This window comes from Chitinophaga sp. (genome assembly GCF_039596455.1).
Classification (GTDB): domain Bacteria; phylum Bacteroidota; class Bacteroidia; order Chitinophagales; family Chitinophagaceae; genus Chitinophaga.
Map to the genome: position 1 here is coordinate 115,343 of NZ_JBCNJR010000006.1, position 57,671 is coordinate 173,013.

The 57,671-nt window shown below is 54.0% G+C and carries 49 protein-coding genes (2 of these 49 running past the window's edge); 25 read left to right on the forward strand and 24 right to left on the reverse strand.

What is annotated here, in order from left to right:
- The 3 genes from ABDW36_RS18325 to ABDW36_RS18335 form a co-directional block, all read left to right on the forward strand.
- On the forward strand, nucleotides 1-45 hold the final stretch of the coding sequence (locus ABDW36_RS18325; protein ID WP_343703380.1) for a contractile injection system tape measure protein. Its footprint begins 1,101 nt before the window's first position; the window shows 45 of its 1,146 coding nt (coding positions 1,102-1,146); its start codon lies off the left edge, out of view; the stop codon is at nucleotides 43-45.
- Nucleotides 46-62: 17 nt separating this feature from the next.
- The gene (locus ABDW36_RS18330; RefSeq protein WP_343703381.1) at nucleotides 63-737 is read left to right on the forward strand and encodes a chitosanase; all 675 of its coding nucleotides are present in this window, start codon (nucleotides 63-65) and stop codon (nucleotides 735-737) included.
- Between the two features lie 164 nt (nucleotides 738-901).
- The gene (locus tag ABDW36_RS18335; protein WP_343703382.1) at nucleotides 902-2,779 is read left to right on the forward strand and encodes a M1 family metallopeptidase; all 1,878 of its coding nucleotides are present in this window, start codon (nucleotides 902-904) and stop codon (nucleotides 2,777-2,779) included.
- A 57-nt stretch (nucleotides 2,780-2,836) separates the two neighbouring features.
- Here the strand turns inward: ABDW36_RS18335 and ABDW36_RS18340 are convergent, their stop codons facing one another.
- The 8 genes from ABDW36_RS18340 to ABDW36_RS18375 form a co-directional block, all read right to left on the reverse strand.
- On the reverse strand, nucleotides 2,837-3,850 hold the full coding sequence (locus ABDW36_RS18340; RefSeq protein WP_343703383.1) for a patatin-like phospholipase family protein: 1,014 nt from the start codon (nucleotides 3,848-3,850) through the stop codon (nucleotides 2,837-2,839).
- 18 nt (nucleotides 3,851-3,868) lie between these two features.
- Complete coding sequence (locus tag ABDW36_RS18345) at nucleotides 3,869-4,390, reverse strand: hypothetical protein (RefSeq protein WP_343703384.1); 522 nt, start codon at nucleotides 4,388-4,390, stop codon at nucleotides 3,869-3,871.
- 164 nt (nucleotides 4,391-4,554) lie between these two features.
- A complete protein-coding gene (locus ABDW36_RS18350) occupies nucleotides 4,555-5,115 on the reverse strand; it encodes a DinB family protein (RefSeq protein ID WP_343703385.1) in 561 nt (186 codons plus the stop codon).
- Nucleotides 5,116-5,152: 37 nt separating this feature from the next.
- A complete protein-coding gene (locus tag ABDW36_RS18355) occupies nucleotides 5,153-5,362 on the reverse strand; it encodes a hypothetical protein (RefSeq protein ID WP_343703386.1) in 210 nt (69 codons plus the stop codon).
- A 56-nt stretch (nucleotides 5,363-5,418) separates the two neighbouring features.
- The gene (locus ABDW36_RS18360; RefSeq protein WP_343703387.1) at nucleotides 5,419-5,805 is read right to left on the reverse strand and encodes a hypothetical protein; all 387 of its coding nucleotides are present in this window, start codon (nucleotides 5,803-5,805) and stop codon (nucleotides 5,419-5,421) included.
- A 13-nt stretch (nucleotides 5,806-5,818) separates the two neighbouring features.
- The gene (locus tag ABDW36_RS18365; RefSeq protein ID WP_343703388.1) at nucleotides 5,819-6,379 is read right to left on the reverse strand and encodes an RNA polymerase sigma factor; all 561 of its coding nucleotides are present in this window, start codon (nucleotides 6,377-6,379) and stop codon (nucleotides 5,819-5,821) included.
- Nucleotides 6,380-6,772: 393 nt separating this feature from the next.
- The gene (gene rsmG / locus ABDW36_RS18370; RefSeq protein ID WP_343703389.1) at nucleotides 6,773-7,393 is read right to left on the reverse strand and encodes a 16S rRNA (guanine(527)-N(7))-methyltransferase RsmG; all 621 of its coding nucleotides are present in this window, start codon (nucleotides 7,391-7,393) and stop codon (nucleotides 6,773-6,775) included.
- Nucleotides 7,394-7,395: 2 nt separating this feature from the next.
- Nucleotides 7,396-8,535 (reverse strand): glycosyltransferase, encoded by a 1,140-nt coding sequence (locus tag ABDW36_RS18375; protein WP_343703390.1) that lies wholly within the window; start codon nucleotides 8,533-8,535, stop codon nucleotides 7,396-7,398.
- Between the two features lie 115 nt (nucleotides 8,536-8,650).
- Between ABDW36_RS18375 and tgt the strand changes: the two genes are divergently transcribed.
- From tgt to ABDW36_RS18440, 13 genes are all read left to right on the forward strand, one after another.
- Nucleotides 8,651-9,778: a tRNA guanosine(34) transglycosylase Tgt gene (gene tgt / locus ABDW36_RS18380; protein WP_343703391.1), complete on the forward strand. Its 1,128-nt coding sequence runs from the start codon at nucleotides 8,651-8,653 to the stop codon at nucleotides 9,776-9,778.
- Between the two features lie 65 nt (nucleotides 9,779-9,843).
- Complete coding sequence (locus tag ABDW36_RS18385) at nucleotides 9,844-10,923, forward strand: LptF/LptG family permease (RefSeq protein ID WP_343703392.1); 1,080 nt, start codon at nucleotides 9,844-9,846, stop codon at nucleotides 10,921-10,923.
- 123 nt (nucleotides 10,924-11,046) lie between these two features.
- Nucleotides 11,047-12,372: a citrate (Si)-synthase, eukaryotic gene (locus ABDW36_RS18390; RefSeq protein WP_343703393.1), complete on the forward strand. Its 1,326-nt coding sequence runs from the start codon at nucleotides 11,047-11,049 to the stop codon at nucleotides 12,370-12,372.
- A gap of 100 nt (nucleotides 12,373-12,472) precedes the next feature.
- The gene (gene recG / locus ABDW36_RS18395; RefSeq protein ID WP_343703394.1) at nucleotides 12,473-14,584 is read left to right on the forward strand and encodes an ATP-dependent DNA helicase RecG; all 2,112 of its coding nucleotides are present in this window, start codon (nucleotides 12,473-12,475) and stop codon (nucleotides 14,582-14,584) included.
- Nucleotides 14,585-14,830: 246 nt separating this feature from the next.
- Nucleotides 14,831-18,415 (forward strand): PKD domain-containing protein, encoded by a 3,585-nt coding sequence (locus tag ABDW36_RS18400; protein WP_343703395.1) that lies wholly within the window; start codon nucleotides 14,831-14,833, stop codon nucleotides 18,413-18,415.
- A 12-nt stretch (nucleotides 18,416-18,427) separates the two neighbouring features.
- Complete coding sequence (locus tag ABDW36_RS18405) at nucleotides 18,428-19,447, forward strand: PorP/SprF family type IX secretion system membrane protein (protein WP_343703396.1); 1,020 nt, start codon at nucleotides 18,428-18,430, stop codon at nucleotides 19,445-19,447.
- A gap of 78 nt (nucleotides 19,448-19,525) precedes the next feature.
- Nucleotides 19,526-20,119, forward strand: coding sequence for a hypothetical protein (locus ABDW36_RS18410; RefSeq protein WP_343703397.1), 594 nt, complete (start codon nucleotides 19,526-19,528; stop codon nucleotides 20,117-20,119).
- A gap of 24 nt (nucleotides 20,120-20,143) precedes the next feature.
- Nucleotides 20,144-21,616, forward strand: coding sequence for a sodium:solute symporter (locus ABDW36_RS18415; RefSeq protein WP_343703398.1), 1,473 nt, complete (start codon nucleotides 20,144-20,146; stop codon nucleotides 21,614-21,616).
- A 21-nt stretch (nucleotides 21,617-21,637) separates the two neighbouring features.
- Nucleotides 21,638-22,336, forward strand: a complete 699-nt coding sequence (locus ABDW36_RS18420; protein ID WP_343703399.1) for a TIGR00730 family Rossman fold protein — start codon at nucleotides 21,638-21,640, stop codon at nucleotides 22,334-22,336.
- Between the two features lie 131 nt (nucleotides 22,337-22,467).
- On the forward strand, nucleotides 22,468-23,109 hold the full coding sequence (locus tag ABDW36_RS18425) for an O-methyltransferase (RefSeq protein WP_343703400.1): 642 nt from the start codon (nucleotides 22,468-22,470) through the stop codon (nucleotides 23,107-23,109).
- A gap of 23 nt (nucleotides 23,110-23,132) precedes the next feature.
- Nucleotides 23,133-24,593, forward strand: coding sequence for a glucosaminidase domain-containing protein (locus tag ABDW36_RS18430; RefSeq protein WP_343703401.1), 1,461 nt, complete (start codon nucleotides 23,133-23,135; stop codon nucleotides 24,591-24,593).
- A 10-nt stretch (nucleotides 24,594-24,603) separates the two neighbouring features.
- On the forward strand, nucleotides 24,604-25,137 hold the full coding sequence (gene hpt / locus ABDW36_RS18435) for a hypoxanthine phosphoribosyltransferase (RefSeq protein WP_343703402.1): 534 nt from the start codon (nucleotides 24,604-24,606) through the stop codon (nucleotides 25,135-25,137).
- Nucleotides 25,138-25,213: 76 nt separating this feature from the next.
- Nucleotides 25,214-26,983 (forward strand): von Willebrand factor type A domain-containing protein, encoded by a 1,770-nt coding sequence (locus ABDW36_RS18440; protein ID WP_343703403.1) that lies wholly within the window; start codon nucleotides 25,214-25,216, stop codon nucleotides 26,981-26,983.
- Here the strand turns inward: ABDW36_RS18440 and ABDW36_RS18445 are convergent.
- The 4 genes from ABDW36_RS18445 to ABDW36_RS18460 form a co-directional block, all read right to left on the reverse strand.
- A complete protein-coding gene (locus ABDW36_RS18445) occupies nucleotides 26,976-28,361 on the reverse strand; it encodes a sodium:solute symporter family protein (protein WP_343703404.1) in 1,386 nt (461 codons plus the stop codon). The genes ABDW36_RS18440 and ABDW36_RS18445 overlap by 8 nt on opposite strands.
- Before the next feature lie 29 nt (nucleotides 28,362-28,390).
- Nucleotides 28,391-29,335 carry a class I SAM-dependent methyltransferase gene (locus tag ABDW36_RS18450; RefSeq protein WP_343703405.1) on the reverse strand — a complete coding sequence of 315 codons (945 nt, stop codon included), beginning with the start codon at nucleotides 29,333-29,335 and terminating at the stop codon, nucleotides 28,391-28,393.
- Between the two features lie 83 nt (nucleotides 29,336-29,418).
- Nucleotides 29,419-30,579: a molecular chaperone DnaJ gene (gene dnaJ, locus ABDW36_RS18455; protein ID WP_343703406.1), complete on the reverse strand. Its 1,161-nt coding sequence runs from the start codon at nucleotides 30,577-30,579 to the stop codon at nucleotides 29,419-29,421.
- A 65-nt stretch (nucleotides 30,580-30,644) separates the two neighbouring features.
- Nucleotides 30,645-31,214: a nucleotide exchange factor GrpE gene (locus ABDW36_RS18460; protein ID WP_343703407.1), complete on the reverse strand. Its 570-nt coding sequence runs from the start codon at nucleotides 31,212-31,214 to the stop codon at nucleotides 30,645-30,647.
- A gap of 116 nt (nucleotides 31,215-31,330) precedes the next feature.
- Here ABDW36_RS18460 and ABDW36_RS18465 point away from each other — a divergent pair, with 116 nt between their 5' ends.
- Nucleotides 31,331-32,503: a class I SAM-dependent rRNA methyltransferase gene (locus tag ABDW36_RS18465; protein ID WP_343703408.1), complete on the forward strand. Its 1,173-nt coding sequence runs from the start codon at nucleotides 31,331-31,333 to the stop codon at nucleotides 32,501-32,503.
- Nucleotides 32,504-32,779: 276 nt separating this feature from the next.
- On the opposite strand, the gene ABDW36_RS18470 is transcribed toward ABDW36_RS18465, so the two are convergent.
- The 4 genes from ABDW36_RS18470 to ABDW36_RS18485 all read right to left on the reverse strand — a co-directional run bounded on the left by ABDW36_RS18470 (nucleotide 32,780) and on the right by ABDW36_RS18485 (nucleotide 42,059).
- On the reverse strand, nucleotides 32,780-33,130 hold the full coding sequence (locus ABDW36_RS18470) for a T9SS type A sorting domain-containing protein (protein WP_343703572.1): 351 nt from the start codon (nucleotides 33,128-33,130) through the stop codon (nucleotides 32,780-32,782).
- A gap of 142 nt (nucleotides 33,131-33,272) precedes the next feature.
- Complete coding sequence (locus tag ABDW36_RS18475) at nucleotides 33,273-34,295, reverse strand: PorP/SprF family type IX secretion system membrane protein (protein ID WP_343703409.1); 1,023 nt, start codon at nucleotides 34,293-34,295, stop codon at nucleotides 33,273-33,275.
- A gap of 18 nt (nucleotides 34,296-34,313) precedes the next feature.
- Entirely contained in the window at nucleotides 34,314-37,154 is a 2,841-nt protein-coding gene (locus tag ABDW36_RS18480) for a PKD domain-containing protein (protein ID WP_343703410.1), read from the reverse strand.
- A gap of 57 nt (nucleotides 37,155-37,211) precedes the next feature.
- Nucleotides 37,212-42,059, reverse strand: coding sequence for a PKD domain-containing protein (locus ABDW36_RS18485; RefSeq protein WP_343703411.1), 4,848 nt, complete (start codon nucleotides 42,057-42,059; stop codon nucleotides 37,212-37,214).
- A 197-nt stretch (nucleotides 42,060-42,256) separates the two neighbouring features.
- On the opposite strand from ABDW36_RS18485, the gene ABDW36_RS18490 reads away from it, so the two are divergent.
- Entirely contained in the window at nucleotides 42,257-42,859 is a 603-nt protein-coding gene (locus ABDW36_RS18490) for a methyltransferase domain-containing protein (RefSeq protein WP_343703412.1), read from the forward strand.
- Nucleotides 42,860-42,896: 37 nt separating this feature from the next.
- Nucleotides 42,897-43,577, forward strand: a complete 681-nt coding sequence (locus tag ABDW36_RS18495; RefSeq protein WP_343703413.1) for a rhodanese-like domain-containing protein — start codon at nucleotides 42,897-42,899, stop codon at nucleotides 43,575-43,577.
- A gap of 68 nt (nucleotides 43,578-43,645) precedes the next feature.
- On the opposite strand, the gene ABDW36_RS18500 is transcribed toward ABDW36_RS18495, so the two are convergent.
- On the reverse strand, nucleotides 43,646-45,157 hold the full coding sequence (locus ABDW36_RS18500) for a carboxypeptidase M32 (protein ID WP_343703414.1): 1,512 nt from the start codon (nucleotides 45,155-45,157) through the stop codon (nucleotides 43,646-43,648).
- Nucleotides 45,158-45,202: 45 nt separating this feature from the next.
- Here ABDW36_RS18500 and ABDW36_RS18505 point away from each other — a divergent pair, with 45 nt between their 5' ends.
- The 5 genes from ABDW36_RS18505 (at nucleotide 45,203) to ABDW36_RS18525 (ending at nucleotide 51,184) form a co-directional block, all read left to right on the forward strand.
- On the forward strand, nucleotides 45,203-46,297 hold the full coding sequence (locus tag ABDW36_RS18505; RefSeq protein WP_343703415.1) for a Nif3-like dinuclear metal center hexameric protein: 1,095 nt from the start codon (nucleotides 45,203-45,205) through the stop codon (nucleotides 46,295-46,297).
- Nucleotides 46,298-46,300: 3 nt separating this feature from the next.
- Nucleotides 46,301-47,053, forward strand: a complete 753-nt coding sequence (locus ABDW36_RS18510; RefSeq protein WP_343703416.1) for a C4-type zinc ribbon domain-containing protein — start codon at nucleotides 46,301-46,303, stop codon at nucleotides 47,051-47,053.
- Between the two features lie 81 nt (nucleotides 47,054-47,134).
- Complete coding sequence (locus tag ABDW36_RS18515) at nucleotides 47,135-48,622, forward strand: tetratricopeptide repeat protein (RefSeq protein WP_343703417.1); 1,488 nt, start codon at nucleotides 47,135-47,137, stop codon at nucleotides 48,620-48,622.
- Nucleotides 48,623-48,667: 45 nt separating this feature from the next.
- A complete protein-coding gene (gene recN, locus ABDW36_RS18520; RefSeq protein ID WP_343703418.1) occupies nucleotides 48,668-50,320 on the forward strand; it encodes a DNA repair protein RecN in 1,653 nt (550 codons plus the stop codon).
- A gap of 48 nt (nucleotides 50,321-50,368) precedes the next feature.
- The gene (locus ABDW36_RS18525; RefSeq protein WP_343703419.1) at nucleotides 50,369-51,184 is read left to right on the forward strand and encodes an SDR family oxidoreductase; all 816 of its coding nucleotides are present in this window, start codon (nucleotides 50,369-50,371) and stop codon (nucleotides 51,182-51,184) included.
- Nucleotides 51,185-51,300: 116 nt separating this feature from the next.
- Here ABDW36_RS18525 and ABDW36_RS18530 read toward each other — a convergent pair whose 3' ends face one another.
- On the reverse strand, nucleotides 51,301-51,522 hold the full coding sequence (locus ABDW36_RS18530; protein WP_012794455.1) for a DUF2795 domain-containing protein: 222 nt from the start codon (nucleotides 51,520-51,522) through the stop codon (nucleotides 51,301-51,303).
- A 99-nt stretch (nucleotides 51,523-51,621) separates the two neighbouring features.
- Between ABDW36_RS18530 and ABDW36_RS18535 the strand changes: the two genes are divergently transcribed.
- Nucleotides 51,622-52,275 (forward strand): ABC transporter ATP-binding protein, encoded by a 654-nt coding sequence (locus ABDW36_RS18535; RefSeq protein WP_343703420.1) that lies wholly within the window; start codon nucleotides 51,622-51,624, stop codon nucleotides 52,273-52,275.
- 2 nt (nucleotides 52,276-52,277) lie between these two features.
- Here ABDW36_RS18535 and rfbD read toward each other — a convergent pair whose 3' ends face one another.
- The 6 genes in view from rfbD to ABDW36_RS18565 are tightly spaced (at most 27 nt apart) and all read right to left on the reverse strand, a layout consistent with a single transcriptional unit that may run on beyond the window.
- Entirely contained in the window at nucleotides 52,278-53,129 is an 852-nt protein-coding gene (gene rfbD, locus ABDW36_RS18540) for a dTDP-4-dehydrorhamnose reductase (RefSeq protein ID WP_343703421.1), read from the reverse strand.
- 3 nt (nucleotides 53,130-53,132) lie between these two features.
- On the reverse strand, nucleotides 53,133-53,693 hold the full coding sequence (gene rfbC / locus ABDW36_RS18545) for a dTDP-4-dehydrorhamnose 3,5-epimerase (RefSeq protein ID WP_343703422.1): 561 nt from the start codon (nucleotides 53,691-53,693) through the stop codon (nucleotides 53,133-53,135).
- Nucleotides 53,693-54,748: a dTDP-glucose 4,6-dehydratase gene (rfbB, locus tag ABDW36_RS18550; protein ID WP_343703423.1), complete on the reverse strand. Its 1,056-nt coding sequence runs from the start codon at nucleotides 54,746-54,748 to the stop codon at nucleotides 53,693-53,695. The genes rfbC and rfbB overlap by 1 nt, the downstream gene beginning before the upstream one ends.
- 27 nt (nucleotides 54,749-54,775) lie before the next feature.
- Nucleotides 54,776-55,720 (reverse strand): UDP-glucuronic acid decarboxylase family protein, encoded by a 945-nt coding sequence (locus tag ABDW36_RS18555; protein ID WP_343703424.1) that lies wholly within the window; start codon nucleotides 55,718-55,720, stop codon nucleotides 54,776-54,778.
- A gap of 13 nt (nucleotides 55,721-55,733) precedes the next feature.
- Nucleotides 55,734-57,047, reverse strand: a complete 1,314-nt coding sequence (locus ABDW36_RS18560; protein WP_343703425.1) for a UDP-glucose/GDP-mannose dehydrogenase family protein — start codon at nucleotides 57,045-57,047, stop codon at nucleotides 55,734-55,736.
- 7 nt (nucleotides 57,048-57,054) lie between these two features.
- Nucleotides 57,055-57,671 carry the 3' portion of a DegT/DnrJ/EryC1/StrS family aminotransferase gene (locus ABDW36_RS18565; RefSeq protein WP_343703426.1) on the reverse strand. Its footprint extends 511 nt past the window's final position, so the window shows 617 of its 1,128 coding nt (coding positions 512-1,128); its start codon lies off the right edge, out of view; it ends in the stop codon at nucleotides 57,055-57,057.

Consider the following 57,671-nt stretch of genomic DNA (forward strand, 5'->3'; position numbering starts at 1 on the left):
TTACCCTGGATGCAACACCCGGTCTCCGTGCAATGGACAACATAAATCCCAAATAGTTACTTATGATTACCAATGAAATCAAAAAAAAGATCATCAGCATCGTGAACGTGTTTGAAACCGGCAGCGCAGAAGGCGAGTACGATGCCCTTGTGATTTACCCGGACGGCCGCGGCGGCAGCCGCCAGATCACCTACGGCCGCAGCCAGACCACAGAGCAGGGCAACCTGCGCAACCTGCTGGAGCGCTACATCGGCATGGGCGGCAGCTTTGCGGCTGCATTTGAGCCGTATATGAGCAAAGTGGGCCGGCAATCGCTGGTGAACGACAAACAGTTCATCAAACTGCTGAAAGACAGCGCCCGTCAAGACCCCATCATGCGTGAAGCGCAGGATGAAACCTTTGAACGCCTGTATTTCGACCCTGCTTTCTATTTCTTCAACGCTGAAAAATTCCAGCTGCCGCTAAGCCTGCTGGTGATTTACGACAGCTTCATCCACTCCGGCACCATCCCCGGCTTTTTACGCGTCCGTTTCCCGGAACGCACGCCGCTGCACGGCGGGGATGAAAAAAGCTGGATACTGGCCTACACAAAGGCCCGGCAGCAATGGCTGGCCACCCATCCCAAAAAGGTGCTGCATCCTACCGTATACCGTACCAAAACTTTTTTAGCCCAGGCCGACAAAGGCAACTGGGACCTTTCTGCCCCGGTTATCACCCAGGGCATCACCATTGCATAACAGGCAGCGCTCTGTATGCAGAGGAAAAACCCGCCTGCCGGCCCGGTGTAGCAAGCATCCGTGTTGAAATGCGCCGGCAGGCCTTCTCCTGACCGTACATCCCAAATACCCCCGCCGCCACGGTTAATTTCACTATTTTCGCGCCTTATACCAACAATCCGAGTATGAGGAAACTTTTTTTTCCGGTGATGATACTGGCACTGGGAACTACCGCAGCCTGGGCACAAACAGACCGCTGGCAACAACATGTGCAATACAAGATGGACGTTCAGCTGAACGTGCAGACCAACCGCCTCACCGGCAAACAACAGTTGCAATACACCAACAACTCGCCAGACACCCTCTTCCGCGTGTTCTACCACCTCTACTGGAACGCATTTCAGCCCGGCAGCATGATGGACGTGCGCAGCCGGGAACTGGGGAAGATCATAGTAGGGAAAGATGCCCAGGGGCATAACCGGCACGATTGGGATGCCCGCGTTACAGACCGCATCTCCAAACTGCAGCCCAACGAGATCGGCTACCAGAAAATACTTTCCCTGAAGCGGGACGGCCGTCAGCAGGCCTACCGCACGGAAGAGACCATACTGGTAGTGGAGCTTGACCAGCCCATTCTCCCCAAAAGCAAAGCCGTGTTCGACATGGAATTTGAAGCGCAGGTGCCCGTGCAGATACGCCGCAGCGGCAGGCACAACAAGGAAGGCATTGACTTTTCCATGGCGCAATGGTACCCCAAAATGTGCGAGTACGATTACGAAGGCTGGCACCCCACGCCCTACATTGCCCGTGAGTTTTACGGCGTTTGGGGAGATTTTGACGTGAAGATCACCCTGGATAAACAATACGTGGTGGCCGGCACCGGTTACCTGCAAAACCCCAACCAGATAGGGCACGGCTACGAAACAAAAGGTGCAAAAGTGACCCGCCCTGCCGGCAAAACCCTTACCTGGCATTTTCTAGCGCCCAATGTGCATGATTTTGTATGGGCCGCAGACCCGGAGTATAAACACATCACCAAACAGGTAGATGATTTCACCGCGCATTTCTTTTACCGGGAAAATGATACCACCAAAAATACATGGCCCCGGCTGGCGGAAATGATACCCGCCGCTTACGAGTATATCAAAAAACATTACGGCCCTTACCCGTATAAACAATACTCTTTCATACAGGGCGGAGACGGCGGTATGGAATACCCCATGGCCACGCTCATTATGGGCAACGGCAAAATGGACGGCCTGTACGGCGTGGCCATTCACGAATGGATGCATAGCTGGTACCAGGGCATGCTGGGCACCAACGAAAGCCTGTACCCCTGGATGGATGAAGGTTTCACCACCTTTGCGGAAGACAATACCATTGGCAATACGGTAGATTCCCTGAAAGGCAGATGGCACCAGGCCGGCAACTACCGTTCCTACTTTGCCCTTATCAGGAGCGGTTTTGAAGAGCCTATGAGCACGCATTCAGATCATTTCAACACCAATTACGGATACAGCATCAACGCCTATTCCAAAGGCGCCGTGTTCCTGGAGCAACTGGGGTACGTCATAGGCGCCGCCAACCGTGATGCAGGGCTGCTGCGTTATTACCGCGACTGGCGCTTTAAACATCCCAACGCAAAAGACTTCATACGCGTCATGGAAAAAGAAAGCGGCCTGCAGCTGGACTGGTACCTGCAGTACATGATGAATTCCACCAAACACATAGATTACGCGCTTGACAGCATTTATGAGGCCAGCGGGAAAACCGTGGTGCGCCTGCGCCGCGTGGGCCAGTTCCCCATGCCGGTAGACGTGGAGGTGGAGTTGGCTGACGGGCGCAAGGAAATGCACAACATTCCCCTCACGCTGATGTTTGGCAGCAAACCCAATGAGAACGCGGGCCAGAAGTACATTGTGCATGACGGCTGGCGGTGGACGCACCCCACCTACACCTTTACCCTGGATGTGCCCATCGGCCAGTTAAAAAGCATAGAAATAGATCCCAGCATGCGGCTGGCGGATGTTGACCGCAATAACAACAAAGCCGTTTCTAGGTAGGCAGGAAAAAACGAAAATAGAAGAGGGCTGTTCATCATTGTATGAGCAGCCCTTTTTTTAGCCGGCCGGATGCTCTTCAAAATATTTCCGCGCCGTTTCTTCCCCGTAGGCCACCATTTTTTTCATTTCAACAGGGTCAAACACCAGCCCGCCGGGGCCGCCGTTCAACGGCTTCTCCGGCCTGATGATGTGGAGCGTCAGATCTCTTTTGCCCATGAACGGGTTGTTGAAAGGGATGTCAAAAAAAGCTTCAATGTCTTTGACCTTCAACCCTGCTTCTTTCATTTTTGCTTTTACGGCTTTGAGGTAGTGCAGGCTGCGGTTAATGAACTTCGGCATTTTGAGATCGTTCACGGCCACGTCCATCGTAAACCAGTCCATGGTTTGCTGCAGAATTTCAAAGGGGCTTTTGAACACCCGGTTATCTGCTTCCGGCGTTTCAGGAGAAAGCAGGATGGCATATACTTCCGTGGCGCCGGTGTCTATGGCAAGGTCTACCGGCGCGTATTCCCGCACGCCGCCGTCTACATACTGCAGGGGTTCCGATTCCAGCACCTGGTAGGGCGGCATGAACACCGGCTGGCAGGAAGATGCGAACATGGCCCGGCGGAAGGTGCTGCTGTTCTGCACCCGTATCACGTCATAGTCTGGCGAGGTCATGGGCTGGTCGCTGTTGGTGAAATACACGATGCGGCCCGTTTGCAGGCAAACGGTGGTGAGGTAGATGGCTTTTTTGCTGTTCAGCAATGCATCGTACATGGCGTCTGTGTAGGTGTTTTTGATGAGTATGCTGAGGGGCTGCGCGTCAAAGAGCGAATAGGTATCTTTTCCGGCAAAGCGGTTCACCACGTTGCCGGTGGTGATGATATCGCTGGTTTTGTGCGTGGTGTATAATTTTTCCAGCAGGTTGATTTCTCCCAGCGCGGCCAGCGGCACAATGAGAGAACCTGTGCTGGTGCCGCAAAGCGTATCGAATTTTATTTTGGGCGTGGCGGCCATGTATTTCAGGACGCCTACGGCAAAGGCCCCTTTGGAGCCGCCGCCGCTGATGACCAGGGCTGTTGTGGGCATGATGAAGCGTTTTAGGATTTATAAGGAAGGCGGCGGCGCCACTTTTTTCCGGAACAGGTGAATACCCAGGCTGCCCTGGAACCACCAGTTGTTCAGCGCATAGTCACGATGCGTTTTTATTGCTACGGTGGCCATGGTACCTATCTCGGCCGCAACACCGCCACCGGCCAGCCGCTGGTCTTTGGTGCCCAGCAGGTACTCGCCCACCAGCTGCACGTTAAACACGGAGCTTTCCAGCACCTTGGGCCCGCCCCACACCAGCAGGGACACCCTGCCTCCGCCAATGCCGTAGATGCGCTTGCCGGTGAAGGCCCCGCCCGCCGTGAGGCCGGCACGCAGCCTCCCCGGCACCACCGTTACCTGCGGGGAAAAGGCCAGGGTGGCCAGGTAAAGGTCTGGAGAGGAATTGAAGGCCGTTACGGCTCCCTGCCCAAGTTCCAGCGGAAATAGCCAGCCCCTTGCAAATTCGCTCTGGGCAAAAGTGCAGACAGGTGCATACAGCAACAGCACAACGCAGATCAATTGTTGTGTACGTTTCATAAAACAAATGTTAGGGGGCAGCGGCCAGGCTGTTATTGTTTTTTGGGGTTGGCCATGGCTGCCCTTGGGGTTAAGTAGTACAGGAAGGTACGAATTTTATGGCAAAAAAATAGCGGGCACTTGCTTATGCCCGCTATACAACAGTATGCTGAGAGTATGTAAAACTAGAATATAGCCCACTCCAGGTGGCTGGCCCAGGGCTGGCTGAGCTGCTCCCGCTGCTGCAGGGCATCCAGGTGATGATAGTTGTGATAAGCCGTAAAGTACAACACTTCCCGTACCGTGAGCTTGCCCAGCAGGGGGTGAGGCACCTGGTACCTGTCCAGCTCTTCTTCCGTCCATTTATCCAGCAGGGAGATCATGTTGTTCTTTTGCTGTGCAAACTGCTGCACCAGCCGCGCCCGTTCCTCCGCTTCCGTTACCGGCGGAATGTAGGGCCGGGTGGCTACGCCGCCCTGTGCCAGCACGCTGCGGTAGGTATCACGTATCTGCTCATAGCTGCGTGACCGGGCAATAGGGCGGCCAAAGAAACGCAATACCAGCTTGGGCAGGCCCAGCGCGGTATTAACCGGTTTGGCGCTGCGTATCAGGTGGTCCATTTGTTGTCCGGCAGACCATTTCCCTTCGGGAGAAACCACAAACCGGTGATCAGATAAAGTGTCTATAAAAGCGGAAAACGCTGAAAAGCTGTTGTCCAATAAAGTAATGAGGGCTTGTTTGTTCATATGGTCATGGTTATCCTCGTTAACAATCAATTATTCATCATTCCAGCACTTCGCAATAGAAGCCCTGTTTTTGTACAAAACTGATAATGGAGCGCTCGTCTACTTTCAGGTCTACAATGCGGAGTACCTTGTCGCAATCTTCAATATCAACATGGCAGGATGCCACATCAAAGTTATTACAAATTGCGTCAATAATGAGATTCCGCTCGCGGTAGGTGCCTATATTGGTTTTGAAGATACCGATCATAGCACTGGTGTTTAAGGAGGGTTGCATAAAGTCAGGTTAAGTCAGGTTAAATGTGGTTATTCCTTGGTAGCTTCCGGCTGATCTTTTTCCGGCTGGTCTTTTTCCGGCGCCATCCAGCCTCCCCAGCGGGGGCCCATGCACCGGTTGAGCTGTGCCTTCATTTTTTCCCTTTCTTCGGGGCTCATATGTTCGAGTTTCGCTTTCATTTTTTCTTTCCATTTCCGGCGTTTGGCCCCCCAGTCGCCATCCTTGTCCTTATGCGGGAACCCGAACAGCAGCTTGCAGAGCAGCAGCAGGCCCAGCGCCTGCCAGAAGGTGATAACGGGGCCCGCAAAAAGCGTGGGCACCAGCCAGTTCCACAGGTACATGACGGCAAAGCCGAAGGCCGCCACACAGGCCACGCCCAGTACTATAAACCCTAATATTTTACCTACTTTTTTCATGATCGTACTTTCTTTAGTCGTTCAACAAATCTTTGTATATACCTGCCAGGCTTTCACGCAGGGCCAGCACGGCGTACCGCTTGCGGGAAAGCAGCGTGTTCACCGGCACGCCCGTGGCGGCAGCCAGTTCCTTGAAGGAGCGGCCTTCCACTTCGTGCTGTAAAAAAACGAACCGCTGTTCTTCCGGCAGCTCTTCTACCGCTTCCATAATGGCCTCCAGCAAGATCTTCCTTACCATGGGCTCATCCGTTTGAGCGGCGGTATCCGGCAGTATATCTGATAAATAAAGTGGCCCGTCACCTTCTGAAGAAGCCAGGGCGGTGTCTGAAAACCGGTCTTCCTTCTTTTTCCTGAACCAGTCTGTAATGCGGTTGCGCGCTACGGCAAACAGCCAGCCCGTCAGTGAGTCAATATCCGACCCAAGGCGGAGGTATTGCGTGAACTGAACGAACACGTCCTGCAGAATGTCTTCCGCATCGGCCACATTATCTACCCGTGTACGGATAAAGTTCAGTAGCCGTTTGCGTTCTTTTTCTACCGTGCGTTGTATGCGCTCGTTTTGTTCAGCTGCCATGGGTTTTTTTATGGAAAGCCACTCGTTCATCTTACATACGTAGACGAACAAGGCCGGGGCATATTTTGTAAAGGTGATCTTTTTTTTGCCGCCTGGCCCCGCCTGGGGCTTGTATATTGATAACCAGTAATTTAACGAAATAAGCAGGATTTTGTTACAAAAGGTCCCGGTGGGGCTGCCACGAGCCCGGGCGTGAAAATGCCGCCTTCCGGGGCCAAATTTGCCTCTGCAAACGGGCCATCATAGAAGGTTTCAGGGTTTTGGCCCGCCACCACAGCGGGTTCTGGCCGATCCGAACGAAGGAGTAACGAACCTACAACGAACCTACAACGAACAAGTAACTTTTGGTTGCTTGTTCGTTCATCTCCGGGGGAAGGTTCGTTGTTCCTTCGTTCATTTCACCGCCACCACGTATTTCTCACGGAAAAACTCTTCGGGGAACAGCTGGTGGATATTCACCAGCCGGGGCCTGCAGCCGCTTTCGGAAATTTCCTGTGCCAGGTCGCCGCCCTTCAGGCAGATCAGCCCGGAGGGCCGTTCCGCCGGCGGGTTCTTCTTCAGGAGGGGTTTGCTCCAGCCCCAGAGGTCTTTCAGGGGCGCTACCGCGCGGGATACCACCAGGTCAAACTTCCGGTTTTTGATGTCTTCCGCCCGGGAATGCGCGGTGGTGACGTTGGAGAGGTTCAGCCCTTCGGCCACGGCCTCCACCACCTTTATTTTTTTGCCGATGGAATCTACCAGGTGAAACTGTACTTCGGGGAAAAAGATAGCCAGCGGAATGCCTGGAAAGCCGCCGCCCGTGCCCAGGTCAAGCACCTGCAGGCCGGGGGTGAGGTCTGCAGCCGCGGCAATGGCCAGGGAGTGCAGCACGTGTTTTTCATACAATGCGTCAATATCTTTCCGGGATATCACGTTGATCTTCTCGTTCCATTCCCGGTATAGCGGCGCCAGGGTACGGAACTGGTCCAGCTGGCGGGGGGTGAAATCAGCAAAATATTTTAAAACGATCTCCATGGCTATTTCCACTTGCTTCTTCCTTTTTTGAAGAATAATGCGGGCGTGAAGATAACATAATAAAGGAACATGAGAATGTCCATCAGCCAGCTGTACCAGAAAAGGTCTTTCTCGTCCAGCTTCCTGAGGGCCAGCCAGGTGATGATGGACTGCACCAGTATTTTACCGCCCAGGATGTACAGGGTGATGTACAGCATGGGCGTATAGAACAGGGCCGCAACAAGGGCCGGGTAGAAAAGGAAGTGGGAGAGGGAAAACAGGCCCAGCAGCACCTTGTGGCCGAAGCGGTAGTGTTTGCCGGTAGACATGTGCCTGGTTTTCTGCTTGAACCAGTATTTCCATTTCGTTTTAGGCTCCGAATAGGCAAAGGCGTGTTTGTTGATGACCACGGCCGTGTTACGCCCGTTGGCCGCGCGGTTGATGAACAGGTCGTCATCTCCGGAGGCCAGGTGCTGATGCGCGGTAAAACCCTTGTGCCGGAAAAAAAGCTCTTTTTTATAGGCCAGGTTACGGCCTACGCCCATGTAAGGAATGCCGGCCAGGGCATAACCAAGGTATTGCAGGGCGCTGAAATACGTCTCGTACCGCACTACTTTATTGAGGAAGCCCGGTTTTTTGTAATAAGGCCCGTAGCCCAGCACAACCTCCTTGCCGCCTTCAAAGCCCTGCGCCATCATAGACAGCCAGTAGGTGCTGGCCGGCTTGCAGTCTGCATCCGTAAGCACCAGCGTATCATACTTGGCGCCCTTGATGCCGATGGAGAGCGGGTATTTTTTGCCGGGAATGAACTGGGCGGATTGTTTGATCTCAATATGGCGGTAATGCGGGTAGCCGTTTTCTATAGACGCCAGGTAGTACTTGGAATCATCTTCCGAATTATCGTTCACCACTATTACCTCATACGCAGGCTGCTGGTGTACATGGTACCGTTGCTGCAGCACGGTAGGCAGGTTTTTGGGCAGGCTCCTTTCTTCATTCTTGGCGCAGATCACTACAGAAAGGTCTTCCTGCGGGGGAAAGTCTTCATCAAACTGCCGTTTGTAAAAGGCCACCCTTGAAAAAAAGATCAGGTAATACAAAGCCTGCACGCCAGCCGCAGCGGCAAAACAGTAAAAGACGATAATCCCCAGATTGTCCGACATAGGGGGCAAAAATATATGTTTTTATTTACCTATGTAAGCATGTGGAAAAAATAATGATCCAACGGGCGGATGGTCAATATTCAATACCTTTGCGTCCTGAAAAAACACAGCGGTTTTGCAATTCGATCTAATTACCACAGACGGTTCGGGCGCCAGGGCCGGCCTGATTACAACAGACCATGGCAGCATAGAAACGCCCATTTTTATGCCGGTGGGCACCGTGGGCTCCGTGAAGGCCGTTACCCAGGAGCAGCTGCGGCAGGATGTGAACGCCCAGATCATACTGGGCAACACCTATCACCTGTACCTGCGGCCGGGCATGGAGGTGCTGCGCCAGGCCGGGGGGCTGCATCAATTCAACGGCTGGGAGCGCCCCATCCTGACAGACAGCGGGGGCTACCAGGTGTTTTCCCTGGCCGCCAACCGCAAGATCAAGGAGGAGGGCGTAGTGTTCCAGAGCCATATAGACGGCAGCCGCCACCTGTTTACCCCTGAGAACGTGATGGACATACAGCGCGGCATCGGGGCGGATATTATCATGGCCTTTGACGAGTGCCCGCCTTACCCCAGCGAGTACCGCTACGCCAAACGCAGCATGGAGCTGACGCACCGCTGGCTTGACCGCTGCATACAGCGGCTGGGTGAAACCGCCCCTGAATACGGGCATGAACAAACGTTGTTCCCTATAGTACAGGGCAGCACCTATAAAGACCTGCGCAAGGCCTCCGCTGAGGCCATTGCCTCCCGCAATTGCGCCGGCAACGCCATTGGCGGCCTCAGCGTAGGGGAGCCGGAAGCGGAGATGTATGAAATGTGCGGCCTGGTAACGGAAATACTGCCCAAAGAAAAGCCCCGATACCTCATGGGCGTGGGCACCCCCTGGAACATCCTGAACAATATTGAGCTGGGCATAGATATGTTCGACTGCGTGATGCCCACCCGCAACGGGCGCAACGGCATGCTCTTTACCTGGCAGGGCGTGGTGAACATCCGGAACAAAAAATGGGCAACCGATTTTTCGCCGATAGATCCGGAAACGCCCTGCGCCGCCAGCCAGCAATATTCCCGCGCTTACCTCCGCCACCTGTTCGTGGCCGGGGAATTCCTGGCCATGACGCTGGCCAGCGTTCATAACCTCTGTTTTTACCTGGAGCTGGTCAAAACAGCAAGGGTACAGATTTTGCAGGGTACCTTCGGCGCGTGGAAAAAAGAGGTGCTGCCAAGGCTGCAAACCCGCCTGTAATAACATTGTTTAATTTGCATATGTATTGCTAGCTTTGGAACTTTAAAGCCCTGCCGCCAAATTATATGAAGAAAATAGACTGGTATATATTACGCAAGTTCATCGGTACCTTCATTTATTCCCTGATGATATTACTGGTGATCTCTGTTGTGATAGACATCACGGAAAAAGTGGACGATTTCATGAACCACAATCTTTCCCTGGGGTTTGTGTTCATGAACTATTACATCGGCTTCATCCCTCACATTGCCGCCCTGCTTTTTCCCCTCTTCATCTTCATCTCCGTTATCTTTTTCACCTCCAAGATGGCGTACAGAACGGAAATCATCGCCATTCTCAGCTCAGGGGTAAGCTTCCGGCGCTTTCTGCGGCCATACTGGGTAGGGGCCTTCCTCTTTGCCAGTATTCTCTGGGCCGCCAACCGCTGGGTGGTGCCCAATGCCAACCGCATCCGCACTTCTTTCGAAAATAAATATGTAAGCGCCCCCAAGGAACAGCTGGCGCTGAGAAATAAAACCCTGCGGGTAGACAGTACCACCTATATCACCTTCGGGTATTATGACCCCAACTACAAAAACGGTTCAGACTTTACCATGAAGCGCATCAAAGGCCAGCAGGTGGTGTACAACATGCGCGCCGAAAGGGTGAGCTGGGACTCCGTAGGCCGCAAGTGGAAACTGGAGTTTGCCAGCGAGCGTACGGTGAACGGGCTGAAGGAAACGCTCAGCACCCACCAGGATACTTCCCTGAAAATACCCCTGCACCCGGCGGAGCTGATAGAAGAAAAAAACAAGCAGGAAACCATGACCACCCCTGACCTGACGGCGTTCCTGGAAAGAGAGGAGCTGCGGGGCGCGGAAGGGCTGAACGTGTATTACGTGGAGAAATACCGCCGTACCTCCGCGGCCGTGGCGGTGATAATACTGGTGCTGATCGGCGCCATTATTTCCAGCAAGAAGGTGAGGGGCGGCAGCGGCCTGCACCTGGCCCTGGGTATCGTGATCAGCGCGGTCTACATCCTCTTTATGCAATTCTCAACCGTATTTGCCACCAAAGCCAATCTTGACCCCCTGCTGGCGGCCTGGATACCCAATTTTGTATTTGCCGGCCTGGCGTTTTACCTCTACTTCCGCGCACCCAAATAAGGGTTTACAGTAATATGTGGAAATAATACATTAAATCTGCGTTTTCGCTTAGTCTTTTTGCGATTAATCGTTACTTTTGTTCATTGATCGAATTCGTTAATTTTTCTAAATCATTGCGGGAAAATGAGTTATATAAAAGAGAAATTCAAGGCTAAGGCAGATGAGCTGAGCGCGGAAGTAAAGGACCTGCTCAAAAATCATGGCACAAAGAAAGTAGACGATGTTACCGTTGCCCAGGTATACCAGGGCATGCGCGGCATTACCGGGCTGGTTACAGAAACCTCCCTGCTGGATGCAAATGAGGGTATCCGTTTCAGGGGTTATTCCATCCCTGAACTGCGGGAGCATCTTCCCAAGGCGCCGGGTGGCGTTGAACCGCTGCCGGAAGGGTTGTTTTACCTGATGCTGATCGGTGAGCTGCCAACAGAGGCGGATGTGCAGAACCTGAGCAGCGTGCTGGGCCGCCGCTCCCACGTGCCCAACCACGTGTTTGACGCCATTGAGGCCCTGCCTATCTCTACTCACCCCATGACAATGTTTAGCGTGGCCGTAACCGCCCTGCAAACCGAATCCGTATTTGCCAAGGCATATGCGGACGGGATGAATAAAAAAGACTACTGGAGCTATATGTATGAGGACACGCTGAACCTCATTGCTCGCCTGCCCCGCGTAGCCGCTTACATCTACCGCCGCAAGTACAAGAACGGCCAGCATATTCAGCCTGACGGCATGCTGGACTGGGCGGCCAACTTTGCGCACATGCTGGGTTACAGCGACGAAGGTTTTAAAGAGCTGATGCGCCTCTACATGGTGATACATGCAGACCATGAAGGCGGTAACGTAAGCGCCCACACTACCCACCTGGTAGGTTCCGCGCTGAGTGATGCCTACCTGTCTTTCGCCGCCGGCATGAACGGTCTGGCGGGCCCGCTGCACGGCCTGGCCAACCAGGAAGTGATCAAATGGATATTGAACATGCGTGAAGAGCTCGGAGGCGGCATGCCCACCAAAGAGCAGATCGAAGCATATGTGAAAAAGACCCTCTCTGAAGGTAAAGTGGTACCCGGCTACGGCCACGCCGTACTGCGTAAAACAGACCCGCGTTTCACCGCGCAGATGGAGTTTGCCAAAAAACATCTGCCTGAAGACGAGCTGGTGCGCATTGTATGGATGGTGTATGATACCGTGCCCGGCATCCTGCAGGACCTTGGCAAGGTAAAGAACCCCTGGCCCAACGTAGATGCCCACTCCGGCGCGCTGCTGCTGCACTACGGCTTTGTAGAGTACGAGTTCTACACCGTGCTGTTCGGTGTTTCACGCGCGCTGGGCGTACTGGCTTCCCTCTGCTGGGACCGCGCCCTCGGCCTCTCCCTGGAACGCCCCAAGTCAGTTACATCAGAATGGATGAAACTGTTTGTGGAAGGCAAGGTAGAAGCCATCGCAGAATAGAACGTTATATCACCAAACATATCAAAGGCAAATGGCTCCGGCTGTTTGCCTTTTCTTATGAAATTCCCGTACTTCGTGAACTGAATAATTTACGGCGCAGTTGAACCTTGTTTCTTCCATATTATCCAACCCGATAGAATACCTGAAAGGCGTGGGGCCGCAGCGGGGAGAGCTGTTGCGCAAGGAGCTGGACCTGCATTCCTTCCGCGACCTGCTGGAGTATTACCCCTTCCGGTACGTAGACCGTACCAGGGTAGACAAGATACGCCACCTCAGCGGCATGGAAGACTATGTGCAGATACGCGGCCGCATTATTCATATGGAAGTGGTGGGCGAGAAGCGCAGCAAACGCCTGGTGGCCACCCTGCAGGACGAAACAGGGAAAATAGACCTGGTATGGTTCCAGGGCTGGCAGTGGATGCAGAAGTCGCTCCGCGAAAACACCGGTTACCTGGTATTCGGCCGGCTGTCTCAGTTCAACGGCATTCTGCAGATGGCCCACCCTGAAATGGACCTGCTCACGGAAGAAACGGCCACCGGCCGCCAGCACCTGGAGCCGGTATATTATACTACAGAAAAGCTGAAGGCGCGCGGCCTGACGGCCAAGGCTATCGGAAAACTGACGCGCAACCTGCTGGAGCAGCTCAACCTGGCGGAGATATGGGAAAACATTCCCGCGCCCGTGCTGACGCAGTTCCGCCTCATGCCGCGCGGGCAGGCCTTTTTCAAGATACATTTGCCCGCTACGGAAGAAGAGGCCAAACAGGCGCAGCGCCGTCTCAAGTTTGAGGAGCTTTTCCTGGCGCAGATACGCATCTGCCGCCTGAAGATCCGCCGCCATAAGGCCAGCCACGGTTTTGTGTTCAACGCCGTGGGAGAAGTGTTCAATACCTTCTACAATCATCACCTGCCTTTCCCCTTAACCGGCGCGCAAAAACGAGTGCTGAAGGAGATACGGAAAGATACCACCACCGGCCGCCAGATGAACCGGCTGCTGCAGGGAGACGTGGGCAGCGGTAAAACCATGGTGGCCTTGCTTACCCTGCTGATGGCGCTGGACAATGGTTTCCAGGGCTGCCTGATGGCGCCCACTGAAATACTGGCGCAGCAGCACTTCAAGGGCATTTCTGAACTGTTGAAAAATATGCCGGTAAAAGTGGCCCTGCTCACCGGCAACGTAAAAGGCAAGGCACGCAAAGAGATACTAACGGGCACGGCTGATGGCAGCATTCACATCCTGATAGGCACGCACGCCCTGCTGGAAAAAGAAGTGCAGTTCCACCACCTGGGCATGGCCATTGTGGATGAGCAGCACCGCTTCGGCGTGGCGCAACGGGCCCGGCTATGGGAAAAGAACAACACGCCGCCCCACATACTGGTGATGACGGCCACCCCCATTCCCCGTACGCTGGCCATGACGGTGTACGGAGACCTCGACGTGTCTGTAATAGACGAAATGCCGCCGGGCCGCAAGCCTATTACCACTGTACACCGTACAGAGTACCAGCGCCCGCAGGTGATGGACTTTATTAAGGAAGAAATACGCAAAGGCCGCCAGGCCTACATTGTATACCCGCTCATTGAAGAGTCTGCCAACATGGACTATGAGAACCTCACCAAAGGTTATGAAGAGGTGAAAGCCTTTTTCCCGGAGCCCAAATACTGGATCAGCATGGTGCACGGCCGCCAGCCGGTAGAGCAGCGGGAAACCAATATGCAGCGCTTCGTAACCGGAGATACGCAGATCATGGTGGCCACCACGGTAATAGAAGTAGGGGTGAACGTGCCCAACGCCTCGGTGATGGTGATAGAAAGCACGGAGCGCTTCGGCCTTTCGCAGCTGCACCAGCTCCGCGGCCGGGTGGGCCGGGGGGCGGAGCAAAGCTATTGCATCCTTATGACGGGCAACAAGATCGGGAAAGACTCGCAGGAGAGGGTGAAAGTAATGGTACAGACCAATAACGGCTTTGTGATCTCCGAAAAAGACATGGAGCTGCGGGGCCCCGGAGATATTGAAGGTACCCGCCAGAGCGGCCTGCTTGACCTCAAGCTGGCTGACATTGTGCAGGACCGCGCCATGCTGCAGGCCGCCCGGGACAGCGCCGAAAACATCCTGGAAGCAGACCCCGACCTTGAACTTCCTGAAAATAAACCGCTTCACGATTATTTGGCCACTCAACGGTCAAAATCCGCATGGAGTAAAATATCCTGACCGGTTTTACGTTGATGTTTTTGGAATGACTGGCAGGGGTGGTTGATCCTGAACCTGTTGCTTGCCTAATACCTTCGTGGACCGCCTCCTGCCAGTCGCCAACCAAGCCGCACCCCCGTAACAAATTGACACGCGAAACCGTTAAATAGAGTATATTAGTTTACTGGGACAATCTTAAAAATCAGAACCGTTTTGAAATCTACACGCCCTGTCAGTCTTTCTAGCGCATTGCAAGTATGGATAATAATGCTCTTCAGCTTGCCTGTGGCCGCACAGGAGGCTGCCGGCAACTATTCTCCGCTGGAATATGTGGAAAATAAAGGGCAATGGGCCGGCGATTTTCAGTACAGGGCCGCTTTGGGTACGGCCAACATTTACCTGAAAAAGAACGGCTTCCGTTTCCTGCTGCTGAGCAAGGAAGATATGCAGAGAATGGAGGTTTTCCGCCATGGCCACTCCCATATTACGGATACCGTATATAACCCTGACCCCAACAAGCCGCTCCCGCCCCGGCCAGGCCAGCCCGGTACAGGGCCGGAACCGGAAAAAGTGCGCGGCCATGCCTATGACCTGGAGTTCCTGAATGCGCGGCCCAACCCGGTAATGACGGCCTCCAAGCCCACGCAGGACAATATTTCATACTTCATCGGCAACGACCCCTCCAAATGGAAGGCCGGCATTGGCGCCTATACGAACGTACTGTACACAGGCCTTTACAATAATGTAGACATGCAGGTGTACTCCGAAAGCGGGCAAATGAAGTACGATCTGATCGTTCTCCCCGGCGGAGACCCTTCGCAGATCAGGTTTCAATATAAGGGCGCTACCGGCGTGAAGCTGGAAAAAGGCAACCTCCGCATACAAACGTCTGTAGGCGATGTGGTAGAGCTGATGCCTTTTGCCTACCAGTATATCAACAATGAAAGGAAAGAAGTAACCGTACGGTACCAGCTAACCGGCAATACCGTGTCTTTCAAGGTATCAGGGAAGTATGACAGCCAATTCCCGCTGGTAATAGACCCTACGGTGGTTTTTGCCACGCTCTCCGGTTCCAGGGCGGATAACTGGGGTTTTACCGCTACCTACGATGCCGAAGGTAATTTTTACGGTGGCGGCATAGCCTTTGATGCCGGTTACCCTACTTCCGCCGGCGTGTATGACCAGACGTTCAACGGCGGGGAGTATGATATGGCCATTACCAAGTTCAATCCCTCCGGCACCCGCATCATTTATTCCACCTACATCGGCGGGGCGGGAGAAGAACAGCCGCATAGCCTTTTTGTAGACGCGCAGGGCAACCTGGTGATCTCCGGCAGAACAAACTCCGGCAATTTCCCGGTCCTTAAAACGGAGGGCCCCGGCGGCGGGTACGATATTACCATTACCAAGCTTAATGCCACCGGCACCGCCCTTATCGGTTCCATGCGCATCGGCGGCACGGCCAACGATGCCTGTAATATGAGAAGCCAGAAAGGAGGGGGAATAGACCAGCTGCTCCGCAATTATGGGGATGACGCCCGCAGTGAAGTGGTGATAGACGGCGCCGGCAATATTTATGTAGCCAGCTCCACCCAGTCTTCCAACTTCCCCGTTACCGCCGGTGCGTTCCAGACCACCTATGGCGGCGGGCGGCAGGATGCCGTGGTGATGAAGATCAGCCCCAACGTTGACAACCTGATATGGGCCAGCTTCCTGGGCGGTTCAGATGCGGACGCGGCCTATGTGCTGGCCGTTAACGGCGGCAACAGCGTGTACGTGGCCGGCGGTACGGCAAGCCCGAACTTCCGCACCACACCGGGAGTAGTGTACCCCGGCTACCGGGGCGGCGCGTGTGACGGCTATATCACGCATATTTCAACAGACGGCTCCTCTATCCTGCAATCTACCTTTATCGGCTCTGACAATGCCCGGGCAGACCAGGTATATGGCATTCAGCTGGACAGGAACGGGGATGTATATGTAATGGGTACCACCGAAGGTACCTGGCCCATTATGCAACCCGCCGGTACCGCTACTTTTTATAACGACAATTCCAAGCAGTTCATTACCAAGCTGCGGCCAGACCTCACCGGCTTCATCTATTCCACCACCTTCGGCAAGTCTGCCTCACAGCCCAGCATCTCCCCCGTGGCCTTCCTGGTAGACCGCTGCCAGAACGTATACGTATCCGGCTGGGGCGGGGTGCTGAACCAGGGTTTCAGCAGCTCCGGCACCAACGGCCTGCGCGTAACGCCTGACGCCCGCAAAGGCACGTCAGACGGAAGCGATTTCTACTTTTTTGTGATGAAGCGGGATGCCCTTGACATTTTGTACGGCACCTTCTACGGCGGCAACGGCCTGGCGGAGCACGTAGACGGCGGCACCAGCCGCTTTGACCAGAACGGGGTGATCTATCAGGCCATCTGCGCAGCCTGTCCCAACCCGGAACAACCGCGGCTGCGTTTCCCTACCACGCCCGGTGCTTACAACAGCGGCATTCCCCGCGGCTGCAACCTGGGCTCGCTTAAAATAGCTTTTAACCTTGACGGGGTGCGGGCAGCGTTTACCACGCTGGAAAGAAAACGCAACTACTGCCGCCCGGCAGATATCACTTTTATAGATACCACCAATGTGCCCGCGCAAAGCTGGCGCTGGGATTTCGGGGACGGCTCGCCGGAAGTGACCACCACAGTGCCTACGGTAGACCATTCTTTCCCTAACATTGGCGATTATAACGTGCGCCTGATCAAATACGACCCCGCCAGCTGCAACCTGTCAGATACGGCTATTGTGCCCATCAGGGTGCGGGATGACAGGGCTACGGTAGATTATTCCTACCAGCGCCTGACCCCCTGTGAAGACCTGGCCTACGAGTTTGACAACCTGTCTGCTGCGCCGGCAGGAAAACCCTTCACCGCACAGTCTTTTGTATGGAACTTCGGGGACGGCACGCCTCCTGATACTACGGATGACCAAACCATGCGGCACCAGTTCCAGAATGAAGGTATTTTCAACGTAACGCTCACGCTGATAGACACCAACTACTGTAACGCGCCGGAAACGATCACGCGGCAAATTCGTGTAGCCGAAAACGTGGTAGCTTCCTTTGCACTGCCGGATAGCGCCTGCGCACCGTTTACCGCTCATATAGACAATACCTCCCGCGGAGGAACATCCTTCCTGTGGACGTTCGGGGACGACGGGTCTACCTCCACGGATATATACCCCGTGCATACCTTCACGCAGCCTGGCACCCACACGGTTACCCTGCATGCGGAAGACCCCACTACCTGCAACCTCCGGCATGATACCACCATGCAGATAGTGATACTGCCGCCGCCGGTGGCCGCCTTCTCCTTCCAGCCCAACAAGCCGGTAGAGAACACGCCCACTACGTTCACCAATGAATCTACGGGCGCATCTTCCTACTGGTGGGATTTTGGGGACGGCAACACCTCTACCGAAGTGAACCCCACTTACCAGTATTTCAAAACAGGAACGTACCAGGTATGCCTGATAGCTACCACGCCCTTCGGCTGCCAGGATACGGTGTGCCATGAGGTAAGCGCCATTGTGAACCCGTTGTATGACGTGCCCACGGCCTTCTCTCCGAACGGGGACGGTATCAATGATAAATGGGAGATCAAAGGGTTTGGTATAGTGAAATACGATATGAAAGTTTTCAACCGCTGGGGGCAGCTCATGTTCCAGTCTAATGACCAGAAGCTGGGATGGGACGGGCGTTTCAACGGCACCGTGCAACCCATGGACGCTTACGCCTTTGTGCTCAATATAGAGTTCTCTGACGGTAACCGGGTGTCGAAAACGGGGAATGTAACATTGTTAAGATAGCAATTGAGGGTTATGAGAAAAACATTGAAACACATCACCATTTTTTGTTGCTTGGCCGCCGCTTTGCCGGCAGCCGGGCAAGACCTGCATTTTTCGCAGTTCTTTAACTCGCCCCTGTCTACCAACCCCGCCAATACCGGCTTCATACCAGACGGCAACTACCGCATCGGCATCAACTACCGCAACCAGTGGGCCTCTATTCCCGTGCCGTATAAAACCATGTCTGCCTTCGGAGACTTCCAGCTGTTCCGCGAGCGGCTTACCTACGGCTGGGTAGGGCTGGGCGGCATGGTGCTGCGGGACGTAGCGGGCAGCGGCAACCTCACCTCCACCAAAGCCTACGGCTCCATAGCCTATCACCAGCTGCTGGGCCAGAGCAGCCTGCTTTCCGCCGGCTTCAACGTGGGGTATGCAGATAAAAGGGTTGACCTGAACAAACTTACCTTCGGCACCCAGTGGAACGGGCAGTTCTTCGACTCCCAGATGTTCTCCGGGGAGCCCATCACCCAGGGCTCCATCGGCTACTTTGACATGCAGGTAGGCTTGAACTACGCTTATTTTCCGACAGAAGAAATATATATCAACGGCGGTTTTTCCGTACACCATGTGAATGAACCGCGGGAAACCTTCTACGCCGGCAATAACCAGATAGCGCGCCGCTACATCGGTTTCCTCAACGCCAGCCTTAAAGTGTCTGACAACGTGATACTGAACCCCGGCGCCTATTATGCCCGGCAGGCCACGGCCAGCGAAACCATGGTGGGCGCTTACGCTGCGTACAACCTGGCAGACCACGGGGCAAAGCAGGTGTTTGGCGGCGCCTACTACCGGTTGAGCGATGCGTTCGCCTTCCTGGTAGGGTACCAGATGAACAATTTCAGGCTGATGTTCAACTATGATGTAACATCCAGCGCGCTGTCAGTAGCTAACAGCCGGCAGGGCGCCTACGAGCTGAGCCTGATCTATGTTGGCCTGTACCCGAACCGCAGCTTCTCCAATGCCCGGCGGCATACGCTCTGCCCGTCTTTCTAGCGTTTAAAGAAACGTTAATATAGGCGGCAGATCAGCAAAAAACAGATAATTTAGCGCCTGTACCCATTTAATATGCACATGAAACGTATAGTCCTTGCAGTTATATTCCTGGCCCTTGGCCAGGCAGTATTTGCCCAGTCTCGCGAAGAAGAAGAGGAACCTCCGCGCCAGGAAGAGCCGCAGAAAGGGTTCAACCCCCGCAACGTGATGGTGGGCGGCGCGCTGGGTATGGCTTTTGGAGACTATACCTTCGTGAACGTATCTCCCATGATAGGGTACCGCTTTTCCCGGCTGTTTGCCGCAGGCGTTAACATCAATGCCCAATATTCCAGCGGGAAGAGTTACGGCTATGACAATGTGGTGCTGTCAAGGAACAAGTACACCATGTTCGGCGGCGGCCTCTGGGGCCGGTTCTACCCCCTGGACATGATCTTTATTCATGCCCAGCCTGAATACAATTACATCTCCGCAAAAATCACCGAATACGAGCCGCGGCGGGAATATAAAGACCGTTACGGCGCGCCCAGCCTGCTGCTGGGAGGCGGTTATGCCCAACCCGTAGGCGGCAACTCCGCCATTACCATCATGGTCCTGTATGACGTGCTGCAGGACAAAAATACGCCTTACCTCAACCGCCCCATTATTTCCGGCGGCGTCAACATCGGGTTGTAATTTGCGGGCCATAAAATCTACAGCATGTTGCCGGGCGTATTTGTATTGTTCATGGCCAGCTATTTTCTGCTGCTGCTGCTCATTTCCTGGTTTACCGGCCGCAAGGCAGACACACAGGCCTATTTTATCGGCAACCGCAACTCCGTCTGGTATGTGGTGGCCATCGGCATGATCAGTGATTCCCTCTCCGGCGTTACCTACATTTCCGTGCCCGGCAAAGTGCAAACCGCGTCTTTCTCCTATCTGCAAACGGTGCTGGGGTACGTGCTGGGATATGTGGTAATAGCCGCCGTGCTGCTGCCGCTTTATTACAACCGCAACCTTACCTCTATCTATACTTACCTGCGTCAGCGCTTCGGCCCCGTCAGCCAGAAAACGGGCGCCATCTTTTTTATCCTCTCCCGGCTCACCGGCTCCGCCGCCAGGCTGTTCGTGATTGCAGGCGTGCTGCAGCTGTTCGTGTTTGATCATTATAACATTCCTTTTGCCGTTTCAGTGGCTATCATGATAGCTTTAATGCTGGTGTACACCTACCGCGGCGGCATTAAAACGCTGGTGTGGACAGACGCGCTGCAAAGCGCGCTGCAGGTGCTGGCCCTTGTGCTCACCGTGGCGGTGATAGGCAGCAGCCTGCACTGGGGCCCGGCAGAAATGGTATCGCGCGTGGTGAACAGTGAAAAGAGCGCCACGTTTTTCTGGGACTGGCGGGCCGTCAACTTTTTCCCGAAAGACTTTTTCGGCGGTATGATGATTGCCGTTACCATGACGGGGCTTGATCAGAACATGATGCAGAAAAACCTGAGCTGCCGCTCTTTGGGAGAGGCCAAAAAGAATATCTATACGTTCAGCATCCTGCAGCTGCTGGCCCATGTGCTGCTGCTGGGCCTCGGTATTCTGATGTATGAATACATGAAGGCATACGGTATACAGGCGCCCGTAAACGCGGCGGGCGCACCGGTTACAGACCAGGTATTCCCCCTGCTGGCGCTTCATCACCTGGGCGCCTTTGCCGCGGTGGTATTCCTGATGGGGCTTACGGCCTCCACTTTTTCCAGCGCAGACAGTGTGCTCACCACCCTTACCACATCGTTTTACATAGACATACTGGGCTACTCCACTGAAGGTATGAACAGTGCCCGCAGGCGGTTGAAGAACGGCATTCACATTGGCTGCGGTATGCTGCTGCTGCTCACCATCCTGCTGTTCAAGGCCTTTAATGAAAGCGCCCTTATTGACACCCTGCTGTTCCTGGCCGCGCTCACCTATGGCCCTATGCTGGGCCTGTTTGCCTTCGGCATTTTCAACCGCCGGGCCATTATAGACAAAGGCGCTATTGTGGTATGCCTGCTGGCCCCTGTGCTCTGTTTTTTCCTGAAACAGCATTCGGCCGCCTGGCTCAACGGGTATAAATTCGGGCATGAATTATTGATAGTAAACGGTGTGTTTACGTATATTGGGCTATGGTTACTCTCGCTCCGGCGCGGTAACCCCGCTTAATCATTTAAAACAGAAGAGGAGATGAACGATTCATTAAAGAACCTGAATAATCGCGACTGGACGGAAACCAAAGCGCATTCCAGTTGGCAGATCTTTAAAATTATGGCGGAATTTGTGGATGGTTTTGAAGCCCTGGCAAAAATCGGTCCCTGTATCTCGATTTTCGGCTCCGCCCGTACCCGGGAGGGCAACCCGTATTACGACCTGGCCTGTGAAATAGCGGAGCGGCTGGCGGAAGACGGCTTCGGCATCATTTCAGGCGGCGGCCCCGGCATTATGGAAGCTGCCAATAAAGGCGCGCAGAAGGCCAAAGGTAAAAGCGTGGGCCTCAATATTACCCTGCCGCATGAACAGTTTGCCAACCCTTTTATAGACTACGATAAAAACCTCAACTTCGACTACTTCTTCGTTCGCAAGGTGATGTTCGCCAAATACTCCCAGGGCTTTGTGATGATGCCCGGCGGCTTCGGCACCATGGACGAGTTCTTTGAAGTGGCCACCCTCATACAGACCAAAAAAATGACGGAAACGCCGCTGGTGCTGGTAGGCACGCAGTACTGGTCAGGCCTGCTGGAATGGATAGACGCTGTGATGATGAAAAAGGAAAGCAATATTCACCCGGAAGACCTGAACCTGCTGAAAGTGTTTGATACCGCGGAAGAAGTGGTGGAATACTTCAGGGTGTTCTATACCACCAATAAATTGCGGCCTAATTTCTGAATGTTGGAAGCCGGCGGCAGTACGCTGTTCAGCCGCCGTTGTGTCACTCACTTCAGCGTCCGGCCATATGATGGGCATCTAAAGACGCCCCATTCCCCCGTTTTTCCTTAGGTTTGCAAAAAAAAAGGAGCATGGAGGTAATACCACCGGAGATACAGGCGTTTGCAGAGAAGTACACCACCCCGGAAACGGAGCTGTTGTACCGGCTGCACCGCGAAACCTATCTGAAGGTAGACCAGCCTCACATGCTCAGCGGCCATGTGCAGGGCCGGTTCCTTTCCATGGTGAGCCAGATGCTGCGGCCTGCCCGCATCCTGGAAATAGGCACGTACACCGGCTATTCCGCCATATGCCTGGCGCAGGGCCTGGCGGAAAACGGGCTGCTGCATACTATTGACGTGAATGAAGAGCTGGAAGAGATCAGTTCCCGGTACATCACGGAAGCCGGCCTGCGGCAAAAAATAGTGCAGCATACCGGCAAGGCCGCACAGATCATACCGCAGCTGGATGAAGTGTTTGACCTGGTGTTCATAGATGCGGACAAGGCAGGCTACGGCGCGTATTACGACCTGGTGTGGGAGAAGCTGCGGCCCGGTGGTTTCATACTGGCAGACAATGTGCTCTACCACGGAGAAGTGGTGCTGCCGGAAGCAGCGCAGAGCAACAATGCCAAAGCCATGGTGCGCTTCGTGGAGAAGGCCGTGGCAGACGGCCGCGCGGAAACCCTCCTGCTGAGCCTGCGGGATGGCGTGATGCTCATCAGGAAAAAATAAGACCCATTAAATTCAACATATTCATGCAAGTAAAGTCATACTGCCTGGCCATTTGTCTGGTGATATGCGGAGCACTTGGTGCAGCCGCGCAAACCATCAGCACTACCCAGTACATAGACAGTTACAAGAACATTGCCATGGAAGAGATGCGCCGCTCCGGCGTGCCCGCCGCCATCAAGCTGGCCCAGGGCATCCTGGAAACACAGTCCGGCAACGGCTGGCTGGTGCTCAATTCCAACAACCACTTCGGCATCAAGTGCAAAAACAACTGGGTAGGCCAAACCGTTAATTACGACGATGACGAGAAGCAGGAGTGCTTCCGCAAATATGCTTCCGCTACAGATTCCTGGAGAGACCATTCCGAATTTCTGCGCAACAACCCGCGGTATAAATTCCTGTTCGACCTCAACCCGGAAGACTACAAAGCCTGGGCCTACGGCCTCAAAACAGCCGGCTACGCCACCAGCAGGACCTATCCGCAGCAATTGATCCAGATCATAGAGCGTTATAACCTGCAGCAATACAACACGCTGGCCATGAGCAACGCGCCCATTCCCACCGGCCCCGTATTTGTGAAGGAAGAGGGCTACGCGCCCGAAGCGCCGCGTCAACAAACGCAGCAAACAGCGCCCGTGGCAACCGCCGCTCCCGCCAAACCAAAATATCCCCAGGGCTCCGTATTCAAGATCAACGGCCGCAAGGTGATCTTTGTGGAAGAAGGCACCGCCCTCATTCAGGTAGCCAACCAGCGCAACATCCGCCTCAGCAGCCTGCTGAAGTACAATGACCTGGAGCAGGACGTGCCGCTGCAAAAAGACATGCTCATCTACCTGCAGAGCAAAAGCAAGCGCGGCCAGAATGATTATCACATTGTGGCGCCCGGTGAATCCCTGCATGACATTGCGCAGGCGGAAGGCGTGCAGATGCGCTGGCTCCGGAAACGGAACAAGATGCAGGAAGGAGAACAGCCCGCCGCCGGTGAAAGAATTGCGCTGGACGGCTATGCTTCCGCAAAACCGAAGCTGGGCAGCAACACCGTGGTAAAAGAAGATACGCACAAAGACCTGCAGCCGCGCCAGATCATCAAAGATATCAGAGAGGAAATTGAAAAGGCCCGCAACCCCGGCGCTGAAACCGCGCAGGGGACGGCCGAAGCAGAGAACGCTGCACCCGTTGCCAGCCGCTATGAACAGCCGGCCCGTACCGCTCCGCCGGCCGCGCAGCAACCCACCGGCATTCCCCGCTCCATGGTGGATGACCTTAAAAAAGCAGGCGGCACGGTAACGCCCGCCGGCGGCCAGCCAGCAGGGGATAGGACCGGTAACGCAACACCTGCCGGCAACAAGTACCACACGGTAACGCAGAAAGAAACGCTGTACAGCATTTCCCGCCGCTACAACATTACCGTGGCGCAGCTGCAGCAATGGAACAACCTGGCAGATAACGGCATCAAAACAGGCCAGCAACTGATTGTTGGGAAATAACCGAAGGCTTATGAAGATACAAGTGCACGATAAAAAGTTCGTACCCTATATTACCGAGGCAAAGCTGCAGCAGCGTATTAAAGAGCTGGCGCAGCAGATCAGCCATGACCTGGAAGGCACGCGCCCCCTGTTCATAGCCATTCTCAACGGCTCCTTCATGTTTGCGGCGGATATTTTCAAACATCTCAGCATTGAAGCGGAGATATCCTTCATCAAACTGGCGTCTTATAAAGGCACCAAATCTACCGGCAACGTTATTACCGCCATTGGCCTGGAAGAAGACCTCTATGGCCGTACGGTGGTGATACTGGAAGATATTGTAGACACCGGCAAAACCCTCAGCCAGTTTTTGCCCCAGCTGCGCCACCAGCAGCCACAGAAACTGCTGGTGACCGCCCTGCTCCATAAACCGGAAGCTACCACGCATCCCATCGACATCGATTACCTGGGCTTCAGCGTGCCCAACAAGTTCCTGCTGGGGTACGGGCTTGATTATGACGGCCTGGGCCGCAACCTCCCGGAAATCTACCAGCTGGAGGAATAGGATTATTTTCTCCCGGATAATCAACTAATTAAATATTTCCTTAATTTTATGTGTCGTTGTATGTAAATAAATCACGATGCATAAGGTCTTCATGCTGCTCATTTGCATAGGATGGGCCATGATGGCAGGGGCACAACAGAGAGGCTGGGTTACCGGCGCCGTGCAGGACAGTGTAACCCGTCAGCCCATTAAGGGCGTAAAGATCAGTATCCCGGGAGATACGGTGTACGTCAAGACTAATCAGTATGGCCTGTTTCGTATAGATCTGCCCGTTGGCAGCACTCACCTGGTTTTTGAGCACCCCGGTTACAGCAGAAAAACGATTGCCCTCAACCATCATGACCGTATGCTTATAGAGCTGGCTCCCACGGGAGAAACGGTACAAAAAAATGATATTGCCAGTGCCAAGGCAAAGGCAAGAATGGCGCACAGCACCAATCCCAATTACGGCAATGTGGGCATGGGCACCGGCATTGCCTCCTTTTTTGATGAGACCTACGGCAAAATTTATGAGAACAAGTTTGTAGACAGCAAAAAGAGCAGCACCTCTTCCTTTGCTATGGACGTAGACCGGGCGGCCTACAGCAACATGCGCCGTTTTATAAAGCTGAAGGAACCTATACCGGTAGATGCCGTACGCATTGAAGAGCTGGTGAACTACTTTCACTACAGTTATCCCCTCCCGCATAACGACAGCGTGTTTGCCATTTACTCCCACTATACGGAATGCCCGTGGAACCCTGAGCACAACCTGCTGCAGATTGCCGTGCGGGCCAAACAGGTGGATATAGACAGCCTGCCCGCCAGCAACCTGGTGTTCCTCATAGATATTTCCGGCTCCATGGGCACGCCCAACAAACTGCCGCTGCTGCAGGCCGCCTTCAGGGTGCTGGTAAACAACCTGCGCCCGAAAGACAGGGTGTCTATTGTAGCCTATGCCGGCGCGCCGGGTATTGTATTGCCCTGCACCATGGGCAGCCAGAAACAGAAAATACTCAACGCCATAGATTACCTCAGCGCCGGCGGCGCCACCGCGGGAGAAGCCGCCATCAACATGGCCTACCAGCTGGCGGAAGAAAACTTCATCCCTGAAGGCAACAACCGCGTAATAATGGCCACTGACGGAGATTTTAACGTGGGCCAAACCAGTGACCAGGATATGGAAGACCTCATTCTCCGCAAAAGGGAAAGCGGCGTGCTGCTCACCTGCCTGGGCTTTGGCATGAAAGACTATAAAGACTCAAAGCTGGAAACACTGGCGGCCAAAGGCAACGGCAATTTTGCTTACATAGATGACCTGGAGGAGGCCAACAAGGTGTTTGCCCGGGAGTTTGGCAGCACGCTTTTCACCATAGCCAAAGACGTGCGGGCGCAGGTAGACTTCAACCCGGCCAGGGTCAGCTCTTACCGCCTCATAGGGTATGAGAACAAAGTATTGAAAGAAGACAACAGTAACGGAGACCATATAGAAGGCGGCATTGTAGGCTCGGGCAACTGTGTGGTAGCCCTGTACGAAGTAGTGCCCGCCACGCCAGACCCGGAAACCGCGCTGGCAGATGTGAAGATCTGGTACCGCAGCCCGCCGGACACTGCTATCCACTTCCAGCAAAAAGCCATACAGGGCCGGCAGCAAAGTTTCAAAGCCGCTCCTGACGATTGCCGTTTTGCCGCCTCTGTGGCCTTATTCGGCCTGCTGCTGCGCAAGTCTTCCTACAAGGGAACAGGCAGCATAGGCATGGTAACAGATATGGCTAAACGCTCTATGGGGAAAGATGCTGGCGGTTACCGCGCCGAGTTCCTGAAGCTGATCAAACTGGTGAAAAAGAACAATAGCTGGCTCAAATAACCTGCTGCGTCTTGGGCCGTACCAGGAAGGCGCCCAGCAGCATACCGCCAATACTGCTCAGCAGCCCCACAAAAAGGGAAGGCGTTTCGGTCCCTTGCCATTCCGCCACCGCATAACCCGCTGTTCCCAATAGGATAGACAGGATGGCCCCGGCCTCATTGGAGCGTTTCCAGTACAGCCCCGCCGTAAGCGGCACAAATAGCGATACCAGGCTGAGCACGGAAGAGGAGGCTACCAGCTCATAAATATCCTGGCTGCCCAGCGCCATCACCATAGAAATGGCCGATACCGCTACTACAGACAGCCTGATCACCAGCAGGAATTTTTTATCTGAAATATCTTTGAAAAAGGGGCGCACAATGTTTTCGCCCAGCACGGTGGCGGGGGCCAGTATGGCGCCGCTGGTGGTGCTCATCACGGCGGAGAGCAGCGCTCCAAAGAAAAGGATCTGGATGAACAGGTTGCCGTGCTGCAGCACCATATTGGGCAGGATCTTCTCTGTATCGCCCGCTGCCAGCTCAGGGTACAGTTGCTGCGCGCACAGTACGATCAGCAGCGGCAGGCAGCCAATTACAAGGTACATGAGCGCGCCCAGGTAAGAGGAATGCTGCGCTACCCTTTCGCTTTTGCTGCTCATGAGCCGTTGAAATACATCCTGCTGGGGAATGGAGCCCAGGCCAATGGTAAACCAGGCGGCCAGGTAATGCAGCCAGTTATTCCAGCCGCTTTCAGGAAAGAAACGGAAAGTGCCGGCCGGGGCGTTGGCAATTACCGTGGTCAGTCCGCCGGCCTTATCTACCACTATATAAGTGATGATCAGTATGCCGATGATGATCATGATGGTCTGTATAAAATCTGTTACAGACACAGACCACATGCCGCCCATATACGTGTAGCCCATTACAATAATGCCGCTGGCTACCATGGCCACGGTGGTATCTATGCCCATCACCGTGTTCACTACAATGCCCATGGCCACTATCTGCGCGGCTATCCAGCCAAAATAGGAGGGTATCATCAGCAGCGCCGATATCAGTTCGGCCTTTTTACCGAAGCGCACTTTGAAGAAATCGCAGAAGGTGAGCAGGTTGCTGCGGTACAGCTTGCGGGCATAGAAGAGGCCTACCAGCAGCAAACACAGGGAGGCGCCAAAAGGGTCTTCCATTACGCCTGTGAGCCCGTGTTGGGCAAACTCGCTGGTGGCGCCCAGCATGGTCTCGGAGCCAAACCAGGTAGCAAAGATCACGCAGGTACTGATGCCCAACGGCAGGCTGCGGCCCGCCACCACAAAGTCATTGGCGGTTTTGACCTTCAGGGCGGCCCAGCGCCCCACCAGGATGGTGAGCAGTAAATAGAGGATAACGAATGCTGCCAGCATGGGCGAAAAATAGGAAAATCCCGGATTATTTATTTGATCATCCTGAAACAATGCCTCAACAGCTTGCCCTGGAAATCGAACGGTTCTGTTTGTTTGGCGATGTTCTTCACAGTGCTGGCGGTAATGGCGGCCTCATCCAGCTCAAACTTGCGCAGGTTGTTGCTGAAATACAGCACGCCGCCGGGCTTCATGGCCAGCATCACCTTGTTGATGATGTCTGCATGGTCCCGCTGAATGTCAAGAAAGTCTTTCATGCGTTTGCTGTTGGAGAAAGTGGGAGGGTCAAGCACTACCAGGTCATAGGTATTCAGCTTCAGCTCATCGAGGTATTGCAGTACGTCTGCATGCACGTACTGGTGTTTGGCGGGGTCAAACAGGTTATTGAGCCGCATATTGTCTTCCGCCCATTGCAGGTAGGTTTTGGACAGGTCTACAGACGTGACGGAAGCCGCCCCTCCCGCCGCCGCATATACGGAGAAGGAGCCGGTATAACAGAAGAGGTTCAGCACCTTTTTGTCCCGCGCTTCTTCCCGCACCATTTGCCGCGTAATGCGGTGGTCAAGGAACAGGCCGCTGTCAAGGTAATCAGACAGGTTCACTTTGAACCGCAGGCCGCCTTCCTGCACTACAAATTCTTCCTTGCTGAAATCCAGCTTTTCATACTGGCCCTGGCGGCTCTGCTTGCGCTGGCGGGTGCGCAGGTAAAGACGGCTTTCCGGTACCTCCAGCACTTTGGCGGTAACGGCCAGGCTTTGCTGCAGCCACTCGTCATACGCCTCATCGTCCATGCCATGCTGGCTGCGGTATTCGGCTACATAAACATGGTCTTCGTACAGCTCTATGATCAGCGGAAATTCAGGCAGGTCACGGTCGTATATCCTGAAACAGGTAATACCCTGGCGCCTGGCGGTTTTGCTCAGGTGCCGGTACACTTTGGACAGGCGGTTTTCGAACATCTGGAATTTGTCTGACATGGCTGCAAAGATGGGGAAATAGGCGGGCATAAAAAAACTGCTCCATGGGTATGAAGCAGTCTGCAATATTTTTGGTGGCCGTCTCAGCTGAAAATATCCTTCACCTTTTCAAAGAAGCCTTTATCGCTCTTTTCAGGGTTGGGTTTAAAGTTGCCGGACTCCTGCAGTTTTTCCAGCAGGTTCCTTTCTTCGGAGGTGAGCGTTTGCGGCGTCCACACGTTTACGTGTATCAGCTGGTCTCCTTTTTCATAGCTGTTCACAGAGGGAAAGCCCTTGCCTTTGAGGCGGAATATTTTGCCGCTCTGCGTACCGGCCGGCACTTTTATTTTTGCCTTGCCGTCTATGGTGGGCACTTCCAGGCTTACGCCGAAAGCGGCGTCAGGGAAGGAAATGTGCAGGTCATAGGCCACGTTCAGGCCGTCACGCTGCAGCTCCGGATGCGGTTCTTCTTCTATCAGTATGAGCAAATCCCCGGGAGCGCCGCCTCTTTCGCCGGCGTTGCCTTTGCCGCTCATGCTGAGCTGCATGCCTTCCATTACGCCCGCCGGAATGTCTATAGATACTGTTTCTTCCCCGTACTGCCGGCCTTCTCCCTTGCAGGAGGTACATTTGTTGGTGATGATCTGGCCTTCTCCGTTACAGGTAGGGCAGGTGGTCACCGTCTGCATTTGGCCCAGGAAGGTTTGCGTTACCTTGCGCACCTGGCCGGAGCCCTGGCAGGTGGTACAGGTCTGGAAAGCATTTTTGTCTTTTGCTCCCAGGCCGTTACAGGTAGTACAGGTAACGTGTTTTTTTACCTTGATCTTTTTATTGGCGCCTTTGGCTATCTCTTCATAGTTCAGCTTGATTTTCACCCGCAGGTTGCTGCCGCGCGTGCCCCTGCCTCTGCGGGCCCCGCCGCCACCACCGCGGCCGCCGCCGAAGAAGCTGCCGAAAATGTCTTCCCCGAAAATGTCCCCGAAGTTGGAGAAAATATCGTCCATGTTCATATGGCCGCTGCCGCCAAACCCGCGGTTACCCATGCCGGCATGGCCAAAGCGGTCATATTGTGCGCGTTTGTCGGGGTCGCTCAGTACTTCATAGGCTTCGGCGGCTTCCTTGAATTTTTCCTCCGCCTCCTTGTTGCCGGGGTTACGGTCAGGGTGGTATTGCATGGCCACCTTCCGGTACGCCTTCTTGATCTCGTCCTGTGAGGATGATTTGCTCACACCCAGTATTTCGTAAAAATCTCGTTTGGTGGACATCTTTTACACTTGAATAGCCCACTCCAACGGAGCGGGCCGGTTATCACATATTTATAGTGCCATGGTTATTTTCCCACCACAACGCGGGCATGGCGAATAATCTTGTCGTTCAGGTAGTAGCCTTTTTGCAGCTCATCCACCACTTTACCTTGCAAATCTTCCGTAGGTGCGGGAATTTCCGTAATGGCCTCATGGAGGTCGGCATCAAACTCCTGATGAAGGCTTTCCATGGGTTTCAGCCCTTTGCTGTACAAAATATTGCGTAATTTATTGAAAACAAGCAACACGCCGTCTTTCACCGCTTCGTTGCCTTCCGTTTTCTCCAATTGCTGGGTAGCCCTGTCCGCATCGTCCAGCACTTCCAGCAGGGCGGTTACCACTTCCCGGTTGGCCGTGCCGATCAGTTCGATACGTTCACGGGCATTTCTTTTCTTATAATTATCGAAGTCAGCATTCAGCAGCAGGTACTTTTTCTTCAGTTCCTCCAGTTCTGCCTGTGCTTTCTCCAGTGCACCCTCATCCTGCACGGCGTCATTCAAATGGGTGGAGCCGCTCTGGTTCTCATCGGAATTAATGTCAATCTCGTTGGGGTCGGGCTGCCCATTTGCCTGCATTTCTTTGTCTTTTTCTGTCATGATGGTATAATTATCTTCAAAAGTACAACTGGCAATTATTTTGCCAATAGGGGCGGAGGGGACAATTTGGCAGGGGCCGTGCGGAATTCCTGCGCCGTCATTTATCTTTGCGGGGCATGACAAAGGTTTTTCTCAAGAAAAAGATACAAAACAGGGTACTGCTGGGGCATCCCTGGATATTCGGCAATGAAGTAGGCCAGGTGGAAGGGGAGGTAACCCCGGGGGATATTGTGGACGTTTTCACGCACAACGGCGTGTTTGTGGGAAGAGGGTACATTAACCCCCAGTCACAAATACTGGTACGGCTGCTCACCCGCAACCGGCAGGAGCAGATCAACGACGGTTTTTTCCTGCACCGGCTGCAAAAAGCCTGGGATTACCGTAAAAAGATCGGCTATGTGGAAAACTGCCGCCTGGTTTTTGGTGAGGCAGACGAGCTGCCGGCCCTTATTATCGACAAATTCAATGATTACCTGGTGATACAGACGCTGGCGCTGGGCATGGATAAGTGGAAACCGGCCATCGTAGCGGCGCTGCAGCAGATTTTCAAACCCAAGGGCATTTATGAGCGGAATGACGTGCCGGTCCGCGAGCTGGAAGGCCTGCCGCAACAGAAGGGTTTTTTAAGCGCCCCGTTTGACACCAATATCATCCTGAACGAGAACGGGCTCAAGTTCCATGTAGATATTGAAAACGGCCAGAAAACGGGGTATTTCCTGGACCAGCAGGACAACCGCCGGGCCATTCAGCATATTGTAAAAGGCGCGGATGTGCTGGAGGCCTTCTGCTATACCGGCACTTTCTCCTGCCACGCCGGCTACTACGGCGCCAAAAGCGTGCTGGGGCTGGATATTTCGGAGCATGCCGTGGCCACGGCCCGCCGCAACGCGGAGCTGAACAACCTGCAGGACGTTTGCCATTTCCAGGCCGTTAACGCCTTTGACCAGCTGAAGCAGTGGACAAAGGAAGAACGGAAGTTTGACGTGGTGATACTGGACCCGCCGGCCTTTACCAAAAGCCGGGAAAACATCCAGAAGGCTATTACAGGGTACAAGGAGATCAATCTCCGGGGCATGAAACTGCTGAAGCCCGGCGGTTTCCTTGTTACCGCCAGCTGCACCAACCTGGTAAACCCCTCTATGTTCCTGGAAATCATAGATATGGCGGCCAAAGACGCCCGCAAAAAGCTGCGACAGGTCACCTTCATGACGCAGGCGCAAGACCACCCCATACTCTGGAACATCGAGAACACCACTTACCTGAAGTTCCTGATAGTGGAGGTGCAGTAATCAGGATTAGTTTTGAGCATTGTAAACCAATATCAGTATTTTCTGACTAAAGGTGTAAACCTATATCAGGACAAGACCCACCTAGATCGACGTAGATCAGAGGCAGACTATATGCAGACTGTACCAAGGCTATATATAGGTTGGATGTAGTTTCTACCTAGGTTAGATGTAGTTCCTACCTGGATTACCCCCTTGTGACCGCGTTTTATCCTAAAGCATAAAAAAAGGGTATCTCCGATCCGGAAATACCCTTTTCTATATAGCTTGAAGCAGTTTTTATTTTACAACATTAAATTTTCCCGATTCCACCAGGGTTCCGTTCACTTCCCTCAGCTGGAAAATATACAGGCCACTGTAGTAATTTTCCAGGTTCAGTTCCTTTTTCACGCTCACGTTCTTGAGGTGGTCTACTTTTTTTCCCAGGAAGTTGAAAACAATAATCTCGTATATCTTGTCGTTATTACGCTGAATTTCGAAATAAATCTTTGTGGAGGCGGGGTTCGGATAGGCTTTCACGATCTTGACAACACTCTCCTGCTCGGTAGAAGTAGGTTTGCTTTGAGACCATGCCGGCAGGGCGAAGGTACAGAGCAGTAAAAATAAAATGAGAGTAGAGTTTTTGAACATAGTATTCAAAGATAATAATTTTTTTAAATATTACTCAAATCTTTCCTGATTTAGTTCCTTGTAAATATAACAAACCACGCGCCAAAAAGTAAATCCCGGAAAGGCTTTTTTTCAAAATTTTAACGCTTTTTAACTATCCCGTTCAGAATGAGGGGCATGTTACGCTGTTAAGCGTGGTGTTCCGGCTGTTCAGGAAGTTCTTGAAAACCATGGAAACTTCAAACCCGCCCATGTTCTGACTGGCAGTCCGCAGTTTTGACATATTCACATCATAGCTCACGCCAATTTCGTATGCTCCCATGTCCAGCCGCACCACCGGCACAAGCGCATCGTTCCAGCGGTAAAAAACGCCTCCGTACACGCCCCGGTCAGATTCCAGGCCCTGGTCCATCAGCCCGTAGCCTACCAGCCCGCCGCCAATAAACTCTGTATACGCGCCCTGGTGCATCTGGTTGTAATGCGCCACTATCTTCACCCGTTCAGATACGGGAATGGTAATGCCCAGGTTGAAGCTTATCTTGGGGTCCAGCGTCACCTTGTCGTCACCATAGAACGAAACAGAGGGCCGGTTGAAGTGATAGTAGGCCGCGCCCAGAAAGTAGTTTGTGGCTTCACCGATCACCCCGTTGTAGCTGATGCCCGCGCCTACATCCCAGTAGCGGTACCCTATCCTGGCCAGGCGCCCTTCTTCCCCGGTGGGGGCAAAAGGGTCAAACCGCCCGCCTGTATACTGGTTGTTGAAGGTGAGGTGGGTAGGGTCAAACTGGCGCTGTACCATGCCGCCCATGAACCCTACAGACAGGAAGCTGTTTTTATCTTCGCTGAGAGATTTGTGGTAGTTGACGGCCGGCAGTATCTGAACAGACTGCAGGGCGGAGGTGCCCGCCTTGTCATAAGACAGCTGCAGCCCTGCGGTGATGTGGTCATTATAGTTCCCGATGGGAAATTTCATTTCCCCGCTCATAGTGCCCGTCTGGTAAGGAACGGTCACGCTGTTCCACTGGTTGCGGTATACTGCCTGCAGCCGCACGTCGCCCTTGAAGATCCCTATCAGCGCGGGATTACGCAATATGGGCGTTTCCGCGAACTGCGAGAGATGTATGTCCTGCGCCCCGGCCTGCAGCCCCATTGCCAGCAGTATGGCGCTTTTCCACAGCCTTTTCATGCTTGTGCGTTTTTTTTGTTATCGTAATAAAGTCACATTCCCTTTCAGCTGAAAGCGCTCGCCGGTGTCGCAGATGGCGTCAAATAGCCATACATACACGCCGGTGCCCGCTTCGCGGCCGTTCACGGCCCCGTTCCATCCCTGGCTGATATCGTCTATATTAAAGTTCTCCCGGCGGAACACTTCCTGCCCCAGCCGGTTGAAAATGCGTAAGGAAACTACCTGCCGCACGCCCTTGCCGCGGGGGTAAAAAATGTCGTTCTCGCCATCTCCGTTGGGGGAGAAGCCGCCGGGCAGAAATATCTGCCCCTGGTCACACACTAGTGTTACGTTCATCACATCAGATGCCTTGCAGCCCGCAGTGTTGGTCACTTCCAGCGCATAGTCCATAGACTGCCGCGGCGCTGCCACTGTTTCCAGGCAGGAGGGGCAATCCAGGTAGGTGTTGGGCTTCCACTCCGCATTCACTACATCCGCGCTGTAGGCGCCTTTAAGATACAGCAGGCTGCCCGCGGCAATCACCTGGTCTGGCCCTGCATTCACAGTGGGCACAGGTTTCACGGTGATGTTGACTTGCGCGGAGGCGGAGGGGCAGGCGGGATCGTTGCCTGCTGTTACCGTGTAGGTAGTATTGTCTGTGGGCGCTACCACGTGCCTGGATGTGCCGGCGCCGCTTGTGCCGGCGGGCGTCCAGGCATAGAACGCGGCGCCGTCTGCCCGCAGCTGCGCGCTCATGCCGCGGCAAATGGCAGTGTCAGGGCTTACAGCAAGCGTTACGGCCGGCACTACCTTGAGCGCCACCGTGTCACTGGCCGTGCAGCCGTTGGCGGTAATGGCCGTGGCAATATAGGCTGTGTCTTTCAGCGGTGTTGCTGCGGGGCTGGGGCAGTTGCCGCAACCCAGCTGGTAAGCCGGCTGCCATTGCAGCGGGGCGTTGCTGATGCCTTGCAGGGTTACGCTATTGCCTTCGCAAAGTTTGGCCTGCGGTGTTAAGGCATGTACAATGGGGCTGGCGTGTACGGGCGTTTGCAGGGTAATAGAGTCCATGCAGTTGCGCGCGTCCTTCACTACCAGCTTCACCGGGTATTGCCCGCTGGCCTTGAACTGTACGGGCGGCGGGGTTTCCGCGGAAGAGGTGGCGCCATTGCCGAAATCCCACTGCCAGTTGGTAAGCGGAATATTGGGAGAAGGGCTGGAAGCATCCTCAAACTTCACTGGCTGCCCTTCGCAGGCGCTGGTGGCCAGCGTAAAGTACGCTGCGGGGGCAATCACGCTGAGGTGCTGCTGCTTCACCACGGTGTCATTACAATAAGCCGGATCTTTATAAAAGATCACCAGCATGTCGGTGAAAACACCGGCTGAGGGCATCGTTTTTCGTATGTCCACCTCCGTTGTATTGAGCACGCTGCCGTCTCCGAAGCGCCAGCTGTAAGTATCTACCAGGGTATGCGGCACATGCACCACACCGTAAGGCACTTCGCTGTTGCGGCATACGGTGCCCACGCCGGTGTGGAAGTCTGCGTTGAACACCTGCACGGTTTTGAAAACTGTGCTCATACAGGACTGCGCCGCATTGCGGGCTACCAGGCGTACGTTGTAGGTGCCCGGCTGGGTGAATACATGCGTAGGGTGCATGCTGTTATCTATTGGTGTATTGTCGTCAAAATACCACTCATAAGTATCTCCCGGCGCTCCCGCGGACGTGTTGGTAAAGGTGTAGGCATTTTTATTGTCGCAACGGCGGATGAAGCTGAAATCTGCCACGGGCCCGCTGCTGGCCAGCGTTACAGGCGTGGCGGCGGTATAACACCCGTTGGAGCCGGCGCTCATTTGCACAGTAACGTTGCCGGTTGTACGAAAGGTGTGGTTCACATCGTTCTCGGGCCCTTCATAGGTTTGCCCGTCCCCAAAGTTCCATCGGTAGCGGGTGGCGTTGGTAGCGGATGCCAGCAGGCGGGTGCTGGTGCCTGCGCAGTCATCGGGCCGGGTAGCGGTAAAGCTGACCTGCTGCGGCGCTGTGCCGGCGCGTACCAGTTGCGGAAAGTTCTTCAGCGCGGTGCAGCCCTGCTGTGTGGTAACAGACAGGCTGACGTTGTAGGTGCCCGTGTTGCTGTAGGTATGCTGTATAGAGGGCACGGCGGCGCTGCCGCTTTGCCCGTCACCAAATATCCAGTTATAGGCCGTTACGGGGTCATTGTTGACGGTGGTAACCTGTGCTGTAAGCCCCGCCTGGAAAGGTGCACAGCCCTCCAGGGCACTGCCGCTCACGGTAATCTGCGGAGCGGCAATGGCAATAAAATCTTTTTTGACCACCGTGTTCGTACACCCGTTGGCGTTGGTAACGGTGAGCTTTACATCGAAAGTATCCGTGCGGCTGTACTGGTGCGTAACGGTGGCCTGGCTGGTGGTAACGGGCGCGGAGCCGTCGCCAAAATCCCAGGTGCGCTGCTGCCCGCCGGGCGTAAGGTCTGTGAAAGAGGCCGTATAGGGGCCGCAGGCTATCTGCCGGTCTGCCGAAAAATCTGCCGCCGGCGCGCCGTATATCGTAAAACTTTGCGTGGCGCTGCTGGTACCGCTGCTGTAATATGCCGTCAGCGTTACAGACACCGGGCCGGGATTGGTGAACGTGATCACCGGCCGCTGTTCCCTGGAAGTACGGCCGTTCCCGAAATCCCATACTACGCTCAGGGGAGTGCCTGTACTGGTTTGCTGAAAGGTGAAGGTGGCCGGCCCGCAAAGGGTTACCGGCGCCGCGGTATAGGTAAATGCCGCCTGCTGGGCCTTCAGGGCCCCCGGTGACATGGCCATGCACCATATCAGCCATCTTCGGTAAAACTGGTTTTTCTTGGCAGGTGTCATCTTTTCACAGGATATGGATAGTTATGAATTATACAAATTTATAATATTATTTGGATATTAGCGTAAAAGCGTCACATTTCCCTTGAGCAGCAATGGTTCATTGGTGTCGCAGGTAAGCTCCGCAAAATAGATGTACACGTCCGGCGGCAGCAGCTTGCCGTTGAAGCGGCCGTCCCATCCGCAGGAAACATCGTCCGTATTACAATTCACCCGCTCAAACATCAGCTGTCCCCAGCGGTTAAAGATCTTGAATGATTTGATGGCGCTGATACCCCCGCCCCGTACGTAAAACACATCGTTCTGCCCGTCTCCGTTAGGGCTGAAGCTGTTGGGTATAAAGGCCGTACTGCCGGGGCATACCAGCTTGACAGGCAGCAGCGCTATGGTTTGGCAGCCGTAGCTGTTGGTGGCCGTGATGTTGTAAGTAACGTCACCTTTGGGCGTTACTACCGGGGCAGGACAGTCTGCGCAGGATATCCACTGGTTGGGATACCAGCTCCATTGTGTAACATCAGCGCCGCCTTGCACATGCAGCGGCACCGAAGTGCCTGCGGCCACTTCTATGGGTGTGGCGCGTATATCGGGACTGGGGTTGACGGTGAGCAAAACACTGGCCGTGTCGGTAAAACAATTGTCTCTGCCGTAACCCACCACCCGGTATTGTGTAGTGGTAGCCGGAGACGCCAGCGGACTGGCCACGTCTGCCCGGCTGAGCCCCGTGGCGGGCAGCCACCTGTAGGAAACGGCGCCGCTGGCGTGCAGCTGTGTGGGCCTGCCGCTGCACATCACCGCGTCTGCCGCGCGTACGGTGAAGGGCTGGGAAACGGTAACCCTGGCAGCATCCTGCCTGATGCAGCCAAACTGGTTGATGGCCTGCACGCGGTAAACCGTATCACGCTCCGGACTTACGGTTGGATTGGCGGCGCTTGCGTTGGAAATGTTATAGTCTGTCCAGCTCACCTGCGCATTCCCTGCGTTGGACTGTAACTGCAATGACTGACCCAGGCAGATGTTGGTCAGCCGCGGGCTTACATTCAGCGAAGGCAGCGGGTTTACGCTGATGTTGGCGGTGGCGGTATTGGGACATTTGTTGTTTTCATTCGTGATCACCAGCTGTACCACATGCAGGCCGGCGCTGCTGAAAGCCAGCCTGGGCGCAATATGCGGCCCGTTGTAAGGCTGCCCGTCTACCACCCATTGCCAGTGCGTGCCCGGCAGGTTTTTGTTCTCGCGGCCGGAGAGGCGGATGGAATCTCCCTCACATACCGGCCCTACGGGATTGATGACCGCCTCCGGCAAAGCCTCTACAGTAACGGTGCCTGTGGCTGCGTCTGTACACCCGTACGCAGTGGTCACTTCCACCCGCGCGGTATATGTGCCTACGCCCTGGTAGAGGAATGATGGGTTTTGCTGGTTGCTCACATCATCTGTACGGCTGGCATACCCGAAATCCCACCGGAAGGTATGCGGCTGGCCCAGGCGGTCTTTGGAAAGGCCGGTGCTCAGGTCTGTAAAGAATACTTCCCCGGCATCGCAGGCGCGGCTGTCATCTACCGAAAAGGCGGCATTAACGCCATCTACAATAATGTTGGGGCCGGAGCTTTGCGCAGGCACCTGGCAACCTTTCGCATCTTCCAGTATCACTCTCGGCGTATAAACGCCCTGGGCGCCGTAGGTATATTGAACGGTATTGGTAGCGGTGGTTTGCACGGTGCCGTTATCAAAGTCCCAGATATATTTCACCGCGTTGGGAGAGCTGGCGGTAAATGTAGCGCCCAGCGGCAGGCAGCCGCTTTCCGGCGTCCAGTTGCTGGTGCCGGTAGGGCCGTCTATCTTCACGGACTTTGATACGCTGCTCATGCAATCCCCTTCTGAATATACCTGCAGGCTGATGGTGTAAGTACCCGGTATATTGTATACGTGGGAGGGAGATTCCACGCTGGAGCGGCTGCCATCACCAAAATCCCATACGGAGCGCACAAAATCCGTGCTCTGGTTGGTGGTTTGCACCAGCACGGGCGGGCACTCGGCCAGGTTGGAAGGCACGCTGAACCTGGCTTGCGGGTCAGGCACGTGAATGTATGCGTCTTTCACCATGGTGGCGGTACAACCGGGACCGCCGGTTACAGTAAGCGCTACCGTGTAACGGCCCGGCTGGCTGTATGGCTTGAGCGGATGCGCTTCCGTGCTGGTGGTATTGTCTCCGAAGTTCCAGGCGTATTGCAGGTTGGCGCCGGTGGAGAGGTTGCTGAACAGCATCTCCTGGTCCAGGCAGGCAATGGGGCCGGCAGAGCGGAAATCTGCCGTAACACCGGTAACAGGCACCGGTTTGGTAACGGTAGTTTCGCAACCTGCGTTGTCTGTTACATGCAATTGCACATTATAGGTGCCTATGTTGGCAAAGGCATGTTTGTGGCTCAGCGGCTGAACAGTGACGGCTTCTACAGGCGTGCCGTCCCCGAAGTTCCAGCTCCAGCCTGTAATGGTGTTGCCATGGGTGGAGGTGGAAGCATCTGTGAACGTGATCTCGTCGTTACGGCAATTGCGGCCGCTGAAAGAGAAGTCTGCCATAGCGCCGTTTACCTGTACAGTAACGGGGGCGGAGGTGTTAACGCAACCGTTCAGGTCCGTTATCTCCAGCGTAATCTGGTACGTGCCCGGTTGTGTATAGGTTTTATTGATGGCATCTCCGGGGTTGGGGGAATAGGAGTTATCACCCCAGTTCCAGTACCAGTTGCGGATGTTGGCCTCATTCAGGGCATCACGGGTCACAACTACCGGCGTACCGGCGCAAATGGCGGCTTTGTCTGTGTACACAACAGGTTTCTCGTCTATGATCAGCACTTGTCTCTCGAAGTTAGACTCGCAGCTTTCATTGTTGACGGTAAGCCGAACGGTATACAGGCCGGGCGCGGCGTATACATGCACGGGGTGCTGCTCAGTGGAAGTGGCGCCATCCCCGAAGCTCCACTGCCAGTGTTCCGGCCCCGGCACCGGGCCAAAGTTGGACACGTCCCGGAAAGTGACCGTGTACCGGTCTGCACAGCTTTGCGTAAAGCCGAAGTTGGCTACCGGCGGCTTCAGGGTAATGAAATCCGTTTTGGTGAGCGAGCGGCGGCAGCCGTAATTGTTGACCATCAGCGTTACGCTGTGCTGGCCAATATTCCTGAATTCCCGCTGAGGGTTTTCCTGGGTGGAAGTAGCGCCGTCTTCATGAAACGTCCATAACCACTCCGTACCGCGCGGCTGGCTGAGATTTTCGAAGCGTACCAGCTCATTGGCGCAGGGCGTTTTCGGGTTGGCGTCAAAATCTACCACCGGAATTTCACCGGCGGAAACGATAGACTGGCGTACAATGCGGCAGCCGCCGGCAAGCTCCGCGGTTAAATTTATGATGAACTGGCCTTGCGTAGTGTAGGTATGTGTGGGCTGGGCTTCGGTAGACGTGGTGCCGTCACCAAAATCCCAATGCCAGGAAGTAATAGTGCCTACGGAGCGCAGGGAAGCGCTGAAGGAAACATCCAGCGGCAGGCAGCCTTCCTGGGCAGAACGGTTTATTTGCAGGCTGGGCTCCGGTACCTGTATGTATTGCGGCTTGCTAACCACGGCGGCGCAGCCTTGTGCGTTTGTGACGCGCAGAGTAACCGCGTAGTTGCCGAACTGCTGATAGGTATGTGAAGGAGATTCTGCCGCAGAAGTGGTGCCATCCCCGAACGTCCACTGCCAGGCAGTGGCGCCCTGGGATTCTGAGCTGAACTGCGTGCTGAAAGGAACGCTGCAGCTGGTGAGCGGCGAAGCGCTAAACTCCGCTACGGGCGGCTGGTGTACGGTAACGGTTTTTGTAACGGTTTCCATACAGCCGGGCAGTCCGGTATACAAGGTGACCTCGTAATCTCCCGGTGCAGAGAACATGTACACGGCGTTGGTGGCAGAAGAAGTACTGCCATCCGGCAGTGTCCAGGTGGAGTGTTGCGGCCGCGGCATGGTGGTGTTTTCCAGCGTAACCAGGGAGCCTGCGCAGGCCGGGCCCAGTACATTGAAATCCGCCTTTGTTTTTTCAATAACGATGTATGATTGTTTGGTAACCACTGCTTCACAGCCTTCTGCCGTGCGGGCCACCAGCGTTACGGTGTAGCGCCCTTCCTGTGTGTATTCATGGGAAGGGTTCTGTTCTGCAGATGTATTGGCCGCGCCGGAGGCAGGGTCTCCAAAATCCCATGTATAAGTAAGCCCTGCCGGGCCGCTGCTGTAAAAAGTGACGGGCAGCGGCGTGGAGCAACTGCTGGTGGTATTGGCGGTAAAGTCTATCTGCGGTGTTTCTCCCACCGTGATGAGCCGTGTTTTGGTAAGGCCCTTTGAGCAGCCGAAGCTGTTGGTCACAATAGTGGAAATGGAAAAGGAACCACCGATGTTGTAAGTGTGTACGGGGCTGGCCTCCTGTGAGGTGAGGCCGTCCCCAAAGTCCCACACCACACTGCTGATGGTGCCTGAACCGGGGGCAGACTGGTCTGTGAACTGCACCTGCAGCGGGGTGCAGCCGGTGGTGGCAGACACGGCAAATTCCGGAACAGGGTTTTCATGTACGGTGATGGTGCGGCTGAAGGTTTTAGGCCCGCCGGGATAGGTGACCGTCAATGTAACGGTGTATGAGCCGGGGTCTAGAAAGAGCCTGTCTGCGTCACGCGTGGTGGTGCCGCTGCCGCCGTTGCCAAAGTCCCAGCTGTAGCTGAGCGCTCCGGCGTCTGAGCCGTTGGTGAATGAAACGGTGAGCGGCGCGCAGCCGGATTCCTTACTGGCGGTAAAAGTGACGTTTTGTGCAAATGCCGGGGCAATAGTGCCAAGCAGCACCAGCAGGAGCATTACAGGATATGCGCGCCAGTAGGAAACGCGAAGACGGTCAATCATGGATACCTGGATAAAATCGGCGGCGAACTTAATGTGTTCCGCCGGTAATACACAATAAAATTAATATTTAAAAAACAATTATCTGTCTGTATTAACATTATGTTTTCAAGCAGTTAGCTGATTTATTACTTATTTGCCGCTGATACCGGGGTCTAAACCCCTGTATTTCAAGTTGGTCAGTAAAATAGTCAAGTGGCATGCAGGCATTAGATAAAGCATATTGGAACGCCCGCTACGAGCGTGGCGAAACGGAATGGGACATGGGAACAGTATCTCCTCCTTTAAAGAACTATATAGACCAGTTGCCGAACAAAAATCTCCGCATTCTGATACCGGGGGGCGGCAACAGTTACGAGGCAAGGTACCTGTGGGACAATGGTTTTCATGACGTTACCGTGCTGGACATTTCATCCGTGGTAATAGACCGGCTGAAACGGGAGCACCAGCAAACCGGCATCAAGTTCGAGACCGGTGATTTTTTTGAGCACGAGGCGGAGTATGACCTCATTATAGAACAAACCTTTCTTTGCGCGCTGGACCCCAGCCTGCGGCAGGCCTACGCCCGGCATATGTATGACCTGCTCTGGGAAGAAGGCAGGCTGGTGGGTGTACTGTTCAACCGCGAGTTTGACCCGCCGGGCCCGCCGTTTGGCGGCGGCATCAAGGTGTACCGCCGCATGTTTGAGCCGTATTTCAGTTTCAAGACCTTTGCGCCTTGTCATAACTCACACCCCGCCCGCCAGGGAAAAGAGGTGTTTATCAACTTCCGGAAACTGGACCCGCTGGCGAGAAAGCGCTAAAAACCTATCTTTAGGGCCGGAACAAAGGATTATTCAGATGAACAGGATAGTAATGGCAGTTGCCTTGCTGCTGATGGCAGCAACGGCTGCGGCGCAGAACGCCGTAACACCGGAAGTGTTTGAAAAAGGCATGCAGCAACCGGGCATCCAGCTGCTGGATGTGCGCACGGCCAGGGAATTTGGCACCGGCCACCTGAAAGACGCCCTGCAGGCGGATTTCACAAAAAAAGACGAGTTTGTTGAACGTGTCAGATACCTTGATAAATCAAAGCCCGTGTACGTGTATTGCCTGAGCGGCGGGCGCAGTGCCGCAGCGGCCAAATGGATGCGGGAAAACGGGTATACGCAGGTAGTGGAGATGACCGGCGGCGTAATGGCCTGGAAAAATGCCGGTAAAAAACTCACCGGCGCTGCCGCAGCGGGCCCCCAAATGGCTGTTGCAGACTTTCGGCAGGCGGTTAAAACAAACAAATGGATACTGGTAGATGTAGGCGCGGCCTGGTGCCCGCCCTGCCGTACCATGGAGCCTGTGGTGAAGCAGTTCCAGGCAGAGAAAAAAGTGAAAGTGCTGAATGTAGACGGCGGAAAAGATACAGACGTGATGAAGAGCATACAGGCCGCCACGCTGCCAACGTTTGTGCTGTATAAAGACGGTAAGGAGGTGTGGCGCAAAGAAGGCGTGGCTACGCTGGAAGAAATGAAAGCGGCAGTGAAATAGAAAAACTATCTGAACAAAAAAAGATCGCTCATCCGGGCGATCTTTTTTTATGTTCAAAATGCGGTTATCTACAGCTCGTAAATACCCCCGAACTTTTGCTGTGCATAAGCCAGGAAGTATTTGAAGGACAGTTTTTCGCCCGTTACCTTTTCACATAATTCATTGGACGTATAAAAACGCCCGTACCGGTGAATGTTATTGCGCAGCCACTCCAGCAGCGTATTGTAGGAGCCGGCGGCAATGGCGTTCTCCAGGCCCGGCACCTGCTGCACGGCGGCGTTGTAGAGCTGCGCGGCGTAAAAGCTGCCAAGGGAGTAGGTGGGGAAATAACCGAAGCTGCCGTGAGACCAGTGAATGTCTTGCAGCACGCCCCGCAGGTCGTCCGGCACTTTTACCTGCAGGTAATCCAGGTAATACTGGTTCCATACGTCACGCAGGTCTTTGGTTTGCAGGCTGCCGTCCAGCAATCCTTTCTCTATTTCGTAACGGATCATGACGTGAAAGTGATAGGTCAGCTCATCGGCTTCCGTGCGGATGAGGGAGGGCTGCACCAGGTTGATGGCCTTATAGAAATTCTGCAAAGGCACTGCCAGCAGGTTACTGCGGAAAATGCCCTGGAGGTTGCCATAGTGGTGCTGCCAGAAAATGAGGCTGCGGCCAACATTGTTTTCCCACAGCCTGGATTGGGATTCATGAATGCCCAGGCTGGCTGCTTCACCGCAGGGCAGGCCGTATTCTTCCGCCGGCAGCCCCTGCTCGTAGAGCGCATGCCCGCCTTCATGAATGCAGCTCCAGGTCATATTGCCCAGGTCTTGCTCATCTATGCGCGTGGTCACCCTGACGTCCTGCGGGTTGAAGCTGGTGGTGAAGGGGTGCTCGGACACGTCTTGCCGGCCGGCATTGAAATCGTACCCCATGGAGCGGAGTATGCCCAGGCCAAATTCCCATTGCTGGTCTTTGGCGTAGTGGCGGTTCAGGAACCTTCGGTCAGGCACGTCCCGCAGGGCTATCTGCTGCAGCAGTGGCAGCAGGGAGTTTTTAACGTCCCGGAAAATAGTGTCCAGCATCTGCACGTCGGCCCCTTTTTCATATTCGTTCAGCAAGGCATCGTAAGGGTGGCCGGTGTAGCCCAGTATGTCCGCTTCCTGCTTTTTCAGTTGCACCATGCGGGCCAGCAGCGGTTCAAAAACGGCAAAGCTGTTTTCCTTGCGTGCCTTGATCCAGGCGTGGTAGGCGGCGTTGGTGGCGGAAGACAGTTCCGCAACAAAGGCAGCAGGGTATTTGCGGTTCTTTTCGTAATCTTCAAGGGAGAGCGCGGCGTTTTTCTTTTGTATGGCGCTCAGGTCTGTGCGGTTGTTCAGCTCTTTCAGCAGGGCGCCCAGCGCCTCATCTGCAAACAATTCGTGGGCAATGGTGCTGAGGGTGGTCAGCTGGCGGCCCCTGAAGGCGGCGCCGGCGGGAGGCAGGTAGGTTTCCTGGTCCCAGCCCAATACAGACATGGCATTCCGTACATCCGCTATTTTTTGCATCTTTTCAACATAATCCTGGTAAAGGTCGGCCGAAGTTTTTTGTACTGTCATTAAAACCGTTTTATTTTACAAATCTAAGGAACGCACCTATAAGATATGTACATCCGTGATATAATACAAGTGCTGGAAGCGTTTGCTCCCACCAGCTACCAGGAGCATTACGATAACGCCGGCCTCATCTTCGGCAACCCTGATGCCGCCGTTACCGGTGTGCTCCTTACGCTCGATGCAACAGAGGCGGTGATGGACGAAGCGCTGGAAAAAGGATGTAACCTGGTGGTGGCCCATCACCCCATTGTGTTCGGCGGGCTGAAGAAGATCACCGGCCGCAATTATGTGGAGCGCGTGGCCATTAAAGCCATCAAGCACGATATTGCCGTATATGCCGCCCACACCAACCTTGACAATGTGCGGGGCGGCGTCAGCGCCATGATGGCGGCGCGGCTTGACCTTCAGCACACCAGGGTGCTGGCGCCTAAAAGGGAGCTGCTGCGCAAGCTGTACACCTTTGCGCCCGCCGCTGATGCTGAAATAGTGAAGAACGCCCTTTTTGCCGCCGGCGCCGGCCATATCGGCAAGTACAGCGAGTGCAGCTTCTACCATCCCGGCAGCGGCACCTTTAAAGGCGCCGAAGGTACAGACCCCTATGTAGGCAAGCCGGGGGAAAGGCATCATGAAGACGAGATCAAAATAGAGGTCATATTCCCCGCTCACCTGGAAGGCAGGGTGATCAGCGCCATGCTGCAGCACCATCCTTATGAAGAAGTGGCGTACGATGTGGTGAAGCTGGAAAACGCCTGGGCGGAAGTAGGCTCCGGCCTGGTGGGCTCCCTGCCGGAAGCTATGGATGAAATGGACTTTCTGCGTCTGGTAAAGGAGCGTTTCCGGACGGGCTGCGTACGGTATACCCCTCTCCGGAACAAAAAAGTACAGAAGGTAGCCCTCTGCGGCGGGGCGGGCAGTTTTCTGCTAAAGCAGGCCAAAGCGGCCGGGGCGGACGCCTACATATCTGGTGATTTTAAATACCATGAATTTTTTGATGCTGAAAATCAATTGATTATAGCGGATGTGGGACATTTTGAGAGCGAACAGTTCGCAGTGGACTTATTTTATCATATATTGACCGAAAATTTCCGTAAATTTGCGCCTCTAAAATCTACCATCAACACAAACCCGGTAAATTATTTATAATACATGGCTACTGTTAAAGAATACAACGTTGAGGAAAAGCTGGTCTCTGTACTGAAGCTGCAGAAGATCGACTCCAAGTTGGACGAAATCCAGGTACTGAAAGGTGAGTTGCCGATGGAAGTACGGGACCTGGAAGACGAGATCGAAGGCCTCAACCACCGCCAGGCTCATATTGAAGATGAGATCAAAGGCATTTCCGACTTTGTGGCCGCCAAAAAAGCAGCCATCAAGGAAGCGGAAGCCCTGGCAAAAAAATACGAGAAGCAGCAGGACAATGTGAAGAACAGCCGTGAGTTCGAAGCCATCAGCAAGGAGATCGAAATGCAGAACCTGGAGATCAAGCTGGCGGAAAAGCATATCAAGGACGCCAATGAAGAGATCAAGGAAAAGAACCGCGCCCTGGAAGTAGCTAAAAAAGTAGTGGCTGAAAAGGAACAGAACCTGAAGCATAAAAAAGGCGAGCTGGAAAAGATCATCGGAGAAACTGACAAGGAAGAGAAGCAATACGAGAAACAAAGCGCTGAAGCCCGTGAGAAAGTAGACGCCCGTTTGCTGCAGGCTTATGAGAAGATCCGCAAGAACTACCGCAACGGCCTGGCCGTGGTAACCATTGTGCGTGACTCCTGCGGCGGTTGTTTCAACGCCATTCCGCCCCAGCGCCAGGCTGAGATCCGCCAGCGCAAAAAGATCATTGTTTGCGAACATTGCGGCCGCATTGTGGTAGATAATGACCTGGAAGCCACCGTTACCATCTAGGCATCATACAGCACATAACTTATCTTTTATAAAAGGAACTCCGCGCATGTCCATTGCGCGGAGTTCCTTATTTTTGCCCCTATGCGTTTTATTTTCATCATTGCCCTGTTTTGCAGTATATCCGTTACCGTACAGGCACGGCAGAAAAAGTATGAGCTGAATACCCGTTGCCAGCAGGCTTATGATGCCATTATGCAACTGCGCCTGAACACCGGCAGGGCCATACTGGAAGAAGAAAAGCAAAGCAATCCTGATAACCTGCTCCCGTATTTCCTGGACAACTATATTGATTTCTTTACCCTCTTCTTTAACGAAGACCCTGACGTATATGCGCGGCAGCGTAAACAGCGCGCCGCCCGCCTGGAGCTGCTGGCCCAGGGCCCCTCTGATTCTCCCTGGTACCTGTACACGCAGGCCGCGCTCAAATTCCAGTGGGCCATTGTACGCGTGAAGTTCGGGGAAAAGTGGGATGCCGTATGGGAAATACGCAAAGCCTACCTCACTTTGAAAGAGAACCAGCGCAAGTTTCCCGGTTTTCAACCCAACAACATGATGGTAGGCGCTATGCAAACCGTGTTCGGCACCGTGCCGGAAGGGTACAAATGGATCACCAACATACTGGGCCTGCGCGGCAGCATTAAAGAGGGCATGAATATGCTGCAGGGTTTTATTGACAGCAATGACCCCACCGCCGTGGCTTTCCGGGAAGAATCTTATTACTACTACTGCTACCTCAAACTGTTCATCGAAAACAAACCGGAGCAGCTCTGGCAGTTCATCCAGCAGAAAAAGCTGGATACGGAACACAATTACCTGTTTGCACTGATGGTAGGCAACCTGTCTATGAACACGCAAAAGGCCGCGCAGGGCATCAAGGTGCTGGAAGATTTTAATCATACGCCGGAATACGCCGAAGTGCATTACCACAACTACGTGATGGGCATTATGAAGCTGGAACGGCAGGATGATGATGCCATTGCCTACCTGGAAAAGTTCGTGAACAATTTCAGGGGCAAGTTCTATGTAAAAGAAGCGCTGCAGCGCCTGAGCTGGGCATATTACCTGAAAGGCAACATGGCCATGGCCAATAAATACCGCGCCCTGGTGACCAAACGCGGCAATACGGAAACTGATGCAGACAAGCAGGCGCAGAAAGAAGCAAAAAGCGGCCAATGGCCCAACCCCGTGCTGCTGAAAGCCCGGCTGATGAGTGACGGCGGGCAGTACGCCGCCGCCCGTGACCTGCTGCTGTCCAAACGTGCGGGAGACTTTGCCACCGTGGCGGAAAAACTGGAATACGCTTACCGCCTGGGCCGTATTTATGACGAAATGGGGCTGGATTCCAACGCCATGCGCCTCTATGAAACCACCATCAGGCTGGGCAGCAACCGGCCTGAATATTTTGCCGCCCGCTCTGCCCTCCAATTAGGCTATATTTATGAAAAAGCGGGAGACAAGGCCAAAGCCCGGCAAAGTTTCCAGACCTGCCTGGACATGCAGGGCCACGACTATAAAAACTCGCTTGACCAAAGGGCCAAAGCAGGGCTGCTGCGGCTGGACGGAAAATAAAATACGCAATAAACCATCCTTAAATTCGTAATTCGCAACCGAAATATGTTATTCCGCTTAGTCATTCAGAATTACGCGATCATTGAGCAGCTGGAGGTGGATTTTTCCGCCCATCTCAATGTGATCACCGGCGAAACGGGCGCCGGTAAATCTATTTTGCTGGGAGCGCTCAGCCTTATTTTGGGTGAACGGGCAGACCCTTCCGTGTTATTTGACAAAACACGCAAATGCGTAATTGAAGGACAGTTCAGGGTGAAAAAGGAACAGGTGCAGGGCTTTTTTGACACCCATGAGCTGGACATGGAAGAGAACGTGATCATCCGCCGGGAAATTTCTTCCGCAGGCAAATCCCGCGCGTTCATTAATGATACGCCGGTAAACCTGGGCCAGCTCAATGAACTGAGCGGCCTGCTGGTAGACCTGCATCAGCAGTTTGACACGCTGGAGCTGGAGAAGTCAGACTTCCAGCGGCAGGTGATAGATGCGCTGGCCGGCCACCAGGATGTGTTGCAGGCTTACGTCCGCTCCTTCCGGGAATACGCCCTCCGGCAAAAAGAGCTGAAAGACCTGCAGCAGCAGCGAGACCATGCCAACAAAGAATCAGACTACAACAAATTCCTGCTGGACGAGCTGCTGGATGCAGCCCTGCAGGAAGGGGAAATAGAGGCCCTGGAAGCCGAGCAGCAATTGTTAAGCCACGCTGAGGAGATCAAAGGCACCCTCAACCGCATCTGCTTCCAGCTGGCCGAAGATGAGCAGCCCGTGCTGCAGCAGCTGCGGCAATTGCAGGCCTCCCTGCAAACGCTGGCCGCCTACCATAAAGACGTACCGGCCCTGGCGGAGCGCATGCAAAGCAGCTACGTAGAGCTGCAAGACATTGCCGCTGAAATAGAGCAGCTGAATGACCATGTACAGTTTGACGGGGAGCGGCTGGAGCAATTGAGCGAGCGGCTGAACCTGGCCAACCGCCTGCTGAAAAAGCACGGTGTGCAGGACACGGCGGCGTTGCTGGCCATACAGGCGGAGCTGGAGCAGAAGCTGGAAGGCATGCTGAACCTGGATGACCGTATACAGGAACTGGAAAAAAACATAGCCGCTTTACAGCAGCAGCTGGAAAAGGCCGCCGCCGGTATTACCAAAGCCCGCCAGGCCCAGGTAGCCCCCTTCGAGCAAAAGGTGAACGCGCTGCTGGCCCAGGTAGGCATGCCCAATGCGCGCATTAAGGTAGATATTCAACAAGGCCCGCTGCAGCTGTACGGGCAGGATGTGATCGAGTTCCTGTTTGATGCCAACAAGAGCAACCAGTTTGGCCCCATCCGCAAGGTTGCTTCCGGCGGGGAACTGAGCAGGCTGATGCTTTGCATCAAATCACTGGTGGCCCGCTCTGTGGCGCTGCCTACGCTGATATTTGACGAAATTGATACCGGTATTTCCGGTGAAGCGGCCCGGCAGGTAGGCATCATCATGAAAGAACTGGCCCGCGGCCACCAGGTGGTATGCATCACCCACCAGCCGCAGCTGGCCGGGAAGGCAGATGCACACTACTTTGTATACAAACAGCTGGAAGGCGAGCAGGTACATACACACGTACGGCTGCTGACGCAGGAAGAACGCATCACCGCCATTGCCAAAATGCTGGGAGGGGAAAAGCCCACGGCCGCCGCTTTGGAGAACGCAAGGGAGATGGTTATGCAATAACATTTCAATTTTCGGTTTAATCGGCTAAATTTGCCCAAATTTTAATCAATGGCTCATAACTTATTACAAGGGAAGAAAGGTATCATCTTTGGAGCACTGGACTCAAATTCCATTGCGTGGAAAACCGCCGAGCGCTGCGTAGAGGAAGGCGCGGAGATTGTGCTGACCAATGCCCCTATTGCGCTGCGTATGGGTGAGCTGAACAAGCTGGCCGAAGCCTGCAAGGCCCCGGTAATAGCTGCAGACGCCACCAGCATGGATGACCTCAACAACCTGTTTACCAAATCTATGGAGCACTTTGGCGGAAAGATCGACTTTGTGCTGCATTCCATTGGTATGAGTGTGAACGTTCGGAAAGGGAAACCCTATACTGACCTGGACTATGACTTTTTTCACAAAGGGCTTGACATTTCAGCGCTCTCCCTGCACCGTACGCTGCAAACGGCCTATAAGCTGGATGCCATCAACGAATGGGGCTCCGTGGTAGCGCTTACCTATATTGCCGCCCAAAGGGTATTCCCTGATTATGGAGATATGGCAGACGCCAAATCCCTGCTGGAATCTATTTCCCGCAGCTTTGGCTACCACTACGGCGTGAAAAAGAAAGTGAGGATCAACACCATTTCACAATCTCCCACCCGCACCACTGCCGGCAGCGGCGTAAAAGGCTTCAATGATTTTATCAGCTATGCCGAGAAAACCAGCCCGCTGGGCAATGCCACGGCAGACCAGTGTGCAGACTATACCGTTACCCTGTTCTCAGACTACACCCGCATGGTGACCATGCAAAACCTCTTCCACGACGGAGGTTTCTCCTTCACCGGGGTTTCTGCGGCCGTGATTGAAGAAATGAACAACAAATAGTTGGCTGTACAGCAATAAAAAAAAGGAAAGCGTAAGAAGTGAAATACTTTTTACACTTTCCTTTTAATTTTTTCAGCATAGGTAAACGCTGAGGGCATACAAGGTACAGGCGGCGGCTAATACTCGTCTTCGTTGAAGAAGAAGTCGTCTTGAGACGGATAATCAGACCAGATATCCTCAATACCTTCATAAATTTCCCCCTCATCTTCCAGTTCCTGCAAGTTTTCGATAACTTCGATAGGTGCACCGGAACGGATGGCGTAGTCTATGAGTTCGTCTTTTGTAGCGGGCCATGGAGCGTCCTCCAGGTACGAAGCTAATTCTAGGGTCCAGTACATCTTATATAAATTTTTACTTTTCCAAATTTTCGCAAAAGTATTATTTAATTTGAAATAAACAACTATTACTATTTTAACGGTTAATTACTTCGTTCGGTTATGCTTGTTGCTCGCAATGTTACCAAAAATTATTCCAACCTTTCCGTGCTGAAGGGGGTAGATATTTCTGTCAGTAAAGGTGAAATAGTGACCATTGTGGGCTCTTCCGGGGCGGGCAAAAGCACGCTCCTGCACATTTTGGGCACGCTGGACGTGCCTTCCGGCGGGGAAGTGCTCATTAACGGGGTGTCAACAGGCGCTTTGCAGGGTAAAAAGCTGGCAGACTTCCGGAACCGGCATATTGGCTTCATCTTCCAGTTCCACCACCTGCTGCCGGAGTTCAGCGCCCTGGAGAACGTGTGCATACCGGGCTTTATAGCCGGGGCTAAAAAGAGCGCGGTAAAGGAGCGGGCGGTTTATTTGCTGGAAACCCTGGGGCTGGGAGAGCGGCTGGAGCACCGCCCCAACGAGCTGTCTGGCGGGGAGCAGCAGCGGGTGGCCGTAGCCAGGGCCCTCATTAACAAACCTGACGTGATCATGGCAGACGAGCCCACCGGCAACCTGGATTCCCGCAATGCCCGGGAGCTGCACCAGCTTTTTCTGCAGCTGCGGGACCAGTTTGGACAAACCTTCATTATCGTGACCCATAACGAAGAACTGGCGACCCTGAGTGATCGCCAGTTAGTAATGAAAGACGGTAAAATAGTCAGTTAGGATCATTTTCCCAGGCAAACTGCCAAACTGTCTTTCCAGTAAGGTATCGTTAACCCGTACACCGATTTTATCTTCCCCTTGTTCAATACGCTGTAAGCGGGCCTTTGCGCCGCTGTAGGGAACTGATCAGAAGTAACCGGGTGAATGGCACAGGCAGACCCGGTGAGGGCCTTAATGGCCACCGCAAAGTCGTACCAGCTGGCAACTCCCTCGTTGCTATAGTGGTAAACCCCGCCACGGCCTTCTGCCGGCTGCTGCAGGATGGTAAAAATGGCCGCTGCCAGGTCTGGCGCATAGGTAGGAGTACCCGTTTGATCAAACACCACGTTCAGGCTTTCCTTTTCCTGCATCAGCTGCTGCATGCGGAGCGCAAAATTGACCCCGTTGCGGGAGTAGAGCCAGGACGTGCGGAGCACAATGGCCTGGGGGTGAATGCCCAGCACCGTGGCTTCCCCGCGCAGCTTGGAGCTGCCGTAGATGCTCTGGGGAGACGTGTCGTCCGTTTCCGTATAGGGCCGGCTGCTGCGGCCGTCAAATACATAGTCTGTTGAAATATGAATAAAACCGGCGTTATGCTGTGCAGCGGCCTCTGCCAGTATCAGCGGGGCCTGGAAGTTGAGCTGGAACGCCGCTTCTTCATCCTGCTCCGCCTTGTCTACCGCCGTATAGGCGGCACAGTTCACTACCGCATGCACGGGCTGTTGCTCAAAAAACGCATTCACAGCGGCTGCATCCGTAATATCCAGCTCGTCCTTGTCTGTGCACAGCAGGTGAAAGTCAGGGTACCCGCCGGCAATAGATTGCAGTGCCAGGCCCAGCTGACCATTGGCACCTGTAACCAGGATGTTCTTCATGCTCTATGATTTGTATACAAAATTATGTTCACAGTTGGCCAGCAGGGGCAGCACCAGGTCTTTTTCAGACACTTTTGCCGCCGCCGCGGGAATGCCCCAGTCTATGGCCAGGGCCGGGTCATTGTAAATAATACCGCCTTCGCTGGCTTTATGATAAAAGTTATCGCATTTATACATCACTTCCGCCGTTTCGCTCAGTACGGAATACCCGTGGGCAAAACCTTTGGGTACCAGCAGCTGGCGTTTGTTTTCAGCGGAAAGCTCAATAGTGTACACTTTCCCGTAGGCTGGGGAGCCTTTGCGCAGGTCTACCACCACATCCAGTATAGTGCCTTCCAGGGCCCGGATGAGCTTGGTTTGCGCATGGGGCTCCCGCTGAAAGTGCAGGCCGCGCAGTACGCCATAGGAGGAGCGGGCCTGGTTATCCTGTACAAATACGATGTCTACGCCGCCCCCCCGGAAGGTGTTGGCGTTATAACTTTCAAAAAAATATCCCCGGTGATCTCCGTGCACAACCGGCTCGTAAATCAGCAAATCCGGGATACCGGTTTCAATAAATGGCATTAGCGCTGCTGGTATTGTGTTTCGTAATATTGTTGATAAGCCCCGCTGGTAACATGCTGCAGCCACTCTTCGTTGGCCAGGTACCAGTCTACCGTTTTCTCCAGGCCTTCCTCAAACTGCAGGCTGGGCGCCCAGCCCAGTTCCTTGTTGAGTTTGGTGGCATCAATGGCGTACCGGAGGTCGTGCCCGGCGCGGTCTTTCACAAAGGTGATCAGTTGTGCGGACGTACCTTCCGGCCGGCCCAGCTTGCGGTCCATAACGGCGCACAAGAGGCGGATGAGATCGATGTTCTTCCACTCGTTGAAGCCGCCGATGTTGTAGGTTTCCCCGGTGCGCCCTTCATGGAAAATGGTGTCGATGGCCCGTGCATGGTCTTCCACAAACAGCCAGTCACGCACGTTCTCACCCTTGCCGTATACCGGTACGGGCTTATTGTTTTTGATATTATGAATGGCCAGCGGTATCAGCTTTTCAGGAAAGTGATGCGAGCCGTAGTTGTTGGAGCAGTTGCTCAGTACCACCGGCAGGTGATAGGTGTGGTAATACGCTCTCACAAAGTGGTCTGAACTGGCTTTGGAAGCGGAATACGGACTGCGCGGATCATAAGGCGTTTTTTCAGTGAAAAGCCCTTCTTCTCCCAGGGAGCCGTATACTTCGTCTGTAGACACATGGTAGAAACGTTTGTTCTTCATATTGCCCTGCCAGTATTTCCTGCAGGCATTCAGCAGTACCGCCGTACCCAGTACATTGGTTTTGATAAAGGCCAGCGGGTCGAGTATAGAGCGGTCTACATGGCTTTCGGCAGCCAGGTGTATAACACCGTCAAACTGGTATTTTTCAAAAAGGGCGTTCACGGCGTTTTCATCCGTAATATCCACCTTCTCGAATACATAGTTGGGTTTGTGGCTGACGTCTTGCAGGTTTTCCAGGTTACCGGCATAGGTCAGCGCGTCTCCGTTCACAATGCGGTAATCCGGGTATTTGTTGACAAACAGCCGTACCACATGAGAGCCGATAAAGCCGGCTCCGCCGGTGATCAAAAGGTTTTTCTTCATAGTTCGAAGTTATCGGGAAACAGGCAATTATTTCCCCAATGCTTGCTTAAAATATTCATAAGTGATCTTCAGACCGTCTTTCCTGTCTACTTTCGGTTCCCAGCCCAGCAGTTGTTTGGCCTTGGTGATGTCTGGCTTGCGCTGCTTGGGATCGTCTTTCGGCAGGGGCTGGAAGATGATTTTCTGCTTGGTGCCGGTGAGGGCAATGATTTCTTCGGCAAACTGCAGCAGCGATATTTCTGCCGGGTTGCCGATGTTCACGGGCAGATGGTAATCACTCATCAGCAGGCGGTAGATGCCTTCTACCAGGTCGTCCACATAGCAGAAAGACCGGGTTTGAGAGCCATCTCCGAACACGGTGAGGTCTTGCCCGGTGAGCGCCTGGCTCATGAACGCAGGCAGCGCGCGGCCGTCGTCCAGCCGCATGCGGGGGCCGTATGTGTTGAATATGCGGATGATGCGGGTATCTACACCGTGAAAATTGTGATAGGCCATGGTAATAGACTCCATGAAACGTTTGGCTTCGTCATACACGCCGCGTGGCCCTACCGGGTTCACGTTGCCCCAGTATTCTTCCGGCTGCGGATGAACGTTAGGATCTCCGTACACTTCGGAAGTAGACGCCACCAGGATGCGGGCCTTCTTTTCCTTGGCCAGCCCCAGCAGGTTATGTGTGCCCAGGGAGCCTACCTTCAACGTCTGGATCGGCATTTTCAGATAGTCTATAGGGCTGGCGGGAGAGGCAAAATGCAGGATGTAGTCCAGCTCTCCCGGTACGTGCACAAACTTGGTCACATCGTGGTGATAATATTCAAACTGTTTCAGCGGAAACAGGTGCTCAATATTCTTGATGTTGCCGGTGAGCAGGTTGTCCATGCCTATTACATGGAACCCTTCTTTTATGAACCGGTCGCACAGGTGCGAGCCAAGGAAGCCGGCTGCGCCGGTAATCAATACGCGTTTGTTTGTCATGTTAGGCAAGGTTTTAAGGTTTAGCTGCCTGGCGGCCTACGCTTTCGTAATAATATCCCAGTTCTGCCATACGGGCTACCTCAAAGAGGTTGCGCCCGTCAAAGATGGCTTTTTGTTTCAGGCTGGCAGCTATTTTATCAAAGTCGGGCGTACGGAACACGCTCCATTCTGTGGCTATGATCAATGCATCGGCATTTTCCAGCGCGGCATACTGGTTTTCTGCATAGTGTACCTTGTCACCGATCAGCTGTTGCACATTGCCGGCAGCTTCCGGGTCAAACACAGACAGTGTGGCGCCGGCGGCTACCAGTTCATCAATGATGTACAGTGCAGGCGCTTCCCTGATATCGTCCGTATTGGGTTTGAAAGCCAGGCCCCACAATGCGAAATGTTTGCCCTTAAGGTCGTTGTTGAAGTATGCCTGTATTTTGGGCAGGAGGAACAGCTTCTGTTTTTCGTTCACGTCCATAACGGCTTCCAATATGCGGAAATCGTATTGCGCTTCCTGTGAAGATTTTACGAGGGCCTGCACGTCTTTGGGGAAGCAGCTGCCGCCATAGCCGATGCCGGGGAACAGGAAGCGTTTGCCGATACGGTCATCACTGCCAATACCCCTGCGCACCATGTCTACATCCGCGCCCAGCTTCTCACACAGGATGGCAATTTCGTTCATGAAAGAAATTTTGGTGGCCAGGAAGGAGTTGGCGGCGTACTTGGTCAGTTCCGCAGACTTTTCGTCCATAAAAATAATAGGGTTGCCCTGGCGTACAAAAGGTGCATACAGGTCTCCCATAATTTTACGCGCTCTTTCGGATTGTGTGCCTATCACCACGCGGTCAGGCTTCATAAAGTCTTCCACAGCTACCCCTTCCCGCAGGAATTCCGGGTTAGACACCACATCAAATTCTACTTTGGCGTTTTTGGCGATGGCTGCATGTACTTTTTCAGCGGTGCCCACGGGCACGGTGCTTTTGTCTACAATTACCTTGTAATCCGCCAGTATGCTGCCCAGCTGGTCTGCTACCCGGAGTATATAAGAAAGGTCTGCAGAGCCATCTTCTCCCGGAGGGGTAGGCAGCGCCAGGAAGATCACCTGCGCGTCTTTAATGCCTTCCGCAAGCTGGGTGGTAAAATGCAGGCGCCCTTCTTTCAGGTTCCTTTCAAATAACTTTTCGAGGCCGGGCTCGTAGATGGTGATCTGGCCGGCGGAGAGTTTGTTTACTTTGTTAATGTCAATGTCAACGCAGGTAACGTCATTGCCTGTTTCAGCAAAACAGGTACCGGTAACCAATCCTACGTACCCGGTGCCTACAACGGTAATTTTCATGTGGGGTTTATTTTAAAAATGATTGAACTGAGGTAATGATGTGAGAAAGCTGATCCTCATCCATTTCAGTGTGAATAGGCAGGGATATCACTTTCCCGGTAAGGCTGTCTGTAACCGGGAGATGCTGATGCAGGTCGGTCATGCCTTCGAACATTTTCTGGCGATGCGCCGGTACAGGGTAATATATCATGGAAGGCACCCGCTTTTCCTGCAGGTATGCCTGTAATTCATTGCGGTCCGCACCTTCCAGTTGCAGGGTATATTGATGATAAACGTGCAGCTGGTTGGGCGCTTCATAGGGCGTAATGATCTGCGGGATGCCGGCAAACGCATCTGTATAGGCCTTTGCTACGGCGCGGCGGGCGGCAATGTATTCATCCAGCAGCTGGAGCTTGATGCGCAGCACTACGGCCTGCAGGGTATCCAGGCGACTGTTGACCCCTACCGTGTCATGATAATATCTTTGAGATTGCCCGTGGTTGGCCACCATCCTGATCTTGGCCGCCAGCGCATCATCGTCCGTGAAAATGGCGCCGCCGTCTCCATAACACCCCAGGTTCTTGGAAGGGAAGAAAGAAGTGCAGCCGATGTGGCCGAAGGTGCCCGTTTTTTTAGTGAGGCCGT

Excerpts from the sequence above, each read along its gene's own strand:
- ABDW36_RS18345 (WP_343703384.1), bottom strand. The coding sequence starts at position 4,390 with ATGAAACGTACACAACAATTGATCTGCGTTGTGCTGTTGCTGTATGCA.
- ABDW36_RS18470 (WP_343703572.1), bottom strand. The coding sequence starts at position 33,130 with ATGTTCAAAAACTCTACTCTCATTTTATTTTTACTGCTCTGTACCTTC.
- ABDW36_RS18430 (WP_343703401.1), top strand. The coding sequence starts at position 23,133 with ATGCAAGTAAAGTCATACTGCCTGGCCATTTGTCTGGTGATATGCGGA.
- ABDW36_RS18415 (WP_343703398.1), top strand. The coding sequence starts at position 20,144 with ATGTTGCCGGGCGTATTTGTATTGTTCATGGCCAGCTATTTTCTGCTG.
- rfbD (WP_343703421.1), bottom strand. The coding sequence starts at position 53,129 with ATGAAGAACATCCTGGTTACAGGTGCCAATGGTCAGCTGGGCCTGGCA.
- ABDW36_RS18365 (WP_343703388.1), bottom strand. The coding sequence starts at position 6,379 with ATGGCAGCTGAACAAAACGAGCGCATACAACGCACGGTAGAAAAAGAA.
- ABDW36_RS18355 (WP_343703386.1), bottom strand. The coding sequence starts at position 5,362 with ATGATCGGTATCTTCAAAACCAATATAGGCACCTACCGCGAGCGGAAT.
- ABDW36_RS18420 (WP_343703399.1), top strand. The coding sequence starts at position 21,638 with ATGAACGATTCATTAAAGAACCTGAATAATCGCGACTGGACGGAAACC.
- ABDW36_RS18525 (WP_343703419.1), top strand. The coding sequence starts at position 50,369 with ATGGCTCATAACTTATTACAAGGGAAGAAAGGTATCATCTTTGGAGCA.
- ABDW36_RS18330 (WP_343703381.1), top strand. The coding sequence starts at position 63 with ATGATTACCAATGAAATCAAAAAAAAGATCATCAGCATCGTGAACGTG.
- ABDW36_RS18445 (WP_343703404.1), bottom strand. The coding sequence starts at position 28,361 with ATGCTGGCAGCATTCGTTATCCTCTATTTACTGCTCACCATCCTGGTG.
- ABDW36_RS18530 (WP_012794455.1), bottom strand. The coding sequence starts at position 51,522 with ATGTACTGGACCCTAGAATTAGCTTCGTACCTGGAGGACGCTCCATGG.
- ABDW36_RS18340 (WP_343703383.1), bottom strand. The coding sequence starts at position 3,850 with ATGCCCACAACAGCCCTGGTCATCAGCGGCGGCGGCTCCAAAGGGGCC.
- ABDW36_RS18515 (WP_343703417.1), top strand. The coding sequence starts at position 47,135 with ATGCGTTTTATTTTCATCATTGCCCTGTTTTGCAGTATATCCGTTACC.
- ABDW36_RS18495 (WP_343703413.1), top strand. The coding sequence starts at position 42,897 with ATGAACAGGATAGTAATGGCAGTTGCCTTGCTGCTGATGGCAGCAACG.
- ABDW36_RS18405 (WP_343703396.1), top strand. The coding sequence starts at position 18,428 with ATGAGAAAAACATTGAAACACATCACCATTTTTTGTTGCTTGGCCGCC.
- ABDW36_RS18500 (WP_343703414.1), bottom strand. The coding sequence starts at position 45,157 with ATGACAGTACAAAAAACTTCGGCCGACCTTTACCAGGATTATGTTGAA.
- dnaJ (WP_343703406.1), bottom strand. The coding sequence starts at position 30,579 with ATGTCCACCAAACGAGATTTTTACGAAATACTGGGTGTGAGCAAATCA.
- ABDW36_RS18375 (WP_343703390.1), bottom strand. The coding sequence starts at position 8,535 with ATGTCGGACAATCTGGGGATTATCGTCTTTTACTGTTTTGCCGCTGCG.
- ABDW36_RS18390 (WP_343703393.1), top strand. The coding sequence starts at position 11,047 with ATGAGTTATATAAAAGAGAAATTCAAGGCTAAGGCAGATGAGCTGAGC.
- rsmG (WP_343703389.1), bottom strand. The coding sequence starts at position 7,393 with ATGGAGATCGTTTTAAAATATTTTGCTGATTTCACCCCCCGCCAGCTG.
- recN (WP_343703418.1), top strand. The coding sequence starts at position 48,668 with ATGTTATTCCGCTTAGTCATTCAGAATTACGCGATCATTGAGCAGCTG.
- hpt (WP_343703402.1), top strand. The coding sequence starts at position 24,604 with ATGAAGATACAAGTGCACGATAAAAAGTTCGTACCCTATATTACCGAG.
- ABDW36_RS18425 (WP_343703400.1), top strand. The coding sequence starts at position 22,468 with ATGGAGGTAATACCACCGGAGATACAGGCGTTTGCAGAGAAGTACACC.
- ABDW36_RS18400 (WP_343703395.1), top strand. The coding sequence starts at position 14,831 with ATGCTCTTCAGCTTGCCTGTGGCCGCACAGGAGGCTGCCGGCAACTAT.
- ABDW36_RS18360 (WP_343703387.1), bottom strand. The coding sequence starts at position 5,805 with ATGAAAAAAGTAGGTAAAATATTAGGGTTTATAGTACTGGGCGTGGCC.
- ABDW36_RS18460 (WP_343703407.1), bottom strand. The coding sequence starts at position 31,214 with ATGACAGAAAAAGACAAAGAAATGCAGGCAAATGGGCAGCCCGACCCC.
- ABDW36_RS18350 (WP_343703385.1), bottom strand. The coding sequence starts at position 5,115 with ATGAACAAACAAGCCCTCATTACTTTATTGGACAACAGCTTTTCAGCG.
- ABDW36_RS18475 (WP_343703409.1), bottom strand. The coding sequence starts at position 34,295 with ATGAAAAGGCTGTGGAAAAGCGCCATACTGCTGGCAATGGGGCTGCAG.
- rfbB (WP_343703423.1), bottom strand. The coding sequence starts at position 54,748 with ATGAAGAAAAACCTTTTGATCACCGGCGGAGCCGGCTTTATCGGCTCT.
- ABDW36_RS18335 (WP_343703382.1), top strand. The coding sequence starts at position 902 with ATGAGGAAACTTTTTTTTCCGGTGATGATACTGGCACTGGGAACTACC.
- ABDW36_RS18385 (WP_343703392.1), top strand. The coding sequence starts at position 9,844 with ATGAAGAAAATAGACTGGTATATATTACGCAAGTTCATCGGTACCTTC.
- ABDW36_RS18510 (WP_343703416.1), top strand. The coding sequence starts at position 46,301 with ATGGCTACTGTTAAAGAATACAACGTTGAGGAAAAGCTGGTCTCTGTA.
- ABDW36_RS18535 (WP_343703420.1), top strand. The coding sequence starts at position 51,622 with ATGCTTGTTGCTCGCAATGTTACCAAAAATTATTCCAACCTTTCCGTG.
- ABDW36_RS18465 (WP_343703408.1), top strand. The coding sequence starts at position 31,331 with ATGACAAAGGTTTTTCTCAAGAAAAAGATACAAAACAGGGTACTGCTG.
- ABDW36_RS18480 (WP_343703410.1), bottom strand. The coding sequence starts at position 37,154 with ATGACACCTGCCAAGAAAAACCAGTTTTACCGAAGATGGCTGATATGG.
- ABDW36_RS18410 (WP_343703397.1), top strand. The coding sequence starts at position 19,526 with ATGAAACGTATAGTCCTTGCAGTTATATTCCTGGCCCTTGGCCAGGCA.
- ABDW36_RS18440 (WP_343703403.1), top strand. The coding sequence starts at position 25,214 with ATGCATAAGGTCTTCATGCTGCTCATTTGCATAGGATGGGCCATGATG.
- ABDW36_RS18555 (WP_343703424.1), bottom strand. The coding sequence starts at position 55,720 with ATGACAAACAAACGCGTATTGATTACCGGCGCAGCCGGCTTCCTTGGC.
- ABDW36_RS18485 (WP_343703411.1), bottom strand. The coding sequence starts at position 42,059 with ATGATTGACCGTCTTCGCGTTTCCTACTGGCGCGCATATCCTGTAATG.
- ABDW36_RS18450 (WP_343703405.1), bottom strand. The coding sequence starts at position 29,335 with ATGTCAGACAAATTCCAGATGTTCGAAAACCGCCTGTCCAAAGTGTAC.
- ABDW36_RS18505 (WP_343703415.1), top strand. The coding sequence starts at position 45,203 with ATGTACATCCGTGATATAATACAAGTGCTGGAAGCGTTTGCTCCCACC.
- ABDW36_RS18560 (WP_343703425.1), bottom strand. The coding sequence starts at position 57,047 with ATGAAAATTACCGTTGTAGGCACCGGGTACGTAGGATTGGTTACCGGT.
- rfbC (WP_343703422.1), bottom strand. The coding sequence starts at position 53,693 with ATGCCATTTATTGAAACCGGTATCCCGGATTTGCTGATTTACGAGCCG.
- ABDW36_RS18490 (WP_343703412.1), top strand. The coding sequence starts at position 42,257 with ATGCAGGCATTAGATAAAGCATATTGGAACGCCCGCTACGAGCGTGGC.